At 73.8% G+C, this 56104-nt stretch carries 57 protein-coding genes (2 of these 57 running past the window's edge); 23 read left to right on the forward strand and 34 right to left on the reverse strand.

What is annotated here, in order from left to right:
• The 4 genes in view from ACA511_RS30625 to ACA511_RS30640 are tightly spaced (at most 32 nt apart) and all read right to left on the reverse strand, a layout consistent with a single transcriptional unit that may run on beyond the window.
• A protein-coding gene (locus ACA511_RS30625) for a TenA family transcriptional regulator (protein ID WP_375028137.1) crosses the window boundary here: on the reverse strand, positions 1-403 show its 5' portion. 311 nt of this gene lie to the left of the window's left edge; 403 of the gene's 714 nt are visible here — the first part of the coding sequence; the start codon lies at positions 401-403; its stop codon lies off the left edge, out of view.
• A gap of 32 nt (positions 404-435) precedes the next feature.
• A complete protein-coding gene (locus ACA511_RS30630; RefSeq protein ID WP_375028138.1) occupies positions 436-1902 on the reverse strand; it encodes an aldehyde dehydrogenase family protein in 1467 nt (488 codons plus the stop codon).
• On the reverse strand, positions 1899-2024 hold the full coding sequence (locus ACA511_RS30635) for a hypothetical protein (protein ID WP_375028139.1): 126 nt from the start codon (positions 2022-2024) through the stop codon (positions 1899-1901). The genes ACA511_RS30630 and ACA511_RS30635 overlap by 4 nt, the downstream gene beginning before the upstream one ends.
• Positions 2017-3633, reverse strand: coding sequence for a gamma-glutamyltransferase (locus tag ACA511_RS30640; protein WP_375028140.1), 1617 nt, complete (start codon positions 3631-3633; stop codon positions 2017-2019). Before ACA511_RS30640 ends, ACA511_RS30635 begins: the two co-directional genes overlap by 8 nt.
• A 309-nt stretch (positions 3634-3942) precedes the next feature.
• On the opposite strand from ACA511_RS30640, the gene ACA511_RS30645 reads away from it, so the two are divergent.
• Complete coding sequence (locus ACA511_RS30645; protein WP_375028141.1) at positions 3943-5529, forward strand: hypothetical protein; 1587 nt, start codon at positions 3943-3945, stop codon at positions 5527-5529.
• Between the two features lie 116 nt (positions 5530-5645).
• Here ACA511_RS30645 and ACA511_RS30650 read toward each other — a convergent pair whose 3' ends face one another.
• The 6 genes from ACA511_RS30650 to ACA511_RS30675 all read right to left on the reverse strand — a co-directional run bounded on the left by ACA511_RS30650 (position 5646) and on the right by ACA511_RS30675 (position 10648).
• The gene (locus tag ACA511_RS30650; protein ID WP_375028142.1) at positions 5646-5954 is read right to left on the reverse strand and encodes an MGMT family protein; all 309 of its coding nucleotides are present in this window, start codon (positions 5952-5954) and stop codon (positions 5646-5648) included.
• On the reverse strand, positions 5938-7221 hold the full coding sequence (locus ACA511_RS30655) for a S8 family serine peptidase (protein ID WP_375028143.1): 1284 nt from the start codon (positions 7219-7221) through the stop codon (positions 5938-5940). The genes ACA511_RS30650 and ACA511_RS30655 overlap by 17 nt, the downstream gene beginning before the upstream one ends.
• The gene (locus ACA511_RS30660) at positions 7215-7982 is read right to left on the reverse strand and encodes a hypothetical protein (RefSeq protein WP_375028145.1); all 768 of its coding nucleotides are present in this window, start codon (positions 7980-7982) and stop codon (positions 7215-7217) included. Before ACA511_RS30660 ends, ACA511_RS30655 begins: the two co-directional genes overlap by 7 nt.
• Positions 7983-8007: 25 nt before the next feature.
• On the reverse strand, positions 8008-9408 hold the full coding sequence (locus ACA511_RS30665; protein ID WP_375028146.1) for a S8 family serine peptidase: 1401 nt from the start codon (positions 9406-9408) through the stop codon (positions 8008-8010).
• A complete protein-coding gene (locus tag ACA511_RS30670; protein WP_375028147.1) occupies positions 9402-10172 on the reverse strand; it encodes a hypothetical protein in 771 nt (256 codons plus the stop codon). Before ACA511_RS30670 ends, ACA511_RS30665 begins: the two co-directional genes overlap by 7 nt.
• 281 nt (positions 10173-10453) lie before the next feature.
• Positions 10454-10648, reverse strand: coding sequence for a CsbD family protein (locus ACA511_RS30675; protein WP_375028148.1), 195 nt, complete (start codon positions 10646-10648; stop codon positions 10454-10456).
• Between the two features lie 189 nt (positions 10649-10837).
• Between ACA511_RS30675 and moeZ the strand changes: the two genes are divergently transcribed.
• The gene (gene moeZ, locus ACA511_RS30680; protein ID WP_375028149.1) at positions 10838-12019 is read left to right on the forward strand and encodes an adenylyltransferase/sulfurtransferase MoeZ; all 1182 of its coding nucleotides are present in this window, start codon (positions 10838-10840) and stop codon (positions 12017-12019) included.
• A 47-nt stretch (positions 12020-12066) separates the two neighbouring features.
• Here the strand turns inward: moeZ and ACA511_RS30685 are convergent, their stop codons facing one another.
• Positions 12067-13467, reverse strand: coding sequence for an MFS transporter (locus ACA511_RS30685; protein ID WP_375028150.1), 1401 nt, complete (start codon positions 13465-13467; stop codon positions 12067-12069).
• A gap of 124 nt (positions 13468-13591) precedes the next feature.
• Positions 13592-14311 carry a TetR/AcrR family transcriptional regulator gene (locus tag ACA511_RS30690; protein ID WP_375028151.1) on the reverse strand — a complete coding sequence of 240 codons (720 nt, stop codon included), beginning with the start codon at positions 14309-14311 and terminating at the stop codon, positions 13592-13594.
• A 165-nt stretch (positions 14312-14476) separates the two neighbouring features.
• Between ACA511_RS30690 and ACA511_RS30695 the strand changes: the two genes are divergently transcribed.
• From ACA511_RS30695 to ACA511_RS30705, 3 genes are all read left to right on the forward strand, one after another.
• Positions 14477-16633, forward strand: coding sequence for an MMPL family transporter (locus tag ACA511_RS30695; RefSeq protein WP_375028152.1), 2157 nt, complete (start codon positions 14477-14479; stop codon positions 16631-16633).
• A 132-nt stretch (positions 16634-16765) separates the two neighbouring features.
• On the forward strand, positions 16766-19054 hold the full coding sequence (locus ACA511_RS30700; RefSeq protein WP_375028153.1) for an MMPL family transporter: 2289 nt from the start codon (positions 16766-16768) through the stop codon (positions 19052-19054).
• Complete coding sequence (locus ACA511_RS30705; protein WP_375028154.1) at positions 19039-19347, forward strand: hypothetical protein; 309 nt, start codon at positions 19039-19041, stop codon at positions 19345-19347. Before ACA511_RS30700 ends, ACA511_RS30705 begins: the two co-directional genes overlap by 16 nt.
• 40 nt (positions 19348-19387) lie before the next feature.
• Here ACA511_RS30705 and ACA511_RS30710 read toward each other — a convergent pair whose 3' ends face one another.
• On the reverse strand, positions 19388-20290 hold the full coding sequence (locus ACA511_RS30710) for a Ku protein (protein WP_375028155.1): 903 nt from the start codon (positions 20288-20290) through the stop codon (positions 19388-19390).
• Between the two features lie 113 nt (positions 20291-20403).
• On the opposite strand from ACA511_RS30710, the gene ligD (ACA511_RS30715) reads away from it, so the two are divergent.
• The 7 genes from ligD (ACA511_RS30715) to ACA511_RS30745 all read left to right on the forward strand — a co-directional run bounded on the left by ligD (ACA511_RS30715) (position 20404) and on the right by ACA511_RS30745 (position 25561).
• The gene (ligD, locus tag ACA511_RS30715; RefSeq protein WP_375028156.1) at positions 20404-21378 is read left to right on the forward strand and encodes a non-homologous end-joining DNA ligase; all 975 of its coding nucleotides are present in this window, start codon (positions 20404-20406) and stop codon (positions 21376-21378) included.
• Complete coding sequence (ligD, locus tag ACA511_RS30720) at positions 21368-22279, forward strand: non-homologous end-joining DNA ligase (RefSeq protein WP_375028157.1); 912 nt, start codon at positions 21368-21370, stop codon at positions 22277-22279. Before ligD (ACA511_RS30715) ends, ligD (ACA511_RS30720) begins: the two co-directional genes overlap by 11 nt.
• 105 nt (positions 22280-22384) lie before the next feature.
• Complete coding sequence (locus ACA511_RS30725; RefSeq protein WP_375028158.1) at positions 22385-23740, forward strand: dihydrolipoyl dehydrogenase family protein; 1356 nt, start codon at positions 22385-22387, stop codon at positions 23738-23740.
• A complete protein-coding gene (locus ACA511_RS30730; protein WP_375028159.1) occupies positions 23737-23928 on the forward strand; it encodes a hypothetical protein in 192 nt (63 codons plus the stop codon). Before ACA511_RS30725 ends, ACA511_RS30730 begins: the two co-directional genes overlap by 4 nt.
• Before the next feature lie 214 nt (positions 23929-24142).
• Positions 24143-24772 carry a TetR/AcrR family transcriptional regulator gene (locus ACA511_RS30735; RefSeq protein ID WP_067633217.1) on the forward strand — a complete coding sequence of 210 codons (630 nt, stop codon included), beginning with the start codon at positions 24143-24145 and terminating at the stop codon, positions 24770-24772.
• 138 nt (positions 24773-24910) lie between these two features.
• Positions 24911-25144 carry a DUF3107 domain-containing protein gene (locus tag ACA511_RS30740; protein ID WP_375028160.1) on the forward strand — a complete coding sequence of 78 codons (234 nt, stop codon included), beginning with the start codon at positions 24911-24913 and terminating at the stop codon, positions 25142-25144.
• A 108-nt stretch (positions 25145-25252) separates the two neighbouring features.
• The gene (locus ACA511_RS30745) at positions 25253-25561 is read left to right on the forward strand and encodes a GlsB/YeaQ/YmgE family stress response membrane protein (RefSeq protein ID WP_375028161.1); all 309 of its coding nucleotides are present in this window, start codon (positions 25253-25255) and stop codon (positions 25559-25561) included.
• Positions 25562-25695: 134 nt separating this feature from the next.
• Here the strand turns inward: ACA511_RS30745 and ACA511_RS30750 are convergent, their stop codons facing one another.
• Positions 25696-27519: a serine/threonine-protein kinase gene (locus ACA511_RS30750; RefSeq protein WP_375028162.1), complete on the reverse strand. Its 1824-nt coding sequence runs from the start codon at positions 27517-27519 to the stop codon at positions 25696-25698.
• A 188-nt stretch (positions 27520-27707) separates the two neighbouring features.
• On the reverse strand, positions 27708-28157 hold the full coding sequence (locus ACA511_RS30755; RefSeq protein WP_375028163.1) for a hypothetical protein: 450 nt from the start codon (positions 28155-28157) through the stop codon (positions 27708-27710).
• On the opposite strand from ACA511_RS30755, the gene ACA511_RS30760 reads away from it, so the two are divergent.
• Entirely contained in the window at positions 28041-29501 is a 1461-nt protein-coding gene (locus ACA511_RS30760) for a DEAD/DEAH box helicase (RefSeq protein ID WP_375028411.1), read from the forward strand. The two genes, ACA511_RS30755 and ACA511_RS30760, sit on opposite strands and share 117 nt — an antisense overlap.
• 44 nt (positions 29502-29545) lie before the next feature.
• On the opposite strand, the gene ACA511_RS30765 is transcribed toward ACA511_RS30760, so the two are convergent.
• The gene (locus ACA511_RS30765; protein WP_375028164.1) at positions 29546-30265 is read right to left on the reverse strand and encodes a glycerophosphodiester phosphodiesterase; all 720 of its coding nucleotides are present in this window, start codon (positions 30263-30265) and stop codon (positions 29546-29548) included.
• Positions 30266-30323: 58 nt separating this feature from the next.
• Between ACA511_RS30765 and ACA511_RS30770 the strand changes: the two genes are divergently transcribed.
• Positions 30324-31187 (forward strand): alpha/beta fold hydrolase, encoded by an 864-nt coding sequence (locus ACA511_RS30770; RefSeq protein WP_375028165.1) that lies wholly within the window; start codon positions 30324-30326, stop codon positions 31185-31187.
• A 197-nt stretch (positions 31188-31384) separates the two neighbouring features.
• On the opposite strand, the gene ACA511_RS30775 is transcribed toward ACA511_RS30770, so the two are convergent.
• The gene (locus ACA511_RS30775) at positions 31385-32941 is read right to left on the reverse strand and encodes a serine/threonine-protein kinase (RefSeq protein WP_375028166.1); all 1557 of its coding nucleotides are present in this window, start codon (positions 32939-32941) and stop codon (positions 31385-31387) included.
• A 60-nt stretch (positions 32942-33001) separates the two neighbouring features.
• The gene (locus tag ACA511_RS30780) at positions 33002-34594 is read right to left on the reverse strand and encodes an FAD-binding oxidoreductase (protein ID WP_375028167.1); all 1593 of its coding nucleotides are present in this window, start codon (positions 34592-34594) and stop codon (positions 33002-33004) included.
• Positions 34595-34796: 202 nt separating this feature from the next.
• On the opposite strand from ACA511_RS30780, the gene ACA511_RS30785 reads away from it, so the two are divergent.
• Together ACA511_RS30785 and ACA511_RS30790 are read left to right on the forward strand one after the other, a co-directional pair.
• Positions 34797-34979 carry a DUF1059 domain-containing protein gene (locus ACA511_RS30785; protein ID WP_375028168.1) on the forward strand — a complete coding sequence of 61 codons (183 nt, stop codon included), beginning with the start codon at positions 34797-34799 and terminating at the stop codon, positions 34977-34979.
• Between the two features lie 94 nt (positions 34980-35073).
• Positions 35074-35982, forward strand: a complete 909-nt coding sequence (locus ACA511_RS30790) for an oxygenase MpaB family protein (protein WP_375028169.1) — start codon at positions 35074-35076, stop codon at positions 35980-35982.
• Here ACA511_RS30790 and ACA511_RS30795 read toward each other — a convergent pair.
• Genes ACA511_RS30795 through ACA511_RS30810 form a run of 4 tightly spaced genes read right to left on the reverse strand, consistent with a single transcriptional unit; the run spans position 35979 to position 39147 of the window.
• Positions 35979-36860: a RecB family exonuclease gene (locus ACA511_RS30795; RefSeq protein WP_375028170.1), complete on the reverse strand. Its 882-nt coding sequence runs from the start codon at positions 36858-36860 to the stop codon at positions 35979-35981. The two genes, ACA511_RS30790 and ACA511_RS30795, sit on opposite strands and share 4 nt — an antisense overlap.
• Before the next feature lie 49 nt (positions 36861-36909).
• On the reverse strand, positions 36910-37614 hold the full coding sequence (locus ACA511_RS30800) for an MBL fold metallo-hydrolase (protein WP_375028171.1): 705 nt from the start codon (positions 37612-37614) through the stop codon (positions 36910-36912).
• A 10-nt stretch (positions 37615-37624) separates the two neighbouring features.
• Positions 37625-38491: a PHP domain-containing protein gene (locus ACA511_RS30805; protein WP_375028172.1), complete on the reverse strand. Its 867-nt coding sequence runs from the start codon at positions 38489-38491 to the stop codon at positions 37625-37627.
• A complete protein-coding gene (locus ACA511_RS30810; RefSeq protein WP_375028173.1) occupies positions 38491-39147 on the reverse strand; it encodes a DUF6758 family protein in 657 nt (218 codons plus the stop codon). Before ACA511_RS30810 ends, ACA511_RS30805 begins: the two co-directional genes overlap by 1 nt.
• Positions 39148-39231: 84 nt before the next feature.
• Between ACA511_RS30810 and ACA511_RS30815 the strand changes: the two genes are divergently transcribed.
• Positions 39232-39621: an NUDIX hydrolase gene (locus ACA511_RS30815; RefSeq protein ID WP_375028174.1), complete on the forward strand. Its 390-nt coding sequence runs from the start codon at positions 39232-39234 to the stop codon at positions 39619-39621.
• Positions 39622-39660: 39 nt separating this feature from the next.
• Here the strand turns inward: ACA511_RS30815 and ACA511_RS30820 are convergent, their stop codons facing one another.
• Together ACA511_RS30820 and ACA511_RS30825 are read right to left on the reverse strand one after the other, a co-directional pair.
• Positions 39661-41028 (reverse strand): type II CAAX prenyl endopeptidase Rce1 family protein, encoded by a 1368-nt coding sequence (locus tag ACA511_RS30820; RefSeq protein WP_375028175.1) that lies wholly within the window; start codon positions 41026-41028, stop codon positions 39661-39663.
• 53 nt (positions 41029-41081) lie between these two features.
• On the reverse strand, positions 41082-42020 hold the full coding sequence (locus tag ACA511_RS30825; protein ID WP_375028176.1) for an HpcH/HpaI aldolase/citrate lyase family protein: 939 nt from the start codon (positions 42018-42020) through the stop codon (positions 41082-41084).
• 39 nt (positions 42021-42059) lie between these two features.
• Between ACA511_RS30825 and ACA511_RS30830 the strand changes: the two genes are divergently transcribed.
• Entirely contained in the window at positions 42060-42560 is a 501-nt protein-coding gene (locus ACA511_RS30830) for a hypothetical protein (RefSeq protein ID WP_375028177.1), read from the forward strand.
• 1 nt (position 42561) lies between these two features.
• On the opposite strand, the gene ACA511_RS30835 is transcribed toward ACA511_RS30830, so the two are convergent.
• The 3 genes from ACA511_RS30835 to ACA511_RS30845 form a co-directional block, all read right to left on the reverse strand.
• On the reverse strand, positions 42562-43467 hold the full coding sequence (locus tag ACA511_RS30835) for an RNA polymerase sigma-70 factor (RefSeq protein ID WP_375028178.1): 906 nt from the start codon (positions 43465-43467) through the stop codon (positions 42562-42564).
• A gap of 83 nt (positions 43468-43550) precedes the next feature.
• Positions 43551-45407: a caspase domain-containing protein gene (locus tag ACA511_RS30840; protein ID WP_375028179.1), complete on the reverse strand. Its 1857-nt coding sequence runs from the start codon at positions 45405-45407 to the stop codon at positions 43551-43553.
• A complete protein-coding gene (locus ACA511_RS30845; protein WP_375028180.1) occupies positions 45397-45762 on the reverse strand; it encodes a hypothetical protein in 366 nt (121 codons plus the stop codon). The genes ACA511_RS30840 and ACA511_RS30845 overlap by 11 nt, the downstream gene beginning before the upstream one ends.
• 193 nt (positions 45763-45955) lie before the next feature.
• Between ACA511_RS30845 and ACA511_RS30850 the strand changes: the two genes are divergently transcribed.
• Both ACA511_RS30850 and ACA511_RS30855 read left to right on the forward strand, forming a co-directional pair.
• Positions 45956-47254, forward strand: a complete 1299-nt coding sequence (locus ACA511_RS30850) for a magnesium transporter MgtE N-terminal domain-containing protein (protein ID WP_375028181.1) — start codon at positions 45956-45958, stop codon at positions 47252-47254.
• Positions 47254-47748, forward strand: coding sequence for a DUF1003 domain-containing protein (locus tag ACA511_RS30855; RefSeq protein WP_375028182.1), 495 nt, complete (start codon positions 47254-47256; stop codon positions 47746-47748). Before ACA511_RS30850 ends, ACA511_RS30855 begins: the two co-directional genes overlap by 1 nt.
• Here ACA511_RS30855 and ACA511_RS30860 read toward each other — a convergent pair.
• A complete protein-coding gene (locus ACA511_RS30860; RefSeq protein ID WP_375028183.1) occupies positions 47745-48200 on the reverse strand; it encodes a MarR family winged helix-turn-helix transcriptional regulator in 456 nt (151 codons plus the stop codon). The two genes, ACA511_RS30855 and ACA511_RS30860, sit on opposite strands and share 4 nt — an antisense overlap.
• Before the next feature lie 110 nt (positions 48201-48310).
• Between ACA511_RS30860 and ACA511_RS30865 the strand changes: the two genes are divergently transcribed.
• Complete coding sequence (locus ACA511_RS30865; protein ID WP_375028184.1) at positions 48311-49450, forward strand: Mrp/NBP35 family ATP-binding protein; 1140 nt, start codon at positions 48311-48313, stop codon at positions 49448-49450.
• A gap of 55 nt (positions 49451-49505) precedes the next feature.
• Here ACA511_RS30865 and ACA511_RS30870 read toward each other — a convergent pair whose 3' ends face one another.
• From ACA511_RS30870 to sigE, 5 genes are all read right to left on the reverse strand, one after another.
• On the reverse strand, positions 49506-49856 hold the full coding sequence (locus ACA511_RS30870; protein WP_375028185.1) for a sec-independent translocase: 351 nt from the start codon (positions 49854-49856) through the stop codon (positions 49506-49508).
• A 98-nt stretch (positions 49857-49954) separates the two neighbouring features.
• A complete protein-coding gene (locus ACA511_RS30875) occupies positions 49955-51745 on the reverse strand; it encodes a trypsin-like peptidase domain-containing protein (protein ID WP_375028186.1) in 1791 nt (596 codons plus the stop codon).
• Positions 51746-51858: 113 nt separating this feature from the next.
• Positions 51859-52989, reverse strand: a complete 1131-nt coding sequence (locus tag ACA511_RS30880; RefSeq protein WP_375028187.1) for a sigma-E factor regulatory protein RseB domain-containing protein — start codon at positions 52987-52989, stop codon at positions 51859-51861.
• Positions 52986-53606, reverse strand: coding sequence for an anti-sigma factor family protein (locus ACA511_RS30885; RefSeq protein ID WP_375028188.1), 621 nt, complete (start codon positions 53604-53606; stop codon positions 52986-52988). The genes ACA511_RS30880 and ACA511_RS30885 overlap by 4 nt, the downstream gene beginning before the upstream one ends.
• A gap of 68 nt (positions 53607-53674) precedes the next feature.
• Entirely contained in the window at positions 53675-54412 is a 738-nt protein-coding gene (gene sigE, locus ACA511_RS30890; RefSeq protein WP_375028189.1) for an RNA polymerase sigma factor SigE, read from the reverse strand.
• A 183-nt stretch (positions 54413-54595) separates the two neighbouring features.
• Between sigE and ACA511_RS30895 the strand changes: the two genes are divergently transcribed.
• Both ACA511_RS30895 and ACA511_RS30900 read left to right on the forward strand, forming a co-directional pair.
• On the forward strand, positions 54596-55255 hold the full coding sequence (locus ACA511_RS30895; protein ID WP_375028190.1) for an O-methyltransferase: 660 nt from the start codon (positions 54596-54598) through the stop codon (positions 55253-55255).
• Between the two features lie 9 nt (positions 55256-55264).
• The gene (locus ACA511_RS30900; protein ID WP_375028191.1) at positions 55265-55984 is read left to right on the forward strand and encodes a hypothetical protein; all 720 of its coding nucleotides are present in this window, start codon (positions 55265-55267) and stop codon (positions 55982-55984) included.
• A gap of 19 nt (positions 55985-56003) precedes the next feature.
• Here ACA511_RS30900 and ACA511_RS30905 read toward each other — a convergent pair whose 3' ends face one another.
• A protein-coding gene (locus tag ACA511_RS30905; protein WP_375028192.1) for a leucyl aminopeptidase crosses the window boundary here: on the reverse strand, positions 56004-56104 show its 3' end. The gene runs 1360 nt beyond the window's last position; only the last 101 of its 1461 coding nucleotides appear in the window; its start codon lies off the right edge, out of view; it ends in the stop codon at positions 56004-56006.

The following is a 56104-nucleotide window of genomic DNA, read 5'->3' on the forward strand; positions in this document are numbered from 1 at the left end:
GCTCGCGCATCGCCACCGCGTAGCACCACGCCTGGAGGCCGCGGGTGATGGCGTTCACGTTGGACGGGTCCTCGACCCGCTCCCGGGTGGTGCCGCACGCCTCGGCGAACCGGATGAGCAGGTCGGTGTGCCGGATGTCGGCCAGCTCCTCCTCGTACATGTTCTGGAGCGTGAAGTCCTTCGCGCCGGTGAACTCGTCGGGCGTGTTGGCGTAGACGTAGGAGAGGTAGTCGGCGAACGGGCCCACGTAGTGGTAGTGGTTCTCCGCCCAGCGGGCGAAGTGCTCTCGCTTCAACCGGCCGTCGGCCCATGCCTTGCTGAACGAGGCGTCCTTGGCCTCACGCCCCTTGATGGCGTTCATCAATTCGGCGCGAAACGCGTCCCTGGACAGCAGCTCTGCCATTTCCTTGCTCCTTCCGGCCCTTCTCGGGCCCATTACCGGGGTGAGATGTAGACGCTCTTCTCTCGGGTGTAGAAGAGCATCATCGAAGGTCCTGCCTGCTCCTTGAACGTCTGCGTGCTGGACTCCTTGAGCCCGCCGAACGGCACGGTCATCGCCATTCCGGAGGTGGGCTGGTTCACCTTGACGAGCCCGCTCTCGGACCGCCGCGCGAACTCCAGCGCCCGGTCCAGGTCCCGGGTGACGATCCCGGCGGACAGCCCGTACTCGGTCCCGTTGGCCAGCTCGACGGCCGCGTCGAGCCCGTCCGCGCGCTGGAAGGCGACCACCGGCCCGAAGATCTCCTCGCGCGCGATCCGCATCTCCGGGGCGACGTCCCGGAAGACGGCCGGCCGCACGAAGTAGCCGTCAGCGTGCCCGTCGCCGGGCCCGTCGCCGTCCGGGCGCCGCCCGCCGGTGACCAGTTCGGCGCCCTCCTCCTCACCGATCCGCACATAGCGGAGGACCTTCTCCAACTGGAAGTCCGCGGCGAGCGGCCCCATGTCGACGCCTTCGCGCAGCCCGTCCCCGACGACCCGGGCCTCCGCCGCCCGCACCACCCGGTCGAGCAGCTCGTCGTGGACGGCCTCGTGCGCGACGACCCGGCTCGTCCCGGTGCACGCCTGCCCGGACAGCCCGAACGCGCCCTTGACGATGATCTGCGCGGCGCGCTCCAGGTCGGCGTCGTCCAGGACCACCACGGGGTTCTTGCCGCCCATCTCCAGCTGGCACCGCCGCGACGGCCCCACCGCCCGGTGGACGGCGCGCCCCGCCGCCGTGGACCCGGTGAACGTCACGGCCCCGACCCGCTCGTCGGCCGCCAGCGCCGCCCCCGCCCCGGCGCCGCCGTGCACCAGCGCGACGGCCAGCGGGGGCAGTCCGCCCGCCAGCAGCGCCTCGACGAGGCGCTGCGCCAGCAGCGGCGTCACCGGGCTCGGTTTGAACACCACCGCGTTCCCCGCCGCCAGCGCGGGCCCGATCTTCCGGGACGGAATGTTCAGCGGGAAGTTCCACGGCGTGATGGCGCCGACGACCCCGACGGGCTCCCGCCGCGTGTAGACGATCCCGCCGTCGGCGGCCGGGTAGCTCCGCCCCTCGATCCGGTGCGCCTCGGCCGCGTGGAACCGCAGGTTGCGGGGCGTCCGCGCGACCTCTATCGCCGCCTCGGCGCGCGTCTTGCCCTCCTCGCGCACCATCTCGACGACGAGGTCGCCCGCTCGCTCCTCCAGCCACCGCGCCGCCGCCTCGAGCACGTCGGCCCGCTGGTCCGCGGGCGCGGCGGCCCACGCCGCGGCGCCTTCGACGGCGCCGGAGACGGCCGCCGCCACGTCACCGGCCGACGACTCGGGGAACTCCCCGACGATCTCGCCCGGCCGGGCCGGGTTGCACCGCCGGAACGTCGCTCCGGACGAACTCGGCGCCCATTCCCCGCCGACGAAGTTCAGGCCCTCGTGCACGGTCACTCGTCCTCCACGTTCGGGTCGCGGGCGATGGCGGCGGGTCCGGCCTCCGCCGGCGCGCCGCCGGGCAGCGCCCGCGGACGCCGGCGGTGCTTCGGGCGGGACGGCCTGAGCGGCTCAGACACCCAGCGTCACCCCGTCCTGGCGCGGGTCGGAGGCGCCGAGGAGGGCGCCGCCGGCGACGGAGATGATCTGGGCGCCGCCGCCCGCGCCCCAGGGGCCCTGGACGGTGACGTCGTGGCCGAGCGCGCGGAGCGCGTCGATCCGGGCGCCGCCGAGCCGGGACTCGACGCGGAGTTCGGGGGCGTGCCCGAGGACGTCCGCGTCGCTGCCCGGGTGGACGGTGAAGCGGGGCGCCGCGACGGCCGCGGCGGGGTCGTGGCCGTGGTCGAGGAGATGCGAGATGAGCTGGGTGTTCCACTGGACCTGGCCGTCGCCGCCGGGGGTGTTGCCGGCGTGCAGGAGCCGTCCGGCGGCGTCGGTGACGAGCCAGGCGTTGAGGGTGTGCAGCGGACGGCGGCGGGGACGGACCTCGTTGGGGTGGCCGTCGATCAGGTAGGCGCCGCGGCCGAGGCGGTTGTTGAGGACGATCCCGGTTCCGGGGACGGTGATCCGGGCGCCGAAGGTGAAGGCGAGGGAGTGGATGAGGCTCACCGCGCGGCCCTCCGCGTCCACCGCGGCCATGGAGGTCGTGTCGCCGCCGGCGGGGACGGGCGACGGGGCGGCCGCCGGGAGGTCGCCGGCCTCGATGCGGGCGCGGGCGGCCGACAGCGCGGACGGGACGAGCAGCCCGCGCCAGTGGTCGCTGTCGGCGCCGCAGCCGGCGAAACGGTCGGCGAACGCCACGCGCGCGGCGGACGCCATCCGGTGGACGGCCTCGGCCGCCAGCCACGGCAGCCCGGAGAGGTCTCCGTCGCAGAGGCCCGCCTGCTGCGCGACCATCCAGCCGGGTGTGGGCGGCGGCGTCAGGTGGACCACTGCCCCCCGGTAGGTGCGGGTCAGGGCCGGTTCGGAGACCGCTCGGCCGCTCGCCATCCATTCGTATCCAGAGAACGGCGCCCCCGCGCCGACGAGCGCGTCCACGGAACGTTCGGCGAGGCCGCCCGCGTAGAGATCGGCGGGGTCGTCTGCCAGGCGGCGCAGCGACGCGCCGAGGGCGCGCTGGAAGATCGGTTCGCCGACGCCGGGGACGCGGCGCCCGGGGAGGAACACCTCCGCCGTGCCCGGGTCGCGGGCGAGCGCGTCGCGGCGTTCGACGATGTCGGCCCGCGTCTTGGCGGTGCAGGGCAGGCCGTCCTCGGCGGCGGCGATCGCGGGCGCCCACAGCTCGGGCAGGCCGCGGGTCGCGGAGTCGGCGTGCAGGGCGGCGAGCGCGGCGACCGCGCCGGGGGCCGCGACGGCGAGGGCGCCCTCCAGCGGGAGGGCGGACAGGCCGCGGTCCCGGTAGAAGGCGGGTTCGCCGCCGTCCGGGCCGAAGCCGCTGCCGCCGAACGCGGCGACGGAGCCGTCCGGGCGGCGCAGCAGGACGAACGCGTCGCCGCCGACGCCGCACTGGCCGGGGAGGGCGAGCCACGAGAGGGCGGCCATCGCGAGGGCGGCGTCCACGGCGTTCCCGCCGCCGGCGAGGACGCGGGCGCCGGCGAGGGCGACCGCCGGGTGGCCTGCGGCGACCATGCCGCCGGACCCGGCGGCGGGACCGCGCCCGGGACGTCCGAACTCCGCGTCTGCTGGCATGCCGCCAGTCTCGGCGGACGCTGATCAGCGTCGATACGGACCGACTGCCGAGAATTCCGCGGATTCCTTGGGCACCGTGCACATCCCGGCCCGCGCCTCCGGTTCACTGGACGGGACGCCCGGCATGCTGCACAAAATGACCAAGCGCGCAGTGTGCACCTTCCTCATTGTTCACCTCGGACCGATCGAGCAGATTCTCTGCAACCGTTGCGCCCGTCGCCTCGCAGAGGGCGCGCACAGGGAGGGGAGCGTCCCTTGGGTGCCGCCCACTGGATCTATTTGTCCGGAATCGTCCTTATCATCGCGGTGATGATCGCCCGCAAGAACGTCGTCATCCCCGCGGTCGCGGCGACGTTCCTCACCGCCTGGGTGTTCACCGGCGACTTCGTCACCGGGCTGGAGTCGATCTTCAACGCCAGCCTGACCGCGGCGACCGAGCTGTTCAGCATCTTCCTGATCATCGCGCTGGTGACGGCCCTGCTCGGGTCGCTGCGAGCGCTCGGCGCCGACCGCCGCATGGTGGAGCCGTTCCGCGTCGTCATGCGGTCGGGCCACTCCGCCTTCTGGGTGCTCGCGCTCGTCACGTACGTGATCAGCCTGTTCTTCTGGCCGACGCCGGCGGTGCCGCTGATGGGCGCCATCCTGCTGCCGGCCGCGATCGCCGCGGGGCTGTCGCCGCTCAGCGCGGGCGTCGCGATCGCCATCGCCGGGCAGGGCATGGCGCTGTCCAGCGACTACGTCATCCAGGTCGCGCCCGGCCTGTCCGCGAAGGCCGCGGGGGTGGACACCGGCGCGGTCGCCGACCGCGCCATGGTGCTGTCCCTGATCACCGGCGGGGTGGCGCTCGTCCTCGGCTACCTGACGACCCGCCGCGAGTTCCAGAAGCCGGACGCCGCGCTCCTGGAGCGCTGGGAGGCGGGCGAGTCGGAGGTCGCCGTCCAGGCTCCGCGCCGGTCGCTCATCCGCGTCCTGCCGCGGCACCGCGCCCTGCGGCCGGAACCCGCCGCCGCGGGCGGTGAGGGCTCCGTGGCCGTCCTCGCCCCGGGGTCCGGCGGCGGACCGGGCGAGGTCCCCAAGCCGCGGGCGGGCGGGCCCTCCACGTCCGGCGAGGCGGACGGCGGCGGCGACGCGATGGCCCGCGAGGCGCTGTCGTCCATGAACGGCGGCGACGCGCCGGGCGCCGACTGCCCCCGGCGGTCCAAGGCGTTCGCCGCGATCGTCCCGCTCGCCCTCGTCGGCCTGGTCGGCTACATGATGCTGGGCAAGTTCACCGACCTCGTCCCCGAGGTCGTGGGCGGGGACGCGGCGGCGCTCGTCGGCGGCGTCGCCACCGCGCTGCTGCTGTCCGCCACGATCTCGAAGGACGGCCGCGGCAGCCTGGAGCGCTGCGCCGACCACATCGTGGACGGCCTGGTCTTCGCGATGAAGGCGATGGGCATCGTCATCCCCATCGCCGGGTTCTTCTTCATCGGCAACACCGACTTCGCCGGGAAGATCATGGGCATGGACGAGGGCGCGAAGGCGCCCGCCTTCCTGTTCGACATCGTCATCCGGATCCAGGACGCCATCCCCGACAGCCAGTACGTCGTCGGCTTCGGCGTGCTGATCATCGGCATGCTCACCGGGCTGGACGGCTCCGGCTTCTCCGGGCTGCCGCTGACCGGCTCGCTGGCCGGCTCGCTCGGCCCGGCGTCCGGCGTCGACCCGGCGCTGCTCGCGGCGATCGGGCAGATGGGCTGCATCTGGGCCGGCGGAGGCGTGCTGGTCGCGTGGTCGTCGCTGATCGCCGTGGCGGGGTTCGCGCGGGTCCCGGTCCTCGATCTCGTCCGCCGCGCGTTCCTGCCCGTCATCGCGGGCCTGATCGTCTCCACGGTCGTCGGACTGATCATCTACTAGGGAGTGCCTTGACCGCCTCGTCCGGAACGGTCCCCGCCGCCGCGCCCACCGCGGCGGCGGGGGCGTCTCCAGCGGCCGCCGGCGCGTTCGTGCTGCACTCCCGCGGCGGCGATGTCTCAGGAGGGTCCTGACCAGCGGGCCTTGGCCATGTCGACGCGGCGGCCGCCGGGACGGAGCGGGGTCCCCTCGGCGCGGTAGTGCTCGTGCGCGCGCATCTCGTGGCACTGCGGCGGGCTGCCGTCCGCGCGGAGCACCCGCCACCACGGGACGGCGCCCCCGTACAGCGACATGACGCGCCCGACCTGCCGGGGACCGCCCCGCCCGACCAGCTCGGCGACGTCGCCGTAGGACAGGACCCGGCCCGGCGGGATGCGCTCCACCGCGTCCAGCACCGCCTCGGCGTACTCGTCAGGTTCGGACCACATCCGACGATTCTCCCGGATCGCGCTCGCCCGGATCCCGCGGGGCTCCGCGCAGGAACACGGCCGCGCCCGCGAGGCCGGCCAGGGCCAGCGCGCAGATCAGCGCGTAGGCGAAGACGAGCCCGCCCGAACGGCGCACCACCGGGACCGGGCGGACGGGCTCGTCCGCGAACCGGCGGCCGGCCGGCAGCCCGGCGCCGCTCATCCGGGCGCCCGCGAGGGCGTCGGACGCGGCCAGCGCGGCGGCGGCGTCGACCCGCCCGAACCCGACCGCGCGGTCGTAGCCGCGCGCCGGGCGGCTCCGGGTGCTCGCCACGATCGCCTGCGAGACCAGCGCCGGCGCGAGGCCCGGGTGCCGCGACCTGATCAGCGCGGCGACGCCGGAGACGAACGCGGTCGCGGGGCTCGTGCCGTCCCCGATCCAGTACCCGCCGTCCGGGCCGGCACCGATGATCTGCACGCCGGGCGCGGACACGACGACGCCGGAGTTGCGGTTGGAGAACCCGGCGTGCCGCCCCGCCGCGTCCACGGCGGCGACGGAGATCACGCCGGGGAACGACGCCGGATAGGAGTACCGGGTGCCTGCGCCGCGCCCGGCCGTCCGGTCCGCTCCGCGCTCCCCCGACGCGGGCGGACGGCCGCCCGCGCCCCCCGGCACGCCCTCGGCCCCGCCGTTGCCCGCCGCCGCGACCACGACGACGTTGCGGCGGATCGCGTACGCGACGGCCTCCCGCTCGCGCGGCGTCGGGTACGACCGGCCCAGCGACAGGTTGATCACGTCGGCGCCGTGGTCGACCGCGTACCGGACGCCCTCCGCGATCGTCCCGGCGAAGCGCTCGGCGCCGGTGAACTCCGCGAAGCCCGGTTCGTCACGTTCCAGGATCACCCGCAGGGACAGCAGCCGGGCCTCGGGCGCGACGCCGACCATCCCCAGCGCGCCGCCGGGACCGTGCCCGTGACCGGCGATGATGGACGCCATGTTGGTGCCGTGCAGCCGCTTCGGCACGGCCCCCGCCGGCCCGGCGCCGCGGGTGAGGTCGGGGCCCGCGGTGACCGACCCCGCCAGGTCGGCCTGGCCGGCGTCCACCCCCGAGTCGAGGACGGCCACGGTCACGCCCCCGCCCTTCGTCACCGTCCACGCGCGCGGCACGTTCAGCGACTCCAGGACGGGCATGACCGCGTCCCGCACCTGGTCGGCCCGGGCGGGGGCCGGGAGCGCGCCGAGCGCGAGCACCAGGACGGCCAGCGCGGCGGTGACGCGTCTCAGCACCGCCACTCCCGGTCGCCGCAGCGGACCTTCGCGGGCGCGGCCAGCGGGCGCAGGACGCCGCGCGCCAGCTGCGGCGCGAGTTCGGCCGGGTCGGCCTGCGCGCCGCGCAGCGCGGGCCGCCCGTCGGCGTATCCGGCCGTCGCCGCGACCACGTAGGGGCCGCGCTGGGCGGCGGCGGACGCCTGCCGGGCCGCGTCGCCGAACCGCGCGGCCACCGAGCCCGCGAACGGCAGCGCCCGCAGGCCGGGCCGGGGCGCGCCGTCCGGGAACCACGCGACCGCCTCCCGCGCCGACCGCTCGTCCGGGAACACCGCCACGCCGACCGTCACCGCGAGCCCCTGCGCCTGGTCGAGGTAGGTGGCGCGGAGCACGGCGCGGCAGCCGCGGGCGGTGAGGGAGCCGGCGAGCGGGTCGTCGGCGGCCGTCTCGCAGCGGGTGTCGGTGCCGATCCCGACCCGGCGGGCCGTCTCCGGGGACGACTGGCCGAGCGTGTACGGGAGCTCGGCGGGGAAGACGCGCCCGGCGGGCCAGGTGCGGTACCGGCCGGACAGCTCCGCCGCCGTCGCCGCGGCCCGCTCGGCCGGCGTCGGGCCGCGAGTCAGCTCCGCCGACAGCCGCACCCCGGCGACGACGAGGACCGTCGCGCACGCGGACGCCGCGACGAGCGCGGCCGTCCGGCGCGACACCCGCCACCCGTCGGACGGATCGCCGCAGGCCGGTTCCGGCCCGGTGCCGGGGTCGGTGATCTCGGCGCGCGCCACGAGGCGGAGCGTAGCCGAACCGGGGTCAGGACGGGGGCGCGAACGACGGTCCGCCCGGCGGTCCCTGCGGTCCCGGGGAGCCCGGTGGTCCGTGCGGCCCCGGCGGACTGGGCGCGATGTAGGGCGGGCGCGGCGGCGGTGGCGGCCGGTACGGCGCGCCGGGGGACGGGGGCGGTCCCGGGGCCGGGCCGTCGGCGGGCCGGGGGTGGCGGCGCCGGAACGCGAGGGAGACCGCGCCGCCCCCGATCGTCCCGCCGACGCCGAGGACCAGGATCGCGACGACCGTCCAGCCGACCCAGGCGGGATGGTCGATGACCTTGACCGGTCCCGGGTCGTCCGCGCCGAACCGCTGCCCGGCGGGCTTGCCCTTGGCGGGCCCCGGACGGGCCGACGCGATCGAGAGCGCCGCCGCCAGCGCGCGGTCCGCGTGCACCTCGCCGAACCCGATCTCCGGGTCGTAGCCGCCCTTCGGGCCGTTCCGGGTGCTCTGGACGAGCGCCTGCGACACCAGCGCCGGCGCCATGCGCGGGTGCTTCGCGCGGATCAGCGCGGCGATCCCGGAGACGATCGCGGTGGCGTCGCTGGTGCCGTCGCTGAGGCCGTACACGCCGCCGGGGGCCGCGACGGGCAGGCCGACGCCGGGCGCGGACACCACCACCGAGTAGTTGCGGTTGGAGAACGGCGCGCGCTCGTGGCCGGGCATGGTGGCCGCGACGGCGATGACGCCGGGATAGGACGCCGGGTAGGAGTACGGCGCGAAACCGTCCTCGTCCAGCAGCCGCTGCTTGTCGCCGTCGTTGCCGACCGCCGACACCACCACGATGCCCTTGCCGATGGCGTAGCCGACGGCCTCGCGCTCGTCCGGCGCCTCCTTCTCGCGGCCGAGGGAGAGGTTGATGACGTCGGCGCCGTGGTCGGCGGCCCACCGGATGCCGCGCGCCACCGACGTCCTGGCCTGCTCGGACCGCTGGTATCGGGCGTAGCCGGCGTCCTCCGGCTCGCTGATCGCGCGGACGGCGAGGATGCGCGCCTTCGGGGCCATCCCGACGATCCCGGAGCGGCGGCCCGCGCCGTGGCCCTGCCCGGCGATCAGCGACGCCATCCCGGTGCCGTGCAGCCGCGCGGGCCTCCCGACGTCGACCGACTCGATCATGTTGGGCCCGGTGGCGACCTTGCCGCGCAGGTCGGGCTGGCTCGGGTCGACGCCGGAGTCGACGACCGCGACCGTCACCCCCGCGCCCTTGGTGATCTTCCAGGCGGCGGCCATGCCGAGCAGCTCCAGGATGGGCCGCTGCCTGTCGCGGACGAGGTCGGCGTGCGCCGGGACGGGCGCCAGCCAGCTCCCGGCCACCGCCCCCGCCAGCAGGACGGCGCCCGCACGCGCCCCCGCCCGGGTCGGCACCGCGCGGGCTGCGCGGGTCAGCACTGCCACTCCGGGTCGTCGCAGTCGGGCAGGGACTTGGCCGCCAGCGACCGCGCGATCGAGTGGCCGATCTGCGGCGCAACGGTGAACGGCACGCCCGGCCGGTCCTTCTTGATGGCGGACGCGGGACGGCCGTCCGCCTGGCCGGACGTGGTCAGCACGACGTACGGGCCGCCGCGGTCGATCGTCCGGTCCTGCCGGGCCTCGTCGGTGAACCGCGCGGACGCCGTCCCCGGGAACCCGGCGGCGTGCAGCGCGGGCTCCACGGTGCCCGACCCCCCGTCCGGGCCCTTCGAGCCCGGCAGCTCCTTGTACGCGCGGTCGGCCTTCCACGGGTCGGGGAACGCGACGACGCCGACGGTGACGACGACGCCCTGCAGCTGGTCGACGTAGGTGGCGCGCAGGACGGCCCGGCAGCCGTACTTGGCGAGCGTCGCCATGAGCTCCTCGTCGACGGCCTGGGCGCAGCCGGCGTCGGGGACGATGCCCGTCCGCGCGGCGTACTCGCTGTGGTCGCCGCCCGGCCGGTACGGGACCCGCTCGGGGAAGACGCGGCTCGCGGGCCACGCCTGCCAGCGGCGCGCGACCTCCTTGTTCGCCGCCACTTCGAGTTCGGCGGTGGTGGGCGCGCGGTTGAACGTCGTCCAGGCGCCGGTCATCGCGATCCCGGTGGTGACGAGGTAGCAGCAGCCGACGACGAGGGCCGCGAGCATCCACTGCCGCCCGGTCAGCCCCAGCACCGTCGGGCGCGGCGGCGGCCCTCCCATCGGCCAGGGCCTCGGCGGCCCCGGGGGCGGAGGCCCGGGCGGACCCGCGTAGGGCGGTCGCGCGTACGGGGGTCCGGGCGGGCTCGCGCGGGAAGGCCGCGGCGGGGGCGGCTGCTGGGAGGGGGGCAGGAATGCCACAACAGTCAAGATTAACTGTGCTTCACGACATTCCGCGCTGGCAACCGGGTAAGGCGGCCCTCCTCCCCGCGCCCCGCCGCCTCCCGGCCGCCGCCCCCGGGGCCCGCAGACCCGGCGGGTCTCCCGGACGGCGGCCGCGGGCGTCAGGAGTCGAACGTGCGGCGGGTCTCCTTGACGGCGTCCTTGGCCTTCTCGCCGACCTGCTTGGCGCCGCCGGCCGCGCGGTCCCGGCGGCCCTCCGACTCCAGCCGGGGGTCGCCGGACTGCCGTCCGGCCTCCTCCTTGCCCCGTCCCATGGCCTGCTGCGTCTTGTTCTTGAGCTTGTCGAGGAAGCTCATGGCTCCTCCTTCGGTCCGATTGCGAGGTCCTGCGAGCCCCGGACCATGCCCGCTGAGCCCCGGACCATGCACGCCGCGGCGGACGCCCGGCTGGGGGGAATGCCGCGGGACGTGGCAAGGTTGTGCCGGGAGAGGACAGCGACGTCCTGCCCTCACTCACAGCCGAGCGTCAGCACAGGAGCACCCACCGTGTCGTTGCCACCTCTGGTCGAGCCCGCAGCGGAGCTCACCCGCGACGAGGTCAACCGCTACTCGCGGCATCTGATCATCCCCGACGTGGGCATGTCCGGGCAGAAGCGCCTCAAGAACTCCAGGGTTCTGGTCGTGGGCGCCGGCGGGCTCGGTTCCCCCGCCCTGCTCTACCTCGCCGCCGCCGGGGTGGGCACCCTCGGCGTCATCGACTTCGACGTCGTGGACGAGTCCAACCTGCAGCGGCAGATCATCCACCGGCAGTCGTCCCTCGGCAAGCCGAAGGTCGAGTCGGCCGCCGCGACGGTCCGCGACATCAACCCGCTGATCGACGTGGTCGTGCACAACACCGCGCTCGACCGCGACAACATCGTGGAGATCTTCTCCCAGTACGACCTGATCGTGGACGGGACCGACAACTTCGCCACCCGCTACATGGTGAACGACGCGGCGGTCCTGCTCGGCAAGCCGTACGTGTGGGGGTCGATCTACCGGTTCGACGGCCAGGCGTCGGTGTTCTGGGCCGAGTACGGCCCCTGCTACCGCTGCCTCTACCCCGAGCCGCCGCCGCCCGGCATGGTGCCGTCCTGCGCCGAGGGCGGGGTGCTCGGCGTGCTGTGCTCGTCCATCGGGTCCATCCAGGTGAACGAGGCCATCAAGCTGCTGACCGGCATCGGCGAGCCGATCGTCGGCCGGCTGATGATCTACGACGCGCTGGAGATGACCTACCGCTCGGTCAAGGTCCGCAAGGACCCCGAGTGCCCGCTGTGCGGCAAGAACCCGACGCAGACGGAGCTGCTCGAAGACTACGAGGCGTTCTGCGGCGCGGTGTCCGAGGAGGCCACCGAGGCCGCCAAGGACTCGACGATCACCGTCCTCGACCTCAAGGCCATGCAGGACCGGAACGACGACATCTTCCTCGTGGACGTCCGCGAGCCCAACGAGTACGAGATCGTCTCGATCCCGGGCGCGACGCTGATCCCGAAGGGCGAGTTCCTGAACGGCTCCGCGCTGGAGCGCCTGCCGCAGGACAAGAAGATCGTCCTGCACTGCAAGTCGGGCGTCCGCTCCGCCGAGGCGCTGGCCGTCGTGAAGAGCGCCGGTTTCAGTGACGCCGTCCACGTCGGCGGCGGCGTCCTGGCGTGGGTGAACCAGATCGACCCGAGCCAGCCGTCCTACTGACGCGTCCCAGGTGAAGGCCCCCGAACCCGCTCAGGGTCCGGGGGCCTTCACGCGCCCGGCCTGGAGGCGAGGGCGCGGGCTGCGTCGGCGTCGTAGTGGCGGCGGCCGCCGAAGGTGACGAGGGTCCCGGCCAGCAGCGGGAGCAGCAGCACCGTGAAGGCGCCGCGCAGCGAGCCGGTCAGGTCGGAGGCGGCGCCCACCAGCAGTGGCCCGGCCGCCCCGCCCAGCGTGATCAGGAACTGCAGCACCGCGAACCCCAGCCCGCGGCGGTCCGCGCTGACGATGTCCGCGCTGGCGGCCGTGAGGGTCGGGATGGCGATCGAGAACCCGATGTTGGCGAGGCAGTAGAACGCGACCTGCGCGGGCAGCGCCGGGATCAGGACCGCGCCCGCCAGCCCCGTCGTGCCCACCGCCAGGCCGATCGCGCCGAAGTGGACGCGCCAGCCGGGCGACCGGCCGTGCCGCCGGTCCCCGTAGCGGCTCCCGAGCAGGGTGCCGACGACCATCCCGGCCAGCCCCACGCCTCCCGCGATGGCCGCCGCGGGGCCCTCGGCGAGGTCGTACGCGCGCTGGTAGTAGCTGGGCATCCAGAAGAAGAGCCCGCCGAGGCCGAAGAAGAGGATCGTCAGCCCCAGGACGACCGAACGCAGCGTCCGGATCGCCAGCAGGGCCCGCAGCTGCGCGCCCAGCGGCTCCGGCGCCGCCTTGGCCGGGACCGCGTCGGACGGTTCGGCGTCGGACGGTTCGGCGTCGGCCGGCGCCGCGCCGGAGCGCATGGCCTCGATGCGGTCGCCCAGCCCGCGCACGGGCTCCCGGACGGTGAGGCAGAGCAGCGCGACGACCACGCCCGGGACGGCGACCAGGAAGAACATCGTCCGCCAGCCGAACGCCTGGGCCAGCGCGCCGCCCACCATGATCCCGAGAGGGAGCCCGGAGTAGTAGGCGAAGCGCTCCAGCCCGAACGCTCGGGCGCGTCCGGAGCCGGGGTAGTAGTCGGCGATCAGGCTGGACCCGGACGGGTTGTAGAGCAGGCCCGCGCCGCCGAGGAAGACCCGGACGGCGAACAGCGCCGCGTACGACTGGGCCAGCCCGCTGCCGACGGTCAGCAGCGACCAGACCGCGACGACGGCGGCGATCGTCCAGGTCCGCCGGGTGCGGTCGGCGAGCCGTCCGGCCGGGATCAGCAGCACCACCCCGGCCACGGCGGCGGCGGTGGCGATGGCGCCTCCGGCGGTGTCGGAGAAGCCGAACTCCTCCTGGATCCGGGGCAGCGCCCCGGCCATCAGGTTGGCCTCGACCCGGTCGATCAGCGCGACGAGCGCGATGCAGACCGCGGGCCGCCAGCCGAACGGGGCGGCCCGCGCGGGGTCGAAGGCGACCGGCGGGCGCCCGGGGAACGCGACGATGCGGGCGGACGCGGCGGACGGGGTCGGTGGGGCGGCGCTCATCGTGGTCCCGTCCCCCTGTGTTTCAATGAGAGAAACAGCGTTTCCAAAGCAGGACCATAATCAATCATGCCCGCGGGCGCGATGGCAATGGGCCTGAGCACCTGGGATGCCGGGACGCCGCCCCTCAGGACGCCGGGGGCGGGGCGTAGACGAGGTCGAGGTCCGCGGCGACCTCGGCGAGCATCAGCTCGAACATGGGGGCGGCGTCCTCCAGCGCGAACTCCAGGTGGCCGAAGACCTCCAGGCTGACGCCGCCCTGGAGCCTGATCCAGCACTTGAGGAACTGCTGGATGACGCCGAGCGGCAGGTCGACGCCGAGGACGGCGTCGCGGTAGCGGCCGAGCTGCTTGCGCAGGACGGGGTCGATCTCGTCGTCCGCCGGGATGGGGAACGGCCTCTTGTTCCACAGCTCCAGGAAGAGCGACATGAACGTCCAGCCGAACTTGCGGGCGCGGTCCTCGGCGAAGTCGACCTCCTCCTGGTGGCCGGCGCCGCGCACGGGGGCGCCGAACAGCAGGGCGTACTCGCGGGGATGCCCGAGCGCCCAGCTGCGGAACTGGCGGGACACCGCCAGGAACTTGCCGCTCATGTCGCCCTGCGGCACGCGCCCCAGCGCCGTGTGCAGCTCGCCGGTGAGCTCGGTGAACAGGTCGCCGACCAGGTGCCGCAGCAGCTCGCCGTGGCTGCCGAAGTAGCGGTAGAGCGCGGGCGCGGTCATGCCCATCTCGCGGGCGATCGCCCGCAGCGTCACCGCCTCGTGGCCGTCCGCGACGAGGATCCGCCGGGCGGTCTCGGAGATCTCCCTGACCGTCGCGGCGCGCAGCCGATCACGCCGTGTTTCCACTACGCCGCCCTCTTTTCCCGAGGCCCGGCCAGGTCCGGGCCTCGCCTCGCATGATTCCGCAAGAACACCCTTGACGGAAGCTAACGCCGTATGCGAAGTTAACGCTGTTCGCAGTTTACATCGTTCACTGGCCTGAACGGGCTAAGCGAGACAGGGGAACTGGTCATGTTCGATCGTTGGGGGCGGTGGGTCCACCGGCGCAGGCGGTGGGTCCTCGCGGTGGCCGGAGCGGCACTGGTCTTCGCCGGCGTGTGGGGGACGGGCGTCTTCGGCGCGCTGACCTCGGCCGGCGGCTTCGACACGCCGGGCAGCGAGAGCGCGAAGGCGGCGCAGATCGCCGAGCGGGATCTCGGCCGGGACGAGGCGGACGTCGTGGTCCTTTATCAGGGGCGGACCACGGTGGACGACCCGGCCTTCCGGGCGTCGGTCGAGCGGGCGCTGGCCGCGCTCCCGCAGGACAAGATCGCCTCGACCGCCACGTTCTGGACGACCGAGTCGCCGCAGTTCGTCAGCGCGGACCGGACGGCGACCTACGCCGTCCTGGAACTCGCCGGCGCCGACGCCGCGGCCCGGCAGGACGCCTACGAGGCGATCGAGGACGACCTGGCCGAGGCGGGCGGCGGGCTCACCGCCCGGGTCGGCGGGTCGGTCGGCACCGAGACCGCGATCAACGAGCGGGTCTCGTCCGACATCGGGCGGGCCGAGGGCATGGCGATGCCGATCCTGCTCCTGCTGCTGGTGGTGATCTTCGGCGGCCTGGTGTCGGCGAGCCTGCCGCTGCTGATCGGCGGCGTCGCGATCCTCGGGTCGTTCACCGCGCTGCACGCGCTGACGTACGTGACCGACGTGTCCATCTTCGCGGTGAACATCACCACGTTCCTCGGGCTCGGGCTGGCGATCGACTACGGGCTGTTCGTGGTGAGCCGGTTCCGGGAGGAGATCGGGCGGGGCAGGCCCGTCGAGGACGCGCTGGCCGCGACCATGGCCACGGCCGGGCGCACGGTCGCGGTGTCCGGGGTCACGGTGGCGGTGTCGCTGTCCGGGCTGCTGCTCTTCGACCAGAACTTCCTCGTCTCGATGGGCTACGGCGGCATCGCGACCGTGTTCGTGTGCATGGTGGCCGCGCTGACCGTGCTGCCCGCGCTGCTCGGCGTCCTCGGCCCGAAGGTCAACGCCCTGCCCGTGCGGCGCCGCCGCCCGTCCGGGGATCGGGCCGGCGTCTGGTGGGGGCGGCTCGCGCACAGCGTCATGCGCCGTCCGGTGGTCTACCTCGTCGCCACGGTGGCGCTGCTCCTCGCGCTCGGCGGGCCGTTCCTGCGCATCAACTGGGGCGGGGTCGACGCCAAGGTCCTGCCGGACGGCGCCGAGGCGCGGGTCGTGGCCGAGGCGCTGGAGACGCAGTTCCCCCGCAACGCCACGAGCCCGATCGAGGCCGTGGTGACGGGGACGTCCGACCGGGCCGTGATCCAGGCGTACGGGGACCGCCTGGCGGCGGTGCCCGGCGTGACGGACGCGGCGGTGACCGGTGCCGAGGGCGCGACCACGCGGATCTCGCTCCGCTACGACGCCGATCCCAACTCCGGGGCCGCGCGCGACCTCGTCCAGAAGGTCCGGGACGTCCCGGCGCCGCCCGGCGCGGAGGTCCACGTCGGGGGCATGACCGCCGACGTCGTCGACCAGCTCGACAGCATCGGGTCGACGCTGCCGTGGCTCGCCGTGCTGGTGGGCGGGGCGACGTTCGTCCTGCTGTTCCTCGCGTTCGGCTCGGTGCTCCTGCCGCTGAAGGCGATCGTGATGAACACGCTGTCGCTGTCGGCCACGTTCGGCGCGGTCGTGCTGATCTTCCAGGACGGCCACCTGTCCGGCCTGCTGGACTTCACCGCGACGGGCTCGATCTCCCCGGCGATGCCGATCCTGATGCTGGCGATGCTGTTCGGGATCTCGATGGACTACGAGGTGTTCCTGCTGTCGCGGGTCCGCGAGCACTACGACCTGACCGGGTCCAACACCGCGGCCGTCGCCGCCGGAGTGCAGCGCACCGGATCCATCATCACCAGTGCGGCGGTGCTGTTCATCATCGTGATCGGCGCGTTCGCGACGTCCGGGATCACCTTCATCAAGATGACCGGCGTGGGGATGGCCATCGCGATCCTGGTGGACGCGACCATCGTGCGGGCGCTGCTCGTGCCGGCGGCGATGCGGCTGATGGGACGCGCGAACTGGTGGGCTCCGGGCCCGCTGGCACGGCTCTACGGCAAGTACGGCATCCGGGAGGGCGACTCCCCCGAGACTCCGCGGTCCCGGCTGGAGCCGGTGGCCTGAGCGGGGCGTTCGACGGCCGGCGGCGCGTGCCGCCGGCCGTCGAAACCAGTTGAATAGTGCCAAAACAGTACAAATCGTCTTTTACCCTGCTTCACAGGAGCACCGGGGGTCGCGGCGGGCGGGGGACGGCGGATGTTCGATCGATGGGGCCGGTGGGTCCACCGGCGGCGCCGGTGGGTCCTCGCGGTCGCCGGAGCGGCACTCGTCTTCGCCGGCGTGTGGGGGACGGGCGTCTTCGGCGCGCTCAGCTCGGCCGGCGGCTTCGAGACGCCCGGCAGCGAGGGCGCGAAGGCCGCGAAGATCGCCGAGCAGGCCCTCGGCCGGGACGCGGCCGACGTCGTGATCCTCTACCAGGGCGAGACCACCGTCGACGACCCGTCCTACCGGGCGTCGGTCGAGCGGGCGCTGGCCGCGCTGCCGTCCGGGCAGGTCGCCGGCGCCGCGACGTACTGGACGACCGGCGAGCCCCAGTACGTCAGCGGGGACCGCACGTCCACCTACGCCGTCCTCGAACTCGCCGGCGCCGACGACGCCGCGCGGGCGGACGCCTACCGGGCGGTCGAGGGCGAGCTGACCGAGGTCGGCGGCGGGCTCACCGCGAAGGCGGGCGGGGACGTCGCCACCTCCGTCGTCATCGACGACCGCGCCGCGTCCGACATCGTGCGCGCCGAGGCCATCGCCATGCCGCTGCTGCTGGCGCTGCTCGTGCTGATCTTCGGCGGGCTGGTCGCCGCGAGCCTGCCGCTGCTGATCGGCGGCGTCGCGATCCTGGGCTCGTTCACCGCGCTGCACGCGCTCGCCCACCTGACCGACGTGTCCATCTTCGCGGTGAACATCACCACCTTCCTCGGGCTCGGCCTGGCCATCGACTACGGGCTGTTCATGGTCAGCCGGTTCCGGGAGGAGCTCCGGCGGGGCAGGCCCGTCGAGGACGCGCTGGCCGCGACGATGAACACCGCCGGGCGCACGGTCGCCGTCTCCGGCGTCACGGTCGCGGTATCGCTGTCCGGGCTGCTGCTCTTCGACCAGAACTTCCTCGTCTCCATGGGGTACGGCGGCATCGCGACCGTCTTCGTGTGCATGCTCGGCGCGCTGACCGTGCTGCCCGCGCTGCTCGCCGTCCTCGGCCCGAAGGTCAACGCCCTGCCGGTCCGGAGGCGGGCCGCGCGGCGGCGGCACCGGGCGTCCCGCGGCTGGTGGGGACGGATCGCCTACAGCGTGATGCGCCGTCCGCTCGTCTACGCGGTGGCGGCGACGGCGCTGCTCGTCGCGCTCGGCGGCCCCTTCCTGCGCATCAACTGGGGCGGCGTCGACGCCGCCGCGCTGCCGGACGGGACCGACGCCAGGGCCGTCGCCGAGGCGATGGAGACGCGGTTCCCCCGCAACGCCACGAGCCCGATCAGCGCCGTCGTCACCGGGACGTCCGACCGGGCCGCGATCGGCGCGTACGGGGACCGCCTGGCCGAACTCCCCGGTGCGGCCGACGCCGCCGTCACCGGCGCCAGCGGCACGACCACGCGGCTCGCGCTGCGCTACGACGCCGCGCCGTACTCGGAAACGGCGCGCGACCTCGTCCAGAAGGTCCGGGACGTCCCGGCGCCGCCGGGGGCGCAGGTCCACGTCGGCGGAGCCACCGCCGACGTCGTGGACGAACTGGACGGCCTCGGCGGCACCCTGCCGTGGCTCGCCCTCCTGGTCGGGGGCGCGACGTTCGTCCTGCTGTTCCTGGCGTTCGGGTCGGTGGTCCTGCCGCTGAAGGCGATCGTGATGAACATGCTGTCGCTGGCGGCCACGTTCGGCCTCGTCGTGCTGATCTTCCAGGAGGGCCACCTGTCCGGCCTGCTGGACTTCACGCCCATCGACGCGATCGCGCCCGCGATGCCGATCCTGATGCTCGTCATGCTGTTCGGCATCTCGATGGACTACGAGGTGTTCCTGCTGTCGCGGATCCGCGAGGAGTACGACCGCACCGGCCTGAACACCGCGGCGGTGGCGGCGGGCGTCGAGCGCACCGGCTCGATCATCACGAGCGCGGCGCTGCTGTTCATCGTCGTGATCGGCGCGTTCGCCACGTCCGGGATCACGTTCATCAAGATGGTCGGCGTCGGGATGGCGGTCGCGATCCTGATGGACGCGACGGTCGTGCGGGCGCTCCTCGTGCCCGCGATGATGCGGCTGATGGGCCGCGCGAACTGGTGGGCGCCCGGCCCGCTCGCCCGCCTCTACCGCAGGTACGGAATCAGTGAGGTCCCGGCCGCCGATCCGCGGAAACCGCTTGTGGTCCCCGTCACCCCGCGCGAGACTGAACGCCATTCCACCGGCACCACCTCGCGTGACGCGTACCGCGACGGATCGCGCCCGGCGGACCCCAAGACACCATCACGGGACGTCCCTTTGGAGGCACCATGGCCACGCGGCTGATCACCGACCCCGACACCGACACCGCGCTCGGGCATCTGGAGCGCCTGACCGACGCGCTGCGCGCCGCCGGCTGGACGGTCGAGGTCGCCGCGCCCGACGACCGCCGCCCGTCCGCGCTCGTCGCCGACCCGCACATGCGCAGGATCAACGAGAGCGTCATCGCGGCCCCGGAACGGTCCGGCGGCGGCTGGGCCTACTGCTACGGGTGGGGCGAGCGGATCGCGCCGTGCGCCGACCCGTCCGGCGCGGCCGCGCTGCTCGGCCGCGTCCTCACCGCCCGCCGCGACAACTGAGCCGGGCCCCGGGCCGACCGTCCCGGGCCGACGGGCCGGGTCAGGCCGACTTGCGGCTGCGGCTCTTCGCGGGCTCCTTCTTCGCCCCGGACTTCGCCGCGGTCTTGCGGGCGGCCGGCTTCTTGGCGGGCGCGCCCTTCCCGGACGCCGCCTTGCCGTCCTTCTCGCCGCGGCTCTTCTTGGCGGCCTCGACGCTGGCGCGCAGCGCGCTGAGCAGGTCGGCGGCGGGCTCCTCCGCGCCCTCCTCGGCCGGGCGCGCGACCTCCCGGCCCTCGACCTTGGCGTCGATCACCGCCTGGAGCGCCTCCCGGTAGGCGTCCTTGTACTCCGCCGGGTCGAACGCGCCCTCCATCGACTCGATCAGGGACGTCGCCATCGAGAGCTCCTGCTTGCGGACCTCGATGTCCTCGTCCAGGAACGGGAAGTCGGGGGTGCGGACCTCGTCCGGCCAGAGCATCGTCTCCAGCACGAAGACGCCGTTGCGGACGCGCAGCGTGGCGAGCGACTCGCGCTGCCGCAGCGCGACCTTCACGACCGCGACCTGCCCGGAGTTCTCCAGCGCGTCGCGGAGCAGCACGTAGGGCTTGGCGCCCTGCGCGTCCGGTTCCAGGTAGTAGGACTTCGCGAAGTAGATCGGGTCGACCTCCTCCTGCTCCACGAACCGCAGGACGTCGATCCGGCGGCTCGACGACAGGGGCAGGTCGGCGAAGTCCTCGTCGGTGAGGATGACCGTCTCGCCGGTCGGGAGCTCGTAGCCCTTGGCGATGTCGGAGTAGGGGACCTCCTCGCCGTCGACCGTGCAGACCCGCTTGTACTTGATGCGGCCCCCGTCCTCCCGGTGCACCTGGTGGAAGCTGACGTCCCTCTGCTCGGTCGCCGAATAGAGCTTCACCGGTATGGTCACCAGCCCGAACGAGATCGCGCCCTTCCAGATACTCCGCATGATCCGTCCTTACCCAGCACGTTCCCGCTCTTAGCGTCGCAACCCAGCGCGATTTGCGCCAGAACGAGCCCTTGATCCTTTTCTGCGGGGCGGTGGCCGGGTAAGACGCCGGTATGACCATGCCGTGGCCCGTTGAGCCGATGATGGCCGCCACCGGGGACCTCCCCTCCGACGGCGAGCACTGGGGCCTGGAGTTGAAGTGGGACGGCGTCCGCATCCTGTCGCACGTCTCCGCGGACGGCGTCCGGGCGGGCGGGCGGCGCGGCGGCGACGTGACCGGCCGGTACCCCGAGCTGTCCGCCCTCGCCGACCTGCTGCCGGACCACGACGCCGTCCTGGACGGCGAGGTCGTCGCCTTCGACGAGGGACGGCCGAGCTTCGAGCGCCTCCAGCGCCGGATGCACGTGGAGCACCCCGACCCGAGGCTGATCCGCCTCGTGCCCGTCCGTTACGTGGTGTTCGACGTCCTGTTCCTGGACGGGCACATCCTGTACGACCTGCCGTACGCCGACCGCAGGGCGCTGCTGACCGATCTGGACCTGGCCGGAAGCGGCCCCGTGGAGGTGCCCCCGTACCTGCACGGCGGCGACGGCAAGCAGGTGGAGGAACTGCTCGCCTTCACCCGCGAGCAGCACCTGGAGGGCGTCCTCGCCAAGCGCCTGGACTCCCCGTACCGTCCCGGCCGGCGCGTCGACTTCTGGCGCAAGGTGAAGAACTTCATGACGCGCGAGGTCATCGTCTGCGGCTGGAAGCCCGGCAAGGGCCGGCGCGAAGGCGGGGTGGGGTCGCTCCTCCTCGGCGAGTACGACGTGAAGGGAATGCTCGGGTTCGTCGGCCATGTCGGTACGGGCTTCACCGATCGCGCCTTGGACGAGCTCTACGAAACGCTGTGGCCGCTGCGTCGTCCCACCAGCCCCTACGACGAGGCCGTACCGCGCGAGTTCGCCAGGGACGCCCAATGGGTTGAGCCGCAACTCGTCGGGGAGGTCGCCTACAGCGCCCGCACCAGGGAGGGCCGTCTCCGCTTCCCGTCCTGGCGGGGCCTGCGTGACGACAAGGACCCCCTGGAGGTCACGAGTGAGCAGTAGCAGGACCAGCGTCGAGGTGGACGGGCGGCAGTTGTCGCTGTCCAACCTCGACAAGAACCTCTATCCGGAGTTCACCAAGGGCGAGGTCATCGACTACTACGCGCGCGTCGCCCCCGTGATGCTGCCGCACCTGAAGGACCGGGCCGCCACCCGCATCCGCTGGCCGGACGGCGTCGACGGCGGCAAGTTCTTCGAGAAGAACGCCCCGTCCCACACCCCCGGCTGGGTCCGCACCGCGACCGTGCCGAGCCCCGGCAGCACGCGCGGGCGGGAGACGCTCGACTACATCGTGGTCGACGACCTGCCCACGCTCGTGTGGTGCGCGAACCTCGCGGCGCTGGAACTGCACGTCCCGCAGTGGCGGATCGGGCCGCGCGGCAAGGTGCACGCTCCCGACCTCGTCGTCTTCGACCTCGACCCGGGCCCGCCCGCGACGATCCTGGACGCGTGCGAGGTCGCGCGGCGGCTCGCGGAGCTGCTCGGCGACGAGCACGGCCTGTCCTCGTACCCGAAGACGAGCGGCAAGAAGGGCCTGCACGTGTACGTCCCGATCAAGGAGCCCGCGGAGGCCGAGCGGACGTCGCAGTTCGCCAAGGGCGTCGCCGAGCGGCTCGCCAGGGAGCATTCCGAGCTGGTCGTCGCGAAGATGGAGAAACGGCTGCGCAACGGCAAGGTCTTCGTCGACTGGAGCCAGAACAACCCCGCGAAGACGACCGTCGCGCCGTACTCGCTGCGGGCGGCGAGCAGCCCGTCCGTCTCCACCCCGGTCACGTGGGACGAGGTCGGACGCTGCGCGGACCCGGCCGCCCTCAGGTTCACCCCGGCCGAGGTCCTCGCCCGAGTGGACGAGCACGGCGATCTCCTCAAGCCGCTTCTAGAGGACCAACAGCCGCTTCCCTGACATTTCCCGAGATTCGAGTGCCCTATGTGTTCGAACCGGCACTCTCCGGGATCGGATTCCGCCACCATGGACGCGGGGACACCGAACGGGGCGGAAGGAAGATCAGTGTCGCAGAACCACCACTACGACGCCGTGGTGCTGGGCGGGGGAACGGCGGGAGAGCTGGTCGCGGCCGGTCTCGCCCGCGCCGGGCGGGACGTCGCGCTCGTCGAGAGCAGGCTGGTCGGCGGGGAGTCGCCGTACTTCGCGTGCGTCCCGTCCAAGTCGCTGCTGCTGTCGGCGCGGCGCGGCGAGACCTGGGAGATGGCGCTCGCCCGGCGCGACGAGCTGGCCGGGCACCGGAGCGACGACCCGGTCGTCGCCCGGATGGCCGAGCAGGGCGTGACCGTGCTGCGCGGCCGCGGCCGGGTCCTCGAACCCGGGCGCGTCGAGGTGGACGGGGCCGTCCACGGCTTCGGCGACCTCGTCGTCTGCACCGGCAGCGAACCGGTGATCCCGCCCGTCGAGGGGCTCGCGGACGTCCCGCTGTGGACGAGCGCGGAGGCGCTGTCGGTCCCCGACCTGCCGCGCCGGCTGGTCGTCCTCGGCGGCGGGCCGGTCGGCTGCGAGCTGGCGCAGGTGTACGCGGCGTTCGGGTCGCAGGTCGCTGTCGTCGAGTCGTCGGGGCGGCTGCTGACCGCCGAGGCGCCGTTCGCCGGCGAGGTGCTGGCGGACGCGCTCCGCCGGATGGGCGTCGACCTGCGGCTCGGCGCCGCGGTCGGCAACGTCGAGCGCAAGGACGTCGGCGTGCGGCTGTGGCTGTCGGACGGCGGGACGCTCGACGCCGACCGCGTCCTCGTCGCCGCCGGGCGCCGTCCGCGCGTCGAGGGCCTCGGGCTGGAGAGCCTCGGCGTCGCCGTCGCACCGGGCGAGGGCATCCCCGTGGACGGGACGTGCCAGGTGCCGTCCGCCACAGGGGGGGTGTGGGCGGCCGGCGACGTGACGGGCATCGCACGCACCGCCCACGCGGCCCGCTACCAGGCGCGGGTGGTGCTGTCGAACCTCCTCGGGCGGCGCCGCGAGGCCGACTACCGCGCGATCCCCCGCGTCGTCTACACGTCCCCGACCGTCTACTCGGTGGGGGTGTCGCCGACGCGGGCGGCGGAACTCCGCATAGACCTCCTCACCGCCGGGTACGACCTCGCCGCGACGGCGCGGGCGTCGGTGGAGGCCGACGAGCGCGGCCGGGTGGAACTGTACGCCGACCGCTCCCGCGGACTGCTGGTCGGCGCCGCCGCGGCCGGACTCTACGCCGAGGAGTGGATGAGCGAGATCGCCCTGGCCATCCGCGCGGAGACGCCGCTGAGCCTGCTCGCCGACGTCGTCCACGCCTTCCCGACCTACGGCGAGGCCGTCGAGGCGCCGCTGCGGGAGCTGGCGGGCGGGCTGCGCGGCGGCACTTCTGAGGAGGACCCGAGATGAGCGAGACCGACGATCTGGACCGGCCCGCGGAGGCCGGCGCCGACGAGGCCGACGCCGCCGAGCAGCGCGCGGCGCTCGACGAGGAGGACGGGCGCGCCGAGCGCGCCCCCATGCCCGACGACGCGAACGCCGCCGACGTGGCCGAGCAGCGCCGCGAGGTGCGGCTCGACGAGGACGACTACCGGTGACGGGCGTTGTCTCCCGACACAGGTAACAAGGTTTCCGGAACGGGCCGGTGCGGCAGTGGCACGGGTCCCGGCAGGAATACACTGACCTGCGCGAAGGAACGACGCGGGCGCTGGTGTGCGCCCGACGGAGTTACCCGCGCGTAGGATGGTGTGATTGTTCACAACGCGGCGGAGACCCCAACCGGCCGCGACGATTCGGTGATCGGAGAGTGTGGTGACCGCGACCCCGGACGCCCGCCCCCGTGGCACGAGGCTGCCGCGGCTGGCGCGCCGCAGGCAGCTGCTCGGCGCGGCCCAGGAGGTGTTCGTCGCGCAGGGCTACCACGCTGCGGCGATGGACGAGATCGCCGAGCGCGCAGGTGTCAGCAAACCCGTGCTCTACCAGCACTTCCCGGGAAAGCTGGAGCTGTACCTCGCCCTGCTGGACGAGCACGCCGAAGCCCTGGTGAAGATCGTCCGCGAGGCGCTGGAGTCCACCACGGACAACAAGCTGCGCGTCCAGGCGAGCATGCAGGCCTTCTACGACTTCGTGGCCGGCGACGGGGAGGCGTACCGGCTCGTCTTCGAGTCGGACCTGCGCAACGTGGCGCCCGTGCGGGCCCGCGTCGACCGCGCCAACCAGCAGTGCGCGGAGATGATCGCCCAGGTCATCGCCGAGGACACCAACGCTCCCGCCGAGGAGGCGCACCTGCTCGGCATGGGCCTGGTCGGCATGGCGGAGGTCAGCGCCCGGTTCTGGCTGTCCCAGCACCGCACCATCCCGAAGGACACCGCCGAGAAGATCATCGCCCGGCTGGCCTGGCGCGGCATCTCGGGCTTCCCGCGCACGACCGACCAGACCTGACCCCCCGCCGGGCGGGGGCGCTCCCGCCGTTCACCCTCGGCACAACCCGGTGACACGCCATCGGGTGATCTCCGTGCGACCATCGAAGCCGGGCCCGCCGGTGGTCGGCGGGACGTGACGGACGACGGGAGCAGCGCGTTGCAGGTTCGCATCGGGGTGCAGAACGTTCCCAAGGAACTCGTGGTGGACACGACCCAGTCGGCCGACGAGGTGACGGACGCGCTGTCCGACGCGCTCGGCGACCCGCACGGGGTGCTCGTCCTCAAGGACAGGCGCGCCGGACGGATCGTGATACCGGCCGTCCGCGTCGGCTATCTGGAGATCGTCGAGGACGAGCAGCGCAGCGTGGGGTTCGGGTCGCAGTACGCGTGACGGTTTTACCGGGTGCGGCCGGGCCTTGACCTGCGCTTTGTTTCAATCCGGCACAACGGGCATATCGATCACCGTTCACGGGCCACCCGGCCCACGGAAAAGGAATGGATGATCGACATGCTCACGACGATCCTCTGGTTCATCGTCGTCGGCGCCGTCATCGGCGCCCTTGCACGGCTGCTCGTCCCCGGCCGCAACCCGATCGGCATTCTGCTGACGCTCCTCATCGGAGTCGCCGGCGCCATCCTCGGCGGTGTCGTGGCGGACGCGCTCGGCGCGGGCACCGTCATCGCCTTCGTGTTCGCGGTCGTGATCGCCGCGCTCGGCGTGGCCGCGCTCACCGGCATGAACGCCCGCGGACGCGGCGGACGCGGCGGCCGCAAGGGCGGCTGGCGCACGCGCCGCGGCACGTACTGACCGCACGGCACGTACCGACCGGGCGGCAGGCACCGACCGGGCGGCACGTCCGCACTGCGCGACCCCACGGGGCGCGACCCTCTCGGTGAAGGCCCCCGCCTGGCAGGCGGGGGCCTTCACCGTCCGGGGGCGCCTCACGGCGAGGGGACGGGCGCGCCGGCCGCGCGGAAGATCTCCGGCCGGACGAACCGCCCGAGCCTCGTGTAGGGGACGTGGAACGCGTGGTCGGCCCGTCCGCAGACCATGGGGTAGCCCATGCTGGGGAGCGGCAGGTAGAAGTCGATCCCCGTGCGCGTCGGGATCAGCAGGACGCTCTCGTCGAGTTGCTCGGGCGTCAGGTCCGTGGCCCCTGTCGGAGCGGAAACGTACCGGCGGCGGCGGGAGTCCCAGTAGTCGCCCTCGCACAGCGCGCCGCCGCCGGGCCCGTACTCGATGAACAGCCGGGTGAGGGCGCTCGTGCCCGTCCGCGTGCGCGCCCCCGCCCGGAAGAAGTCCCGGTTCGCGAGCGCCCGCCCGGTGGTGAGGTCGACGGTGACCGTCGCCAGCGGGGACGTGTTCCTCGACATGACCGTCCCGGTGAGGGTGTAGCGGACGGAGAAGAGCTTCGGCCCGCCGAGTCCCACGTCGTAGGCGATCCGGCCCGTGTAGGGGTGCGCCGGGTCGTCCCTGTCGGTGAAGGCGGCCAGGCCGGGACCGGCATACCGCGCCCACTCCTCGACCGGCTTCCGGAGGAGCGCGTTGACCTTGCCCTCCTGCCCGGCGGGGAGGCCGGTCAGCCGGGGGAGCCGGCCCGTGTAGCGGACGGCCGGGCCGCTCGCCGTCCGGGCGAACGACACCGGCCGCACCTGGAGGACCGGCGGATTCGCGCGTTCCCCGCCGTCCCCGGAACCGGCCGCGTACACGCCCGCGCCTCCGGCGGCGACGGCAGTGGCCGCGATCACGGCTCCCACCGCCTTCGCGGTGACCGCCGCCGACACCCCGCCGCCGGCCGCCGCCCCGGCCCCCGCACCGGCACCGGCCGCCGCGCCGCCCGCGGTTCCGGCGGCGGCGGCCCCGGCGGGGGCCAGGCCCGCGGCCACCAGCGGGAAGACCGCGGCGAGCGCCACCGCCGCGCCCGCCATCGCCCGCACGCCGCGTCCCTCCCACTCCGGCCCGAACACCGAGGACGCGACGGCGTCGAGTTCGGCGACGAAGTCGGCGGCGCCGGCCGGACGGTCGTCGGCGGACTTGGCCAGGCCCCGCGCGACCAGGTCGCGCAACGCCTTCGGCACCTCGTCCACCGGGACGGGCTCGCGCAGGTGGGCGGCGGCGAGCGCCGCCAGGTCGCCGGTGTAGGGCCGCCTCCCGGTCACGCACTCGTAGAACACGCAGGTCGCGGCGTACACGTCGGTGGCCGGGGACGCGGGCCGCTTCTCCCACTGCTCCGGCGCCATGTAGGCGGGGGTGCCCGCCCCGCCGCCGCCCCCGGCGAGGCCCGCGACGCCGAAGTCGATCAGCTTGCTCAGCCCGTCGGCCTGGACGACGACGTTGGCGGGCTTGTAGTCGCGGTGCACCACGCCCGCCTCGTGCGCGGCGGCCAGCCCGAGCAGGGACCCCTTCAGGACGGTCAGCGCCGCCTCCGGCTCCAGCGCGCCGTGCTCGGCCAGGATCCGCTTGAGCGAGACCCCGTTCACCGCCTCCATCACCAGGGCGACGCCGCGCTCGGCGCTGACGAAGCGGTAGAGCCGGACGACGTGCGGGTCGTCCACCCGCCCGAGCATCACGGCCTCCTCGCGCAGTCCCTCGATCGCGCGCTCGTCGCCGTCCCGCCGGACCAGGTACTTGATCGCCACCGGGGCGCCCGAGCCGGCGTGCCGGGCCAGCACCACCCGTCCCTGCGCGCCCGCGCCCAGCTCGCGCACCTCGGTGAAGCCCTCGACACGCCAGGGCGGCGGAGCGGAGGGGGGCGAATCGGCCATGTCCTTCAGCCTGCTTCACGCCGATCAGCGCGGCAACAGCTGATCATCCGGCCGCCGGACTGTCCGGATGTGGCCGCGCCGGCGCGCCCGGCCAGGCCGTCCGGCGGGGTCGCGGGACGCCGGAGCCCGTGCCGGATAATGCCTGGCGGACGGGGCATGGAATAGACGAAACCATGGAAACGTTAGGTCTAGCGATCGGCTATTGGTGTATGCATCGGCCGGTCGGTACACTGCGTCGCGGAGTGTGACCGCACGCAGCCACAGCGAGTGACTGCTTTCAACCCCTGACTGCGGTCGCCGAGAGATTTGATCAACGGCTGGTCCCTCCCGCGCGAGCGCGCGGCCACAGGAACGACGGACGCGTCCGCGAGGACGCGGTCGCGCCGGCGAGCCGCGCCGCACCCGGGAGCGGAGACCCCGCATATTGGAGGCTGAAAGCCCTGACTACCTTTCGTGAACTCGGGGTCGTACCCGAGATAGCAGATGCCCTTGAAGCAGAGGGCATCATCGATGCGTTCCCCATCCAGGAACTCGCCCTGCCGATCGCGCTGGGCGGGCACGACATCATCGGCCAGGCCCGCACGGGCACCGGCAAGACCCTCGCGTTCGGCGCCGCGCTGCTGCAGCGCATCGAGCACGGCGGCAAGGAGCCGCGCGCGCTCGTCGTCGCGCCGACCCGCGAACTGGCCCTCCAGGTCACCGACGACCTCCTGGTCGCCGGCGGCAAGCTCGGCAGCCGCGTGCTGTCCGTCTACGGCGGGCGCGCGTACGAGCCGCAGATCAGCGCGCTCCGCGAGGGCGTCGACGTCGTCGTCGGCACCCCCGGCCGGCTGCTCGACCTGGTGAAGCAGAAGCACCTCGACCTGTCCAAGGTCGGCATCCTGGTGCTGGACGAGGCCGACCGCATGCTCGACCTCGGCTTCCTGCCCGACATCGAGCGGATCGTCGAGCGGATCCCGAAGCAGCGGCAGACGATGCTGTTCTCGGCCACGATGCCGGGCGAGATCGTCGCGCTGTCGCGGACGTACCTGACCCGCCCGACGAATGTCCGGGCCGAGTCGCACTCCGAGTCGGACGCGACGCCGCAGGTCGTCCAGCACGTCTTCCAGGCCCACCAGATGGACAAGCCGGAAATGCTGGCGCGTCTCCTGCAGGCCGAGGGACGCGGGCTGACCATGGTGTTCTGCCAGACGAAGCGGGCCTGCGACCGGGTGGCCGCCGACCTCGCGCAGCGCGGCTTCGACGCCGCCGCCGTGCACGGCGACCTCGGGCAGAGCCAGCGCGAGCGGGCGCTCCGCGCGTTCCGCAGCGGCAAGATCGGCGTGCTGGTGGCCACCGACGTGGCGGCCCGCGGCCTCGACGTCGACGACGTCACCCACGTCGTCAACTACGAGTGCCCCGACAGCGCCGACACCTACGTGCACCGCATCGGCCGGACCGGCCGCGCGGGCAAGGAGGGCGTCTCCGTCACGCTGGTCGACTGGTCCGACCTCGTCCGGTGGAAGCTGATCAACAGCACGCTCGACCTGCCGTTCGCCGATCCGCCGGAGACCTACTCGACGTCCGCGCACTTCTTCGAGACCCTCGGCATCCCCGCGGGCACGAAGGGGAAGCTGCCCAAGGAGCACCGCCACGAGCGGGCCGGGCTGGACGCCGAGGAGCTGGAGGACATCGGCGAGACCGGCAAGATCCGCAGCCACACCCGCGGCGACCGGGACCGCGACCGCGATCGCGACCATGAGCGGGAAAGCCCCCGGCCGCGCCGCCGCAAGCGCGACCGGACCCGCACCCGCGCCGGCAAGCCGGTCGAGGCGACCGCGTCGGAGGCCGAGACCGCCGCGGACGCGGCGGGCCCGGCGGACGGCGGAGTCGTCGACGCGGTGGCGACCGAGCGCAAGCGCAGCCGGAACCGCCGCCGCACCCGCTCCGGCAAGCCCGCGGCGGCCGCCGCCGCTCCGGCCGAGGCCGCCGAACCGGCCTGATCACCTGGGACGACCGCGAGACCCCGCTCGGTCTCGCGGTTGTGCTATTTCCGGGCCCGGCCGCCCGGCGCGTCCGCGCCGCCCGGCGCGTCCCGCAGCTTGAGGGCGGTGCCGGGATGGTCGGTCACGAGGACGGCGACGCGCGGGTCGCCGAGGAACCGCCGCATGACGGGCTCGGCGTTGACCGTCCAGATCATGGCGGGAACCCCGGCGCGGCCGCACTGCCGCAGCACGCCGACGCGGGCGAGCCGGTGGTTGAGCGCCACCATGTCGGCGCCCGCCCGGCGGACGAGGCGCAGCGGCGCGAAGTCGTGCGCGGCGCCGCGCTCCCATAGGTTGCGCCCCACCGACAGGGCCGTCCGGACGCCCGGGAAGCTCTTCTTGATCTCGAAGAGGGAGCCGACCTCGCGGGTGGTGACGACGAACCCGTCCCGGCCGAACGCCTCCACCGCGAGGGCGACGGTCTCGTGCTCGCAGCCGCGCTCCTTGAGGTCGAGGTGGCCCTTGGCGCGGCCCGCGATGATGCCCATGGCGTCGCTGACGAGCGGGACGGGCCGGGTCGCGAGGTCCTGGATCCGCGCGTAGCTCAGCCGGTTCAGCCGGAGCCCGCCGATCTCGGGGTCGTGGTGGACGACGAGCCGCCCGTCGCCCGTCCGCCTGATGTCGATCTCGACGTACTCGGCACCGGACCCGGCGGCCTCGCCGAGCCCCGTCAGCCCCGCCTCGTCCCGGCGGTGCGCGGAGATGGCCGGCTTGGAAGGCACGCAGGTGACGCTACCACCGAAGCTTTTCCCCGATGTCGATTGACTAGGCTGGTACCCCGTGAGTACGCCCCGGTTTCTGACGTTGCCCCCCGGCGTTGGCCGTACGACCGTCGAGACCTCCCGCGGCCCCTTCGCCGCGCTGGAGGCCCTCCCCGGCTCGGGTGTGCCCGAACGCTACCCGGCCCTGCTCGTGCCGGGCCTGACGGGCAGCAAGGAGGACTTCCTCGCCGTCCTGCAGACCCTCGCTGCGTCCGGCCGCCGCGTCATCGCCATCGACATGCGGGGCCAGTACGAGTCGATCGGCCCCGACGACGCCTCCGCCTACACCCGCGCGGCCCTGGGCGAGGACATCGCGGCCCTCCTGGACGTCCTCGGCCCCGACCCCGTCCACCTGGTGGGCCACTCGTTCGGCGGGCTCGTCTGCCGCGAGACCGTCCTGTCCGGCGCGCTGCCCGCCTCGCTGACGCTGATGAGTTCGGGCCCGTCGGCGGTCGGCGGCCAGTCCGCCGCGAAGGCCCGCGCGCTCCGCGACGCCATCCCCGAGATCGGCCTCGCGCAGATCTGGGAGCTCGCCCTCGAACCCGACTATGTCGGACGCGGCATCCAGCCCGAGGTCCTCGCCTTCCTCAAGGCCCGCACCGTCGGCAACTCCGGGCTGGGCCTCGCCTGCATGGCCGGCGAGCTGCTCACCGCCCCCGACCGCGTCGACGAGCTCACCAAGCACTGCACCGACTCGGGCCTGCGCAGCCTCGTCCTCTACGGCGAGGAGGACGACGTCTGGGCCCCCGCCGCCCAGGCCGCCATGGCCGAGCGCCTGAACGCCGCCAAGGTCGTCATCCCGGGCGCCGCCCACTCCCCCGCCTGGGAGGCCCCCGAGACCACGGCCGCCGCCCTCCGCGCCTTCTGGCACGAAACCGAATAGCCCCTGACGTAACGGTCGGCCGCATCCGGCACGTGCACCCGTGCCCGCCCCGGACGAGGGCCGAGGCGGACTCGGTCGTGTCACGGCCGACGGCGGCGAGCCCGTCGCGCCACGGGCCACCTCCGGGTTCCCGCACCCGCTCCGGGGCCTTGCAACGGCGACGTGCGCGGCGGGGCCGCCTTTCGGGAGTGTCCGTCTCACCGGCCGGGTGCAGCCCGGCGCCGCACCTGCCCGGAAGCGATCTGAGCGGCGATCCACGCGGCGAACACGATGCCGAGCGACCCCACGAGGGCCAAGGCGTGGGCGTCGGAGCCGACGTGCGTGCTCATGTCCGCGTCCATTTCCATGCCGAAGGCCCAGAACACGAACGGCAGCCACACCACGGCCATGGCGCCTTCGACGACGACGGCCGTCCTGAGCAGGGCGCGGCGCGGTCTGAGGAACGGCATCCGCGCGATCAGCGACGTGTTCACTCCCGCGAAGGCGAACATGAGCGCGCCCGCGCCCGCAGGCCAGGCCAGGGCCATTCCGAAACCGATGTCGGGCGCCGTCCCGTCCATCTCGTTGATCACGACCGTGTCGTAACCGCTGGGCGCGGCCAAGGAGAGCAGCAGGTCGATCAGGGCGACGGCCGCGAGGGCGAATGCCGGCCGGTGCGTGAGGTTCCACAACCCGCCTGATGAGACGACGGCCAGCCCCAGGACGCCCACAAGCCAGCGCGGAGCCGTGTCCAGCAGGACCACCGCTCCGATGGGGTCGGTGAAGTCGCGCGGCAGCAGCAGGACGGCGGCCACCGCGATCCAGGCGCACACGAGTGAACCCCGCACAGCGACCGGATGGGCGCGGTCGCTCCTGCCCGCCGGACCGGGCATGGGGTCGGTGCGGGTCGCCGGCTCCGGGGCGGACGGCCCGTCCGGGGCAAGGGGTCGTCCGCCGTGACCGACCGCGGCTTGGAGCAGCTCGCGGGCCTGCGCGGGTGACGGCCGTCCGGCGGGATCCTTGCGCAGCAGGCCGTCCAGCAGTCGCGCGAGCGGCCCGCCGCATCGGGCCGGGGCCGGTTCCTCGGTGGCGATGGCGACGAACAGGCCGCCGTGCGTGGGGGCGGTGAACGGCGGGCGACCCTCGACGGCCGCGTACAGGGTCGCGCCGAGCGCCCACAGGTCGGAGGCGGGCTGTGCGGTCTCGCCGTGCACCTGTTCAGGGGACATGTACGCGGGCGTGCCCAGCACCGCGCCCGAGCGGGTGAGGGTCGCATCGCCCTCCACCGCGGCGATGCCGAAGTCGGTGAGGACGACCCGATCACCCTCCAGCAGCACGTTGGCCGGTTTGACGTCGCGGTGGACGATGCCCTGCGCGTGCGCGGCCGACAGCGCGTCCAGCATCGCCAGTCCGATCGCCGCGACCCGCCGGGCGGGCAGCGGTCCCCGCTCGGCCAGCAACTGCCCCAGCGACATCCCCCGGATCAGTTCCATCACGATCCACGGGCGGCCGTCCGCCTCCACCACCCGGTCGTAGACGGTGACGATGCCCGGATGCCTCAGCCGGGCGGCGGCCCGCGCCTCCCGCTCCATCCGCGCGTACCAGACGGACCGCTCCTGCTCGGTGACCTGCTCGGGAACCCGCAGTTCCTTGATGGCGACCTCACGGTCCAGGTCGGCGTCATGGGCCCGCCACACCGACCCCATCCCGCCCTGCCCGATCCGCCCCAGAATCCGGTACCGGCCCGCCAGCACGCCCTCACCGTCCCAGCCCATGATCGGGACCCTACCGTCAGGCGCGGCTGCCGAAAGGGCCCGTCGGGAACGGGACGCCGGTCACGGCTGGATTGGTTCGGCCGGGTCTATGAGGACGCCCGGGTTGAGGATCGCGGACGGGTCGAGGGTGGATTTGACGGCTTGGAGCGCTGCGGCGAAGGGGTCCGGGCGTTGGCGGTCGTACCAGGGGCGGTGGTCCCGGCCTACGGCGTGGTGGTGGGTGATCGTCGCCTCGCGGGCCGCCAGGACGTCGGAGACGGCCGTTTTGATCTCGTCCCATTGCGCGACGGTGGAGCCCCAGCGGCCGGCGGCGTAGACGCCGAAGTAGGGGGCGGGGCCGTCCGGGTAGACGTGGGTGAAGCGGCAGGTCACCACGCCCTCCGCGCCGACCGTGCGCATCGCCTCCCGCGCCGCTGACAGGACGTCCTCACGCAGGGCCTGGAAGGCGTCCCAGGTGCAGGCGGTCTCGAAGGTCTCCACGATCATGCCGTGGGCGGCCAGGGCGTCGCGCTGGTAGGGCATGCGCAGGAAGGCGGCGCGCCACGTGTCGGACGCGTTGCGCGCCGAGCGCGGCTGCGGGCGGCCGCCATGGTCGCCGCACAGTTCCAGGGCGCGGGCGAGGGCCGTGTCGACCGGATGGTCGGCGGATTCGAAGCCCAGGACCAGGACGCCGCCGGACGAGTCGGTGCCCGCGTTCAGCAGGGCTTCCATGGGGTCGAGCAGGCGGCAGTTCGCCGGGTTGAGACCTGACTGCGCCAAGGCCCGGGTCGCGGTGACGGCGTCGTCGTAGCGGGCGAAGAGGATCGAGGCCCCGGCACGCCAGCGCGGGCGTTCCTGGAGGCGCATCCATGCTTCGGTGATGACGCCGAGCGTGCCTTCCGAGCCGAGGAACAGGCGGTCCGGGGACGGGCCCGCGCCCGAGCCGGGCAGCCGCCGGGACTCGCTCACTCCCACGGGCGTGACCACCCGCAGCGACTCCACCAGGTCGTCGATGTGGGTGAGGACGGTGGCGTAGTGGCCGCCCGCGCGGGTCGCCAGCCATCCGCCGAGCGTGGAGAACTCGAACGACTGCGGAAAGTGCCGCAGGGTGAGGCCGTGCGGACGGAGCCGGTCTTCGAGTGCCGGGCCGTAGACGCCCGCCTGGACGCGGGCGGCCCTGGACGTGGTGTCCAACTCGATCACGTCGGCGAGTCGGCCGAGGTCGAGGCTGACCACGCCCGGGTGATCTCCGTTCGGGCGTGGCTCGACGCCTCCGACCACCGAACTTCCGCCGCCGTACGGGATGACGGCGACGCCGGCGCCGGTGCACCAGTCCAGAACGTCGACCACGTCGCGTTCGCCGCGTGGACGCACCACCAGGTCGGGGACCTCTCCCTTCTCGCCCAGCAGGTTGCGGACCACGTCCCGGAACGCCTTGCCGCGGGCATGGCCGGCGCGGTCGGCCGGATCGTCCGAGCAGAGGGCGGCCAGCGACGGCGGCGGGACGATTCGCGGCGACGGCACGCCCAGGTCGCCGATCGGCGGCGGCTCGTGGCCGGCCAGGTCGGCGCCGGGCAGCAGGGCGGCCACCCGGCTGATCAGCGCCGCCCGTTCCGCACCCGTGACCGCGTCCTCCAGATTGCCCCAGCCCCACCATGATCGTGTCCGCGTCACCCCCCGATCATGCCGGTAGGCCACCGCTCCGGTCGATACCGCCCGGCCCCGTGGCCGCCGTCCCCGGACGGGACGTTCCGCAGCGAGCGGAGGCGCCGCCGAACAACGCGGGTCGGACGACTTCCCCCTGACGTGGCGATATGTCAGATTGGAGGTAGGTGGTGCGACGGTGCGGCGGGCCGTTGGGGGAATCATGCGCAAGATGGTCGACTGCAGGGACATGCCGAGCGAGTCGGGCTGCACGCTCGCCATCAGCGGCGAGGAGGACGAGGTCGTCCGCGCCGCCGCCGAGCACGCGGCCTCGGTGCACGGGCACACCGACACCCCGGAACTGCGGGACGAGATCCGCCACAACCTCAAGAACGAGGAGATGAGCGCCCGGTAACCGGCCGCCTCCACGACGGGCGCGCGGGGGGCGGTGTCGCGGCGGGTCGCGGGTAATGACACACTTACATGAGTTTGTCTCATGGAGGTGCACTGTGTCCGCGACCGTCCAGCCCCCCGAGAGCGTCACCTGGCGTGTCCACCTCGACCGGTCCATGTGGGTCGGCGGGGTGCGGAGCCTGATGCTGCAGGCGCTGCACCCGATGGCGATGTGGGGCGTCTGGCAGAACTCCAACTTCCGGGAGGACCCGTTCGGGCGGCTCCAGCGGACGTCCGACTTCGTCGGGCTCGGCACGTTCGGCAGCCCCGAGGAGGTCGAGGAGGCCGCGTACCGGGTCCGGGAGATCCACCGGAGCCTGCGCATCCTCAACCACGACACCGGCCGGAAGGAGCGGCTCGACCAGCCGGAGCTGCTCCTGTGGGTGCACTGCGCCGAGGTCTACTCCTACCTGGAGGTGGCGCGCCGCGCCGGGCTGCCGCTGACCGGCGCCATGGCCGACCGGTACCTGTACGAGCAGCGCAAGTCGGCGACGCTCGTCGGGCTGCACGCCGAGGACGTCCCCGGCAGCGTCGCCGACATGGAGGCGTTCTTCGCCGAGATGCAGCCGCGGCTGCGGGTGACCGAGGAGGCGGCGGAGACCGTCCGGTTCCTGATGTGGCCGGTCATGCCGGAGAACCTGAAGTTCCTCGCGCCCGGCAAGCCGGGGTACTTCCCGTTCGGCGCGCTCTGCTACTACTCGCTGCCGGACTGGGCGCGGAAGATGTACGGGGCGCTGCCCGAGGTGCCGCAGCCCGCGGTGTCGGCGGCGCTCAGGTCGTTCCGGCTCGCGATGAACTCGGTGCCGGAGCGGGTGCACGACTACGCGTTCGCGAAGAACACCCGCGACATGCTCGAACGAACCCGGCAGCGGCTCGGCGCCGAGGGCTACGACGTCAGCAAGGGCCTGTTCGGGCTCCGCGACCCGCGCCGCTGGCCCGCCCAGCAGGCCCTGGAGGCGGTCTAGGAGACGTCCGCCGGGAGCGCCGCCCACGGCTCCTTGCGGGGGGCGGCCTCCCGGCCCTCGGGGCAGTGGCGGGCGAAGTCGCACCACCCGCACAGGTTGCCCGGACGCGGCGGGAACATCTCGTCGTACGGGGCGTGCTCCCCGTCGCGGGGCCGCGGGACGCCGTCGCGGTTCCGGAGGGCGCGGTACGCCTCGTCGGCGGCCGCGGCCTCGGCGGCGATCTGCTCGGCGCGGCGGATGTGCCGGGCGAGCGACTCGTCGGTGTGCTCCCACACCGCGACCTCGCCGGACGGCAGATGGTGCAGCTCGACGCGGCGGCACGGACGGCGCAGGACGCGGGACGCCGCCACCGCGTAGATCGCCAGGGCGAGGGAGCCCCGGGCGTCGTCGGAGGTCAGCACGTGCCGGCCGGTCTTGTAGTCGACGACGACCAGCTCGGCGCCGCGCGCGTCGAGGCGGTCGATGCGGCCCGAGACGGCGATCTGGTCGGTGCGGGTCGCGACCGTGCGCTCCACGCCGAGCGGCTCGTCGGACGGGTCGAGGCCCGCGGCGTACCGGACGGTCATCTCCCGCGCCCGGTCGCGCCACTGCGCCGACTGCGCCTCGTCGCGGAAGCCGTCCGTCAGCCAGCCCCGCACCAGCAGGCTCCCGGCGGCCTCGGGCGTGCGCTCGCGGACGGGCAGCCGCCACCAGCCGGCGAGCGCGTTGTGCACGCTCGCGCCGACGCTGTTGTGCGCCCACCGCGGGCCCTTCTGCGGCATCGGACGATCGAGGTAGGTCATCCGGTAGCGGCGCGGGCAGTCCAGCCAGGTGTTCAGCCGCGACGGCGTGCACGGGTACAGCCGCCGGGGCATGCCCTCGAAGCCCAGCTGCTCCACCGTCAACGTCCCTTCCGGGAGGACGTCCCCCCAGACTCCCCGGCGGGAATCAGTCGTCTTCGTTCGCCAGCGAGCCCCAGGTCTCCCAGCGGGCGTCCTCGTCGCCGACCGTGGTCTCCTCGCCCTGCGCGGGCAGGACCTTCAGGTCCTTCGGCAGCGGGGTCAGCAGCGCGCCGATCGAGTTGAGCTGCTTGCGCAGGTCCTCGTAGACGCCGCCGATCGAGCCGGGCCGGCCGCGGTGCAGGGTGTCGCCGGAGAACAGCGCGCTGAGCTGCTCGCTGATCACGCAGACGCTGCCGGGCGTGTTGCCCGGGGTGTGCACGATCTCCAGCTGCGCGTCGCCGATCTCGAAGACGCCGCCGTCCTCGAGCCAGATGTCGGGTTCGAGGGACCGCAACGCCTTGGCGTCGTCCTCGTCCTCCTCCTCTTTGGCGAGGCGGCCGAAGTAGTCGCGCCACAGCAGCCGGTCGGCGCGGTGCATGGCGATCGGGGCCCAGTCCTCCTCGTCCTCCTCGCCGGCGGCGGCGACCTCCAGCACCACGTTGAGGTGGTGCTCGTTGCCGTCGGTCAGGATGACGGCCATGACCTCGCGGTCGCCGACCTCCTTGAGGATGGCCTCGGCGTCGTAAGCCGGGTCGATCACGATGACCTCGTCGTCGTCGCCGACGATGTAGGCGTTGTTCTCGACGTCGTACTCGGTGTCGTCCAGGGTCAGCGTCCCCGACGTCACCACCTGTTCGATGCGCGCGTCCACGCAAGGCACCCTACCGTGCTTCGCGGCCGCGATCCGGCACTCGGAGATCACCGCCGGACGCGGCGGCGGCGAGCCGCTCGAAGGACTCCGGCGCGGTGGTCTCGGCGCCGAGCCGGTCGCCGGTCAGCGCGCCGTGGTCGTCGCTGGAGCCGGTCACGGCGAGCCCGAGCGCGGCGGCCAGATCGCGCAGGTGGGCGCGGTCGGCGGGGATGTGGTCGGGGTGGTCGGTCTCGATCCCGGCGAGCCCGGCGGCGGCCAGGCGCTCGATCACCTCGTCCTCGAACACGTATCCCCGGCGGCGGGCCCGCGGGTGCGCCAGCACGCACACTCCCCCGGCCGCGCGGACGAGCCCGACCGCGCGCTCCGGGTCGAGCGCGTACCGCTCGACGTAGGCGCGGCCGCCCTGCGCGATCCACTGGGACGTGAACGCCTCGTCCGCCGTCCTGATCGCGCCCGCGTCGACCATCGCCCGCGCGATGTGCGGGCGGCCGACCACCTCGCCCTTGGCCAGCGCGCGGACCATGCCCCACGTGACGTCCACGCCGAGGCCGCGGAGCCGGTCCACCATGCTCTGGGCCCGGATGACGCGGTCGTCGCAGATCCGGGCCAGCTCGGCGGCGAGCGCCGGGTGCTCGGGGTCGAACAGGTAGCCGAGCATGTGCAGGCTGCGGCCGCGGTGCGCGCACGACAGCTCGATGCCGGGGACGAGCGTCAGGCCGTCCGGCAGGGCGCTCGCGGCCTCGTCCCACCCGGCGACGGTGTCGTGGTCGGTCAGCGCGACGACGTCGAGGTTCCGCGCCCGCGCCCGCCGGACGACCTCGGCGGGCGGCCTCGTGCCGTCCGACGCGTCGCTGTGGCAGTGCAGATCGATCCGCATCAGTCGTCGAGACGGGGGCTGTAGGCGCCGTAGGGGAGGTCGATGTCCATCCCCGGTTCGCGGAGGTCGAGGAGGTTCTGCCCCTCCAGCATGAGGGCGCCGGCGTCGGCGGGCCACAGCACCGCCCACAGCCAGTTGCCCATCGCCTCGCCGACGTAGACGGCGCGGTCGGCGCGGTCGGGCCCGGTGCGGACCGCCCACATGGGGACCGATCGCCCGCAGGTCGCGGCCGGGCCGCTGACGTCGAGCTTCACGTGCGGCGGGCTCCCGTTGAACGCCTCGCCCGGATCGGAGCCCGCCAAACCGGCGTAGTGGGCGCCGAGCCCGATCCCGGGCTCCTCGGCGATCAGCACCAGGTCGGCGGGGCCGCGCAGCAGGCCCGGCCCGGACACGGCGACGGCCGTCGCCCGCGCGCCCGAACGGTCGTCCCCGACCGTGGCGAACCCCGTGATGAGCCAGGCCGGCGGAAGGGGCCAGAGCGTCCACACGGGGACCTTCGCGTCGAGCAGCACGGCGGCCAGCCCGTCCGGGCCGGGACGCCTGGCCGGCTGCCTCGGCAGGACGGCGCCGTGCACGCCGCAGCTCCAGTCGCTCGACCAGAGGCCCGGCTCGCGAACAGGACCCGCGCAGCGCGGGCACATGGGCTCCGCCCTCATGACTATCCACCCTGCGCGGAGACGTCCCGGATCGTCAAGTTCGGGCTGGTCCCCGGCTGGGAAAGAGGCGTCAAAATGGGGTTCATGAGAACGCGCTGCGTCGGCGGGATCGTCCGCGACGGCGACGGCCGGCTGCTCCTGGTGCGGCGCGGGCGGCCGCCCGGCGAGGGCCTGTGGTCCATCCCGGGCGGACGTGTCGAGCCCGGCGAGGACGATCCGGCCGCCGTCGCGCGGGAACTGCGCGAGGAGACCGGCCTGGACGTCCGCGTCGGCGCCCTCGCCGGAACGGTCGACCGCCCCGGGCCGGACGGCGTCACCTACGAGATCCACGACTACACGGCGACCGTGACGGGCGGGACGCTCCGCGCGGGCGACGACGCGTCCGAGGTGCGCTGGGTGCGCCCGGACGACCTCGCCGGCCTCCCGGTCACGCCGGGGCTCCTGGACGCGCTCACCGGCTGGGGCGTGCTCTGACCAGGCATCCTCTGACCGGGCGGGCTCTGACCGGGCGGGCTAGGAGACGGGCAGCGGCGGGGAGTCGGCCGCGACGGGCACGCTGTCCTCGGCCGTGGCCCTCTGGACCCGCATGCGCCGCGCCAGCCACACGACCGCGGCCGCGTAGAGCAGCATCGGGACGACGTCCGCGAGGACGGCCTGCCAGGGCACGCCGCCCTGCTCCATGTCCAGCTCGCCTACCGCCGCCGGGAGCAGGAACGCCATCAGGTTGTTGAACACGTGCAGGGCGATGCCGGACTCCAGCCCGCCCGTCCGCACCGTCATCCACCCCGCGATCGCGCCGAACAGGAAGATGTCGAGGATGCCCCAGCCCGTGTAGCCGTGCCCGGCCGTGAACAGGGCCGACCCGACCACGATCCCCGGCCACGGCGTGCGGAACACCGCGCTGAGAACCCGTCCGACCCGGCTGCCGGCGTTCTCCAGCGTGCACGCGCCGACGGCCTGGAGCAGCCAGCCGCGGAAGACGTACTCCTCCGCCGCCGCCTGGAACGGCACCAGCAGGACGATCACGAGCGCGGGGGCCAGGAACGCGCCCCACCCGACCCAGTGCTCGTCGCCGCCGGACTTGTCGTCCATCGCGACGGCCGCCGCGATCGACGTCCCGTACGACACGACGCAGAACAGGACCGCCAGGCCGCAGCACGCCAGCATCCAGCGCCACCGCAGCCGGCCCGCGACCGACGAGAGCGTGCCCGGCCGCCGCCGCTGGATCAGCCACGCCGCCGCCAGCACGACCGGCAGGAACAGCGCGAGCGACCCCAGGTTGAACACGAGGTCGGCGGTGTCGTTGCCGAAGATCGAGTCGACGCCCGATCCGGAGGCGTCCGGGTCGGGGACCTCCCCGGTGGCGACCGCGCGGACGATCATTCCGCCGAGCATCAGCAGGAGCGCGGCGCCCAGCCCGACGACGATGACCGCCAGGCTGCCCACCAGCGGCCGCCACCACCGGTGCGCCTCGTTGCGCGCAGCCTGGTGGTACGGCCTGCCCTCCGGCGTGGGCACCGTCCAGGACCGCTTGGCGGGCGGCGCGCCGTACCCCGGCCCGTACGCCGCGGGCCCGTACGGAGCAGCCCCATAGGGGCCGGGCCCGTACGGTGCCGGTCCATACGGGCCGGGCCCGTTCTGGACGGGTCCGTACGCCTGGCCCCATCCGTTCGGCTGCGCCGGCGCCTCCGGCCAGTACGGCAGCCCAGGTGAATAACCCGCGGCGTCCCCCTGCGGCTGCGGCTGCGCGGGCGGTTGCCGCTGGACGTGGGGTTGCGGCTGGGCGGGGGGCTGCCGCTGGTCGTCGTGCGGCGGCTCGGGAGCGGCGGGACGTGCGGGGTCGGGGGGCGCCCAGCCGTCGGTGTCCCCTGGTTCTGACAACGTGCGACCCCTCCCGTGAACCTTCGCGTACGTGGGACGAATCGTACGGGGCCTCAGTTCCCCGCCGGGTCGAAGCGCCGGGTGCGGCCCAACCCGGCGGCGCGGCCCTTCGCCGCGATGACCAGCGCCATCTTGCGGGACGCCTCGTCGATCATCTCGTCGCCGAGGGTGGCGGCGCCGCGGCCCTCGCGCAGGGAGTGGTCGTAGGCGTCCAGGATCAGCTCGGCGTGGTCGTAGTCGTCCTGGGACGGGGAGAAGACCGCGTTCCCGGCCTCGATCTGGGACGGGTGCAGCACCCACTTGCCGTCGAAGCCCAGGGCGGCGGACCGCCGCGCCACGCGGGTGAACGCGTCCACGTCGCGGACGTTGAAGTAGGGCCCGTCGATGGCCTGGAGGCCGTGGGCGCGGGCGGCGATCAGGATGCGCATGAGGATGTGGTGGTAGGCGTCGCCCTCGGTGTAGCCGGGCGGCTGCTCGCCGACCACGAGGGTCTTCATGTTGAGCGACGCCATCAGGTCGCCCGGCCCGAGGACGAGGGCCTCCAGCCGGGGCGAGGACGCGGCGATCGCGTCGATGCGGGTCAGGCCCTGCGCGTCCTCGATCTGGGCCTCGATGCCGATGCCGCCCGGCGGCAGGCCCGTCGCCCGCTCGATCTGGGTGAGGAGCCGGTCGAGCCACTGGACGTGGGAGGCGTCCGAGACCTTGGGCAGCATGATCGCGTCCAGGTTCGCGCCGGCGCCCTCGACGACCTCGATCACGTCCCGGTAGGCCCAGTGCGTGTCGAGGTCGTTGACGCGCACCACGCGGGTCCTGCCGGACCAGTCGCCCTCGTTGAGCGCGGCCGCGACGGTCTTGCGGGCGCCCTCCTTCGCGGACGGCGCGACGGCGTCCTCCAGGTCGAGGAAGATCTCGTCGGCGGGGAGGCCCTGCGCCTTCTCGATGAAGCGCGGGTTGCTGCCCGGGACGGCGAGGGTCGTACGTCGAGAGCGCATGGCCCGGATGCTATCCAGCGGGTGTGAGACCCTTCGGGCATGGGTCTGAACAGGGCGCTGGTGGAGGAGGCGGCCAAGAAGTCGGGGCTGCTGTGGCTCGATCTTCCCGGCCTGCCGCAGCCGCGCGCCGCCTGGCATGTCTGGCATGACGGCTCCGCCTACGTGCTCACCGGCGGCGAGGGCGAGCAGCCGCTGCCGGGGCTGGCCGAGGCCGCGCGGGTGACGGTGATCCTGCGCAGCAAGGACAAGGGCGGGCGCCTCGTCTCGTTCGTCGCCGCCGCCGAGCCCGTCGAACCCGGCACCGGGCTGTGGGACGAGGTGACGCCGGTCCTCGCCAAGGAGCGGCTGAACGCCCGCACCCACGAGGGCCAGGTGGAGGCGTGGGCGACCGGGTCGTGGATCGTCCGGCTGACCCCGGTCGACGAGGCCGCCCAGGCGCCGGACGGCTACGCGACCGTACGCCCGGTGCCGACCCCGGCGACGACGGCCGGCGCGCCGCCGCGCATGTTCGGCGGCAGGCGCCGGCGGGCCGACCGGTAGGTCACATCGCCAGCCGGCGGCCCTCCGCCAGGGCGCGGAGCTTGTCCGGGTTGGCGACCAGGTGGATCGCCCGGACCCGGCCCTCGGGGTCGAGGTCGACGGTGAAGGCGCTGAGCGGGCGGTCCGGGCCGTCGACGATGACGGCCGGTTCGCCGTTCAGGTCGACGCGCCGGAAGCTCATGTCCGCGACGGCGACGCCCTCGTAGCCGCGGCCGCCGATCCCGGCGAGGAAGCGGCCCACCTTGTCGGCGCCGAAGATCGCCCGGCGCGGGGCGCGGACCTTGCCGCCGCCGTCCGACCACAGCGCGACGTCGGGGGCGAGGACCTCCATGAGCCGGTTGATGTCGCCGCCGACGACCGCGTCGAGGAACCGCTCGGTCGCGGCGCGCCGCTCGGCGCCGCCGGTCGCGAAGCGGGGCCGCCGCGCCTCCACGTGCTTGCGGGCGCGGGTGCCGAGCTGCCGCACGGACGCCTCCGACCGGTCCAGCGCCTTCGCGATCTCCGCGTACGGGTACCCGAAGACCTCCTTGAGGACGAACACCGCGCGCTCCAGCGGGCTCAGCGTCTCCAGGACGACCAGCATCGCCATCGACACCGACTCCGACAGCTCGGCGTCCTCGGCGATGTCCGGGGAGGTCAGCATCGGCTCCGGCAGCCACGGCCCCACGTACGTCTCGCGCCGCGCCTGCGCCGAGCGCAGCCGGTCGAGCGCCACGTTGGTGGTGATCCGGACGAGGTACGCCTTGGGATCGGCCACCCCGGACCGGTCCCCCGCCGACCAGCGCAGCCAGGCGTCCTGCACCGCGTCCTCGGCGTCGGCCGCCGTCCCCAGCATCCGGTAGGCGACGGCGAACAGCAGGTTCCGGTGCTCCTCGAAGGGCTCGTAGGGCTCGAAGGGGTCGTCCATGGTCGCTCAGCCTCGCATGCGTGGATTCTCCTCGGACCGTCACCCTGACGACGACGCGGCCGTCCGCGATGTGACATGGACGGTCATCCCGCCCGTATGAGCTCCCGGAACGCCCGCAGGCTCTCGTCCTCCACCGACTGCCGGCCGTACTCGTTCACCAGCGCGAGGTAGAACAGCGCGGGGGCCGTCGGCGCCCACAGCGCCCGGCGCTCGGCGGCGAACATGAAGTCGACCATGGCCTTGGTCTGGAACGGCACGAGCCGGTGCCCGGCGTGCTCGAACTTGTCGGCGACGCCCCGGCTGCGCCGGGCGAGGAAGCCGTCCGCGTCCAGGGCGAACAGCCTCGCGACGAACAGGGCGCCCCACTGGTTCTTGCGGTCGACGGTGAGGGCCAGCATGTCGATGCGGTACTCGTCGGCCTCCAGGGCCAGTTCCTCGCGCATGCCCCGGCGGGCGACGTTGTAGAGGTTGGGCGCGCTGCGGGCGGCCGAGTCGATGTCGCGGGACAGCCCCTCGTTGGCGGACGAGTTCCAGTAGCCGGGGTGCGAGCCGACGCTGGCGCTGCGCCGCGAGAAGATGATCTTGTGGTCGGCGGTGACCACGGCGATGTTCGCGCCGAAGCTGGACGACATGAACGCGGGCACGTCCAGCGGGCCGTGCGGGTCGAGGTAGCGGCCGCGCGGGGTGGTCCCGTCGGCGAACTCGCGGTCGAGCTGCTGGGCGGCGAGGAAGGAGTAGTAGTCCGACAGCTTCAGCCGGATCGACACCGCCGGGGCCTCGGTGTGGGCGTCCCGGCTGATCGCGACCTTCTCCACGGCGTAGGACCGGCCGTTCCAGAAGAAGTCGTCGCCGCGTTCGCGGCGGGCCTCCTGCTCCGCCTCGATCTCGCGGCGCCAGGCCGCGATCTCGTCGGGCAGCCGCACCTCCTGCCGGTCGACGATCAGGCGCACGGCGCTCTCGGCGATGACGTTCTCGCCGTCGCCCTCGATGATGAGCAGCGGCGTCCGCAGCGGCCCCCAGCGGAAGGCGTCGTCCCGCCAGGCCCACCCGGCGGTCTGGTCCTCGCCCGGCCATTCGCCGGCGGAGCCCGCGTCCGGCCGGGCGGCCGGGACGGACGCGGCCGGGCCGGCCGACATCGGCACCGGCGCGGGCGCCTCCGCCTCGCGGTCGGGGCCCTCCTGCGGCGGCGCCAGCGCCGGCGCGCGGTTGCGGAAGATGCGGATCAGCGCGCCCGCGTTCCGGTTGCGCTGGTCCGGCAGGGGGCGGCCCTTCTGGATCAGCCGCTTGCGCACGCCGTGGTACACGGTCGCCATGTCCAGGGCGGCGGGCTCGCCGGGGATCCCCTCCTCCAGCATGCCGATCAGCTCGCCGGTGAACGCCGTGTAGGTCTCGCCGGGAGGGGCCGCGGACGCCTTCGTCTCGGTCGCCGACGTCATCAGGAACGTGCCCTTGATGGTCGCGTCGTCCGCGGCGGCCCCCGCGCTCATCCGGCCGGTCATCGCCCGCCCGCTGAAGCAGCAGTCCAGGATGACGACCGTGCGCTTCGGCGCGTCGGCCAGGACGGCGCGCCGGACCCAGTCGTACGGCAGGGCCGTGTAGACCTCTCCGCGCTGCGACTCGGGAAGCGCGAGCCACAGCCCGTCGTCCTCCTCGTCGACGAGGCCGTGCCCCGCGTAGTAGACGACGAGGGTGTCCTCCGCCTCCCGCGCGGCGCGCTTGATCGCGTTGACCACCTGCCCCGCGTTGGCGGGCTGCTCCACGACGACGCAGTGGCTCTCGGGCAGCCCCCACACCCTGGGGTCGCGGACGAGCCGCTCCAGCCCCGTGAGGTTGTTCCGCACGCCGGGCAGGTCCTCCAGCGAGGCGAACGCGTGCGAGCCGACCAGCACGGCGCGGGACCTGGCCGGATCCGAGAGGACGGGCGGCGGCTCACCGATCATCGCGCTGCTCCCCCTCGTCCTCGGCCGTCCCGTCGAGGATGCGGCGCAGCACCTCCGGCGACGGGTCGGTGATGACGTAGACCCGCTCCCCGCGTTCGATGCGGATGGACGGCCTGGACCGGCGGGAGGCGTACCAGGCGCCCACCGCGGACACGATGCCCGCCACGGCCGCGGCGTCCTCGATGAGCACCTGGATCAGCTCCGCGGCGCCCATCGTGCCGGGCTCGGCCTCGCCAGGCCGCAGCGACGTCCGGGCTGCGTCGATCACGTCGGGGTCCCGGCTCAGCCAGCGGTACAGCGACGCGACCACGCGTTCGTCGTCGTCGCCGTCCACCCCGATCCGCACTTCGAGCACGCGGCACCCCTCCATTCCGGTAAAAGGCCCCCTCGACCACACCGACGGCGATTATCGCGCACTCGTTTCACCCACTTTTAAACGGAACAACGATTATCCGAATTGCGGCCGGGCCGATTCCGGGGCGGCCGGGCGAGGGGCGGAACCGGGGCGGGGCCGGATCAAGCGGGCGATCATGGGTAGTGTCCTGGCCATGAGCGCAGCTCCGCCACGGGTGTTCATCGCCCGGCTCGCGGGCATCGCGGTGTTCGACCCGGCCGGTGACCAGGTCGGCCGCGTCCGCGATGTCGTGGTCGCGCTGCGGCTCGCGCCGCGGGCCCCGCGGGTGCTCGGGCTGGTGGTGGACGTCACGTCGCGGCGGGCGGTGTTCCTGCCGATCACCCGGGTGACGGTGATCGAGGCGGACGCGATCATCTTCGACGGGCGGCTGAACGTGCGGCGGTTCCAGAAACGCGAGTCCGAGACGCTCGTCATCGCGGAGATGCTGGACCGGACGATCCGGTTCCGGGACTCCGGCGAGCCCGTCTCCGTCGTGGACGTGGCGATGGAGCCGACCCGCACCCGCGACTGGCTGGTCGCCAAGGTCGCCGTCAGCCGCCGGCCGGGACGCGCGCTGCGCAAGCGCGGGCCGAGCATGATCGTCGACTGGGACGCCGTGGAGGGGTTCTCCGCCGTCGAGCACGGGCAGGGCGCCGCCGGGCTGATCGCCGCGTTCGGCCAGATGAAGGCCGCCGACCTCGCCAACATCGTGCACGAACTGCCCGCGAAGCGGCGCACGGAGGTCGCGGCCGCGCTGGACGACGAGCGGCTCGCCGACGTCCTGGAGGAGCTGCCCGAGGACGACCAGGTCGAGATCCTCGGCGAGCTCGGCGTGGAACGCGCCGCCGACGTCCTGGAGGCGATGGGCCCCGACGACGCCGCCGACCTGCTCGGCGAGCTGCCGACCGAGCAGCGGGAGCGGCTGCTCACGCTGATGGAGCCGCACGAGGCCGCGCCGGTGCGGCGGCTGCTCACCTACCCCGACCAGTCGGCGGGCGGGCTGATGACCACCGACCCGGTCGTCGTCCCGCCGGACGCGACGGTCGCCGAGGCGCTCGCGCTGATCCGCCGCCCCGACCTCAACCCGGCCCTCGCCGCCCAGGTGTACGTGTGCCGGCCGCCGAGCGCGACGCCGACCGGCCAGTACCTCGGCACGGTGCACTTCCAGAAGCTGCTGCGCGAGCCGCCGCCGACGCTCGTCAGCGGGATCGTCGACACCGCGCTGGACCCGCTGCGCCCCACGATGTCGCTGGAGGCGGTCGCGATGTTCCTGGCCACCTACAACCTCGTCGCGGGGGCCGTGGTGGACGAGAACGGGCATCTGCTCGGCTCGGTGACGATCGACGACGTCCTCGACCATCTGCTGCCCGAGGACTGGCGGGAGAACGTGATGGACGCCGCCGCCGAGGTGACCGCCGATCCCGAGGAAGAGGCTCTCCGGGGGACGACATGATGACGACACGCCCGATCACCGCGCGCCTGGACCAGCCGAGGGAGGTCCGCCGGACGCTGCTGCCGCGCGTCCACTACGACCCCGAGTCGTTCGGGCGGCTGTCGGAGCGGATCGCGCGGTTCCTGGGCACGGCCCGCTTCATCGTCTACATGACCGTGTTCGTCGCCGTCTGGATCGGCTGGAACCTGTTCGCCCCGGAGTTCCTGAAGTTCGACCCGTACCCGTTCATCTTCCTGACGCTGATGCTGTCGCTCCAGGCGTCCTACGCGGCGCCGCTGATCCTGCTCGCGCAGAACCGGCAGGACGACCGGGACCGCGTCCAGTACGAGCAGGACCGGGCGCGCGGCGACCGCAGCATCGCCGACACCGAGTACCTGACGCGGGAGATCGCCGGGCTGCGGGTGGCGCTGAACGAGGTCGTCACCCGCGACTTCCTGCGCTCGGAGCTCCAGCAGATCATCAGGGACCTGGACGCCAAGGAGCACGTCCCCTAGCCGGGGGCCCCGTCGTCGGCGAGCTTGTCGAGGATGTGCCGGAGGGTGCGCAGGTCCGATCCGTCCAGGCGGCTGAGCACGTGGTCCTGGACGCCCTGCCGGTAGGTGGGGGTGGCCTCGGCGAGCCGGTCCCGCCCGGCGGGGGTCAGCACGGCGTACAGGCCGCGGGCGTCGTCCGCGCAGGACTGCCTGATCACCAGCCCGTCGCGCTGCATCCGGTCGACGAGCCTGGTCAGGCCGCTGCGCGACAGCAGGACGCGGTCGGCGAGATCGTTCATCCGCAGCCGCCCGTCCGCCGCCTCGCCGAGATGCATCAGCACCTCGTAGGTGCCGAGCGCGAGGCCGTGCCGGGCCAGGAGGTCTGCCTGCAGGCGGCGGGAGATCTGCGCCTGCGCCCGCAGCATGGTCCGCCAGACGACCAGCTCGGCGGCCGAGAGGGTGCCGATTGTCACCGGACCGATGTTACGGCGGGCGGGCCGCGGACGCGAAGGAGACGCACGCGACATGTGAGGACCGACACCCTGATTAACGGGTCGGGCCCCAAGGTTCATACCATGGACGCATGGCCTCCCAGTTGACTACCGAGCGGGTGACCGAGGCTCTCGCCACGGTGAACGATCCTGAGATCCACAAGCCCATCACCGAGCTCGACATGGTCAAGGGCATCGACATCGCCGCGGACGGCACCGTCCGCGTCGGCGTCTACCTGACCGTGGCCGGGTGTCCGATGAAGGACACCATCACGAAACGCGTCACGGAGGCCGTCGCCAAGCTCGACGGGGTCGCCTCGGTGCAGGTCGAACTCGACGTGATGAGCGAGGAGCAGCGCAAGGACCTGCAGACCAAGCTGCGCGGCGGGCAGCCCGCGAAGGAGATCCCCTTCGCCCAGCCGAACTCGCTGACCAAGGTGTACGCGGTCGCGAGCGGCAAGGGCGGCGTCGGCAAGTCGTCGGTGACGGTGAACCTCGCCGCCGCGCTGGCCGCGCAGGGCCGCAAGGTCGGGGTCGTGGACGCCGACATCTACGGCCACTCGGTGCCGCGGATGATGGGCGTGGTGAACTCCCCCACCAAGGTCGAGGACATGATCCTCCCGCCGACGGCGCACGACGTGAAGGTGATCTCGGTCGGCATGTTCACCGCCGGCAACCAGCCGGTCGTGTGGCGCGGGCCGATGCTGCACCGCGCGCTCCAGCAGTTCCTCTCGGACGTGTACTGGGGCGACCTCGACATCCTCCTGATGGACCTGCCGCCCGGCACCGGCGACATCGCGATCTCCGTCGCGCAGCTGCTGCCGTCCGCGGAGATCCTGGTCGTCACGACCCCGCAGCAGGCCGCCGCCGAGGTCGCCGAGCGGGCCGGCGCGATCGCCGCGCAGACGCACCAGCAGGTCGTCGGCGTGATCGAGAACATGTCCTACCTGTCGTGCCCGCACTGCGGCGAGCAGCAGTTCCTCTTCGGCGAGGGCGGCGGCCAGACGGTCGCCGACGCGCTCACCAAGACCCTCGGGACCCGCGTCCCCATGCTGGGCCAGGTGCAGATCGACCCGCGCCTCCGCGAGGGCGGCGACAACGGCGTCCCGCTCGTCCTGTCCGACCCGGACGCGGGCGCCGCCAAGGAACTGCGCACCATCGCCGACAAGCTCGGCGGCCGCAGCCGCGGCCTCGCCGGCATGTCCCTCGGCATCTCCCCCAAGGGGAGGTAGCACACCGACGAGAAAGGCCCCGCCGGACGCCCGGCGGGGCCTTTTCTTGCGTCGATCAAGTCGCCTCGGTGTCGAAGGGGGGTTTTTTGCCGTCGAGTTCGTGGGCCGTCGTGGCGTAGGAGGGCTCGTCGTCGAAGAGGCTGGAGCCGTTCGTCGTCAGGTGGTCCGGGTCGTCCTCGAGGAGGTGCTTGCGGACGAACGTCTTGGGGTTCAGGTCGTTGAGGTCGAAGTCCTTGAACTCCGGGCCGAGCCCTTCCTGGAGGTCCGCCTTGGCGCTGTCGGCCATCTGCCGGAACTGCCGCAGCATGCGGCCCGCCTGCCCGGCGACCTGCGGCAGCTTGTCCCCGAAGATGACCAGGGCGAGGACGACGAGAACCGCCATCTCACCGAGTCCGACGTCGAACAACCCGTCCTCCACAAGCCGTCAGGGGCCGGTCCCGGCGGACCGACCCCCTCAGCGTATCCCTAGCCCGGATGAACCGGACCTTGCGCGTCCCGCCGTTTCTAGTCGGCGCCCAAGGTCAGCTGGACCTTGTTCTCCTTGCCGTCGCGCTCGTAGGTGATCGTGACCCGGTCGCCGGGTGCCCGGCTGCGGATCTGCGCGATGAGGTCGGTGGCGTCCTCGATGGGCTTGTCGTCCACCTTGGTGATCACGTCGCCGGGCTTCAGGCCCGCCTTGTCGGCCGGGCCGCCCTTGGTCACCGGGTCCTGCCCCTGGACGGGCTGCGGCATGATCCGGGCGCCGCCCTCCTGGTACCGGGGGTCGGGCAGCACGCCGAGCTTGGCCTTGCGGACGCTCCCGCTGCGGATGATCTCCTCGGCGACGCGCTTGCCCTGGTTGATCGGGATCGCGAAGCCGAGGCCGATGCTGCCGCTCTGCTGCTCGCCGCCGAGGGACTGGCCGCCGAGCGTCGCGATCGCGGTGTTGATGCCGATCACGCTGCCCTTGGCGTCGACCAGCGGGCCGCCCGAGTTGCCGGGGTTGATGGCCGCGTCGGTCTGGATCGCGTTGAGGTAGGACGCGTCGGCGCCGCCCTCGCCCTGCGTGGGCACGGCCCGGTTCAGCGAGCTGACGATGCCGGTGGTGACCGAGCCCTGCAGGCCGAGCGGCGAGCCGATCGCGATCACCGGGTCGCCGACGGCGATCTTGCTGGAGTCGCCGACCGGCAGCGGGGGCAGCGAGTGCTGGCCCTCGGGCTTGAGGACGGCGACGTCCGAGCTCGGGTCGGCGCCCTTGACGGTCGCGGGCAGCGTCTTCTTGTCGTTGAAGACGATCTGGATCTGCCCGCCGCCGGCGCCGGACACGACGTGGTTGTTGGTGATGACGTAGCCGCCGTTGACGATGAAGCCGGTCCCGCCGACCTCGCCCTGCGCGGACTGCACCCGGATCATGACGACGCTCGGCAGCACCCGCTGCGCGACGCCGGCGATGGACTCCGGCGGACGGCTCTGCACCTTGGTGTCGTTGCTGTCGCTGCCGCCGCCGAGGCTCACCGAGCCGCCGTCGTCGCCGTTGGTGGCGATGACGCCGATCCCGGCGCCGAGGGCGCCGGCCACCAGCGCGACGATCAGCGCGACGATGGCGAGCAGCCCGAGGCCCGGGCCGCCGCGCGAGGACGACGGCATCGCCGGCACGGGCGCCCAGTTGGGGCCGGTGCCGCCGGGCGGCATCCCGTAGCCGGTCATCGGCCGGGGTCCCGGGCCGCCGGGCGGCGGGCCCATCGGCGCGGGCGGCGGCCCCATCGGCGGCCGGGCGCCCGCGGGGGGCGGCGGGCCCTGGTGGGACTGCTGCGGCCAGCCGCCGTACGGGCCGCCCTGCGCGGCGCGCGGGTCGGCGTTGTGCGGGACGAAGCCGGGGCGCGGACGGTCGTCGTCCATGCCGGGCTTGTCGAGCGGGACCGGCGGCGGGGGCTGCGGCATGTCCCGGGGCGGGACGTCCTGCAGCGGCACCTCCTGCGGCCCCATGTCCGCGGCGGGACCGGCCGCGCCGCGGGAGAACACGTCCTCGCTGGTGTCGGGCGGGCCGCCGAGCGAGTCCGGCGGCGCGAACCCGCCGGCCACCAGGCGGTCTCCCGGGCCGCCCGGCTCGTCGCCGGGCTCGTGGCCGGACTCCGCGCCGGCCGCCGCGTCCCGCGGCTCCGGCTCGGGGTCGTCCACCGGCTGCTCGACCGGGAACTCCTGGTCGGTCACCGTCTCGGGAGGAGCCGCCGACTCCGGCCGCTCAGGCTCCCGTCCGGGGACGACCTCGTCGTCGTCCGACGGCGCCCTGGCCGGCCCGCGGTTGTCTTCCGTCATCCCCATCTCTCCTACCGAGCATGGTTCTCGTCATCCGTGCTCATGCTGCCCCGAAAGGCATGTGGCGAGCATAAGACCTATTGCCAATACGGCTGCAACGGATACGGATCCGGTCAGTCGAACGGATTCGCCGCCGACGCGAGGCGGCGGGCGCCCCGCGACAGCCGGGTCCAGAACGGGTCGGCGCCGCGCGGCATGTTCACGGCCACCGACTCGGCCGTGCTCTGCGGCGCGTCCGTCAGCACGGTGTAGACGTAACCCTGCCCCGCGGACACGGCCCAGCGCCGCAGCGACTCGCGGCGGTACACGGTCCGGCCCCGGCGGACGGTCTTCTGCCAGCCGGCCAGCCCGCTCTCGTCGAGGCGGCCGCGCTGCACGAACACCGAGACGGCGGCGAGGCCGTCGGAGTAGCTGAGGTGGACGGCGCCGTCGTCCTTCTCCCGGCGCACGTCGTAGAGGGTGAGGCGGCCGGGCAGGTCCTTCGGGACGGGCCAGCCGCGGTCGCGCAGCCCGGCGATCCCGGCCCGGTCCAGCGGCTCGCCCCACGCGCCCGCGGCGGACGCGGTGCTCTCGGCCGGGCCGCCGCCGCTCGACCCGGGGAAGCGCAGCAGGCCGCCCCGGGGCAGGCCGAGCGCGGCCCGGTCGACCGGCGGCAGGGTGAAGCTGATCTCGCTGAACCCGGTGACGATCACCGGATGGCCCTTGGCGTCGATCAGCTCGCGGTGCAGCATCAGCCCGGTCTCGCGGTCGATCCAGAAGCGTCCGGCGGGGCTGCCGTCGGGCCGGCGGGCCTCGACGACGCGGGCCCGCCGGCCGCAGATCGCCGCGTCCGCCGCGCGCACCACCGAGTAGTTGCGGGTGAGCAGGGCGAGGGTCTCGGGAGTGAAGCCGGTGGTGTCCCCGGCGGCGGACTCGGGCCGGTAGCCGGTCCCGGTCGTCGCCGACCGGTAGCGGATGCCCTCGCCGGGCCGGTGCGCCACAGTGACGCGGGACGTGGCGGACTTGCTCCGGTTCCACGTGGTGAGGAACCGCCGGCCCTGGTAGGGGACGTCGCGGGCGGCGTCGGCGGCGGCGCGCAGCAGCCCGACGGCGCCGGGGTCGCTGCGGACGCGCCGGACGGCGGCCGGGTCGCCGGCCAGCACCCCGGCGAGGGCGAGCGCGCCCGCGAGCGCGCCGGCCAGGACGGCGCACCGCCGTCCGCGCCCCGCCATACCGGTGCTGCCGGCCGCGGTGGGCGCGGTCACGGCCCGGGAGAGACCTGGACCTGGTAGACCGGGTCGGTGAGCGGGTCGGTCATCGGCGCGTCCCCGGAGGTGAGCGCGTGCTCGACGGCGAAGCGGTCGAAGGCGGGCGTGACGGTCGGCGAGTCCTGCCGGCCGCCCGCGGCGTAGGACGCGGTGCCGAGGCCGAGGAAGAGCGTGGCGGCGCCGACGACGAGGTAGCGGCGCCGCGGGTTGATCTGGACGGCGGCGTGCCCGGCCGGGCGGTTGTCGCGCGGACGCGCGGCGGGGGCCGTCCTGCCGGGGCGGATGGATGATCGGAGCGGCCGGGCGGGACGCTGCGCCGCCGGGCCCGCGGGCGGCTCGGGCGGGCCGGGCGGGACGTCGGCGGCCGCGGGCGGCCCGGCGGCCACGGGCAGCGAGCGCAGCCGGGTCAGGAAGTCGGGGGTCGGCAGGTCGTCGGTGCCGTCCGCCGCGGGGAGCTCGGACAGCCCCCGCAGCCGTCCCTTGAGCAGGCGCAGGGCGGCCGCCTCGGCCCGGCACTGGGCGCATCCCGCGAGATGGGCGAGGACGCGGTCGCGCTCCTCGTGCCCCAGCTCATCGTCGACCAGAGCGGTCAGACGCTCCCCCAGACAACTCACGCCGCCTCCGTCGGTTCCGTTCGGTCAGGCGCGCGGTCCCGCACCGCGCGCTGATATCGGTGCGGCTCTTACGCGCCGCCCGGCTGCGGCAGCGCGCCGCCGGCCGCGTGCAGGCCCCCCGCCGGCGCCGCGGCCTCGCCGCGGTCGGCGGTGGCGCGCGCCTCCGCCGCCTGGTAGTCGTTCCTGGTGCCCGGCCTGCGCCGGGTGGGTGCGCGGTGCTCCAGCGCGGAGCGCAGCTGCGCCCGCCCGCGGTGGATGCGGCTGCGCACGGTGCCGAGCTTGACGCCGAGCGTCGCGGAGATCTCCTCGTAGGAGAGCCCCTCGATGTCGCACAGCACGACGGCCGCGCGGTACTCGGGGGCCAGCGCGTCGAGGGCGGCCTGGACGTCGGCGTCGAAGTTGGTGTCGTCGAACGCCTGCGCCGGGGTCGGCTCGCGGCCCTGGAGGCGCTCCGCGGCGTCGTCGGCGAGGCCCTCGAAGCGGATGCGCTGGCGGCGCCGCGCCATGTCGAGGAACAGGTTCGTGGTGATGCGGTGCAGCCAGCCCTCGAACGTCCCTGGCGTGTAGTTCGACAGCGAGCGGAACACGCGGACGAAGACCTCCTGCGTGAGGTCCTCGGCGTCGTGCTGGTTTCCGGTCAGGCGGTAGGCCAGCCGGTAGACGCGCGCGGAGTGCTCGCGGACGACCTCGTCCCAGGACGGCGGCGCCCACTCGGCCTCGGGGGCGTTCTCGCGGGTGCGAGCGGCGTTCCCCTGCCTGGCGCCTACCCCCACAGCGCTTCTGAAACTGAGTGCTGCGACTCCCATGGTGCCGGGCTGTTCCTCTCTCGTGAGCCAAGGATCTCGCCTTGGAACGGCACGGTCTCGCCTGGGCTGGGGCGGTTCTGGACCGACTTCGGTGCTGGCAGCGCGCTTGCGCTCCCGGTGGTTACAACGCGCTGAAACTCCAGTTGGTTCCCTGTCAACGATATGGTCTTTCCAGCATGAGGCATGCGGGGGTCCCGCGAGGAGGCAGCCATCGACGCCATTCAGGCCACCCGGGCCTACGTGGAGGATTTCCTCCCCGAAGACGAGCCGCTCGTTGCCGCCAGGCGGCGCGGCGAGGAGGTCGGCGCGTCCCCGATCGGCCCGGCGGGCGGTGCGGCGCTGCGCTTCCTCGCGACGCTGATCGGCGCGCGGACGGTCGTGGAGGTCGGCTCCGGCTGCGGCGTCTCCGGCGTCTGGCTGATGCGCGGCATGCCCAAGGACGCTGTCCTCACGAGCGTCGACATCGAGCCCGAGAACCAGCGGCTGGCGAAGCTCGCCTACCGGGAGGCGGGGCTGTCCGGCTTCCGCACCCGGATGATCAGCGGCCCGGCGCTGGAGGTGCTGCCCCGGCTGACCGACGGCGCCTACGACATGGTGTTCTGCGACGCCGACAAGCGGGAGTACCCCGACTACCTGATGGACGCGCTGCGGCTGCTGCGGCCCGGCGGCGTCGTCGCGTTCGACAACGCGCTGTGGCACGACCGGGTCGCCGACTCCGGCCACCGCGACCCCGACACCGAGTCGATCCGCGAGGTGCACCGCATGATCCGCGACGACGAGCGGCTCGTCCCGCTCCTCGTCCCGGTCGGCGACGGGCTCCTCTGCGCGGTCAAGCGCGGCTGAGCCGGCCCCATGGAGATCGAGCCGAAGACCGAGCCGGAGAGCGGGCCGGGTATGCAGACCGAGCGGGACGCGGAGACGGAGCCGGACGCGCAGACCCCGCCGGAGGCGGACGCGGAGCCGGGCGAGAGTGCGGCCGAGACCGGTGAGCCGTTCGCGGTGCGGATCCGGGTGACGTGGCGCGGGGCCTGGCAGCTCGTGGCCCTCGCGATCCTGTTCGCCGCGTCCGTGGCGTTCGTCGCGGGCGGGGCGATCCGCGGCGCCGGCCTGGGCAGCGTCATGTCCATGGTGCTGGGCGCGGCGGGGCTCGCGCTGTTCGGCACGGGGCTGGTGATCTCGGCGGGCGGGCTGCTGGCGCGCCGTCCCGTCCTGCAACTGGACGGGGACGCGGTGCGCCGCCCGGCGCGCTGGCCGCTGCCGCGCTCGGCCGGGCGGACGCTGCCCTGGGACGAGGTGACCGCGATCGCGGCGCTGCGCCGCGGCGTGGCGGGCAGCCGCCGGGGCGAGCAGGACTACCTGGTCTTCCTGCCGTCCGCCGAGCTGGCGGAGCTGGCCCGCACGTCGGCGCGGCCCGGCCTCGTGGCGTTCACCATCCGGGACGTGCCGTCCACCGCGGCGGCCGTGCCGTGGTGCTTCGCCGTCGAGCCCGGCTGGGACGCGACGCTCCCGGAGGTCGTCAAGGAGGCGCGGCGGCGGCGCCGCGTCCCGGTGATCGACCGCCGGACGAAGTAGCGGCCGGGCGGCCCGCCGGTCAGGCCGTCAGCCAGTCCAGCAGGAGGCGGACGCCGAACCCGGTCGCGCCGCGGGTGAGTTCCGCGTCGTCGGACGCGGCGCGCCCCGGACCGGCGATGT

Source organism: Actinomadura sp. GTD37, assembly GCF_041951365.1.
Lineage (GTDB): Bacteria > Actinomycetota > Actinomycetes > Streptosporangiales > Streptosporangiaceae > Spirillospora.

Coding starts and splice junctions, on each gene's coding strand:
- ACA511_RS30640 (WP_375028140.1), bottom strand. CDS start 3,633: ATGCCAGCAGACGCGGAGTTCGGACGTCCCGGGCGCGGTCCCGCCGCC.
- ACA511_RS30645 (WP_375028141.1), top strand. CDS start 3,943: ATGATCGCCCGCAAGAACGTCGTCATCCCCGCGGTCGCGGCGACGTTC.
- ACA511_RS30650 (WP_375028142.1), bottom strand. CDS start 5,954: ATGTGGTCCGAACCTGACGAGTACGCCGAGGCGGTGCTGGACGCGGTG.
- ACA511_RS30670 (WP_375028147.1), bottom strand. CDS start 10,172: ATGGGAGGGCCGCCGCCGCGCCCGACGGTGCTGGGGCTGACCGGGCGG.
- ACA511_RS30675 (WP_375028148.1), bottom strand. CDS start 10,648: ATGAGCTTCCTCGACAAGCTCAAGAACAAGACGCAGCAGGCCATGGGA.
- ACA511_RS30685 (WP_375028150.1), bottom strand. CDS start 13,467: ATGAGCGCCGCCCCACCGACCCCGTCCGCCGCGTCCGCCCGCATCGTC.
- ACA511_RS30695 (WP_375028152.1), top strand. CDS start 14,477: ATGTTCGATCGTTGGGGGCGGTGGGTCCACCGGCGCAGGCGGTGGGTC.
- ACA511_RS30700 (WP_375028153.1), top strand. CDS start 16,766: ATGTTCGATCGATGGGGCCGGTGGGTCCACCGGCGGCGCCGGTGGGTC.
- ACA511_RS30705 (WP_375028154.1), top strand. CDS start 19,039: ATGGCCACGCGGCTGATCACCGACCCCGACACCGACACCGCGCTCGGG.
- ACA511_RS30710 (WP_375028155.1), bottom strand. CDS start 20,290: ATGCGGAGTATCTGGAAGGGCGCGATCTCGTTCGGGCTGGTGACCATA.
- ligD (WP_375028156.1), top strand. CDS start 20,404: ATGACCATGCCGTGGCCCGTTGAGCCGATGATGGCCGCCACCGGGGAC.
- ACA511_RS30730 (WP_375028159.1), top strand. CDS start 23,737: ATGAGCGAGACCGACGATCTGGACCGGCCCGCGGAGGCCGGCGCCGAC.
- ACA511_RS30745 (WP_375028161.1), top strand. CDS start 25,253: ATGATCGACATGCTCACGACGATCCTCTGGTTCATCGTCGTCGGCGCC.
- ACA511_RS30750 (WP_375028162.1), bottom strand. CDS start 27,519: ATGGCCGATTCGCCCCCCTCCGCTCCGCCGCCCTGGCGTGTCGAGGGC.
- ACA511_RS30775 (WP_375028166.1), bottom strand. CDS start 32,941: ATGGGCTGGGACGGTGAGGGCGTGCTGGCGGGCCGGTACCGGATTCTG.
- ACA511_RS30785 (WP_375028168.1), top strand. CDS start 34,797: ATGGTCGACTGCAGGGACATGCCGAGCGAGTCGGGCTGCACGCTCGCC.
- ACA511_RS30805 (WP_375028172.1), bottom strand. CDS start 38,491: ATGCGGATCGATCTGCACTGCCACAGCGACGCGTCGGACGGCACGAGG.
- ACA511_RS30810 (WP_375028173.1), bottom strand. CDS start 39,147: ATGAGGGCGGAGCCCATGTGCCCGCGCTGCGCGGGTCCTGTTCGCGAG.
- ACA511_RS30815 (WP_375028174.1), top strand. CDS start 39,232: ATGAGAACGCGCTGCGTCGGCGGGATCGTCCGCGACGGCGACGGCCGG.
- ACA511_RS30825 (WP_375028176.1), bottom strand. CDS start 42,020: ATGCGCTCTCGACGTACGACCCTCGCCGTCCCGGGCAGCAACCCGCGC.
- ACA511_RS30830 (WP_375028177.1), top strand. CDS start 42,060: ATGGGTCTGAACAGGGCGCTGGTGGAGGAGGCGGCCAAGAAGTCGGGG.
- ACA511_RS30835 (WP_375028178.1), bottom strand. CDS start 43,467: ATGGACGACCCCTTCGAGCCCTACGAGCCCTTCGAGGAGCACCGGAAC.
- ACA511_RS30840 (WP_375028179.1), bottom strand. CDS start 45,407: ATGATCGGTGAGCCGCCGCCCGTCCTCTCGGATCCGGCCAGGTCCCGC.
- ACA511_RS30850 (WP_375028181.1), top strand. CDS start 45,956: ATGAGCGCAGCTCCGCCACGGGTGTTCATCGCCCGGCTCGCGGGCATC.
- ACA511_RS30855 (WP_375028182.1), top strand. CDS start 47,254: ATGACGACACGCCCGATCACCGCGCGCCTGGACCAGCCGAGGGAGGTC.
- ACA511_RS30865 (WP_375028184.1), top strand. CDS start 48,311: ATGGCCTCCCAGTTGACTACCGAGCGGGTGACCGAGGCTCTCGCCACG.
- ACA511_RS30875 (WP_375028186.1), bottom strand. CDS start 51,745: ATGACGGAAGACAACCGCGGGCCGGCCAGGGCGCCGTCGGACGACGAC.
- sigE (WP_375028189.1), bottom strand. CDS start 54,412: ATGGGAGTCGCAGCACTCAGTTTCAGAAGCGCTGTGGGGGTAGGCGCC.
- ACA511_RS30895 (WP_375028190.1), top strand. CDS start 54,596: ATGCGGGGGTCCCGCGAGGAGGCAGCCATCGACGCCATTCAGGCCACC.
- ACA511_RS30900 (WP_375028191.1), top strand. CDS start 55,265: ATGGAGATCGAGCCGAAGACCGAGCCGGAGAGCGGGCCGGGTATGCAG.